Below are 57,671 nucleotides of genomic sequence, written 5' to 3'. Positions count from 1 at the left end.
GGTCGCCGCCGGAGCGCAGGCGCAGGTCGGCCAGGCAGTACCTGCTGCTCCAGCTGCCGTTCGCGGAGTAGACGATGTGCAGCTGGCCGTTCGGGTCCAGGATCGGTTCGGGCGCCTCGTTGATGTACGGGTTGCCGACCACCCGCTCCCAGGCTTCCCGGGGCTGGGAGATGACGTACCGCGAACCGGTCGTGGTGGTGGGGCTGCTCATCCGTGCCACGTAGAGGTTCTGCTCCACGTTGGTGGCGCCGGACCAGCCGGACCAGACGAACCAGCGCTGCCCCTGGTAGGTGAAGGGCACGCCGTCGATGGCCCACCTGTCGTCCGGCAGCGCCACCTTCGTCGCCGCCGAGTAACCACTGGCCGGGCTGGCCGAGCTGATGTGGTACATCCGGTGGGCGGCGCCGGTGCCGGCGGCGAAGTAGATCCGGTACTGGCCGTCGTGGTGGACGATCTCCGGGGCCCACACCTCGCCGAGGCCCGCGGTGTCCCGCCAGACCTGCTGCTTGGTGGCGGTGGCGATGCCCTCCAGGGTGGACGCGGTGCGGACGGCCACGCCGCCGTCGACGGACTTGGCCGAGACGTACAGGCCGTTGACCTTGATGACGCTGGGGTCGGCACCGCCGAGGGTGGTGCGGGCGGCCGACGAGGGCTGCCCGACGGCCAGGGTGCCGACTAGGACGAGGATGCTGAGCGCGGTGAGCCAACGAGAACGAGGCATATGAAAACTTTATTAAAAATAAAGCCTCGGCAACAGTGCTCAGATCTCCGGCGTGACGCAGACGTAGACCGCCTCGTGCAGAGCCGCCGGGCCGAGCCGGACACCCGTCAGGAAGTCGGCGAGGGCGAGACTGGCCGCCGGATCGTACGGGCCGGTCCGGGGCGCGCCGATCTCCAGGTTGAAACCCACCTCGGCCATGATCTGCACCAGCGAGTTCGACTTCGTGCCGATGCGCAGGCCGGCGTGCTCCGGGTCGAAGGCGAGCTGGACGATGCCGTCACGCATCCAGAGGAAGTGCGAGCCGCTCTCCTCGGTGCTGTGCGCGACCAGGGTGGTGCCGGCCGAGAGCCGCTCGGCCCCGTCGTGCCCGAGGAAGTCGCCGCCCCACTCGACCAGCAGCACCCAGCCGGGCAGCTGGGTCAAGGCGACCACCCGCTCGCTCTCCAGACGCTCGAAGACCGGACCCAGGTCACCGGGCAGCCCGGCGACCACGTCCTCGGGGAGCCCGTGCACGACCAGGGGCCCTGGGACGGCCTCGGGGTTCTCGCCCCCGATCCGCCGGACCGCCTCGTCCAGCGCCAGGTCCCCGACCAGGGTCAGGCAGTAGGAGGCGGCGAGACGGGCGTACTGCTTGGTGAACCAGTCGTAGCGTTCGGCGGTGCTGATCATGTCTTCATCGTCGCCGGTGCGGGCGGGCCGCCCGGCGATTTGCCGAAAATCCACCGGCCTGGGGCTGTTAGCACTGTTTACTGATAGATGCGCCATCCATCTGTCCACTTAGGTTGATAGCATGCTCCGGTTCTGCCCGGCGCCCTGTGGAGTGAGATGTGAGCGACCCGGAACGCATCGGGGACTACCAGGTCGTCGGCAAGCTCGGTGCCGGTGGCATGGGTGTCGTCTATCTGGCCCGCAAGGGCACCGACCGGCCGGTCGCGGTCAAGGTGGTGCACGCCGGGGTCGCCGGGGATCCGGAGTTCCGCCGCCGGTTCCGCGAGGAGGTGGCCGCCGCCCGGCAGGTCCCGCCGTTCTGCACCGCCGAGTTGCTGGACGCCGACCCGGACGCGCCCGAGCCCTACCTGGTGGTCGAGTACGTGGACGGCCCCACCCTCGGCGAGGAGGTCCGCACCAAGGGCCCGCTGAACGCGGCGAACCTGCACAGCCTGGCGATCGGGGTGGCCACCGCACTGACCGCGATCCACGGCGCGGGCGTGATCCACCGCGACCTCAAACCGGGCAACGTGCTGCTCGCCCCAGGCAGCCCCAAGGTGATCGATTTCGGTATCGCCCGGGCCATGGAAGCCACCGAGAACCGGCTCACCCGCACCGGCGTCTACATGGGCACCGTCAACTACATGGCCCCGGAACGCTTCGACGAACCGGCCAGCCCGCTCACCCCGGCCGCCGACGTCTTCGCCTGGGGCTGTGTGCTGGCCTTCGCCGGGACCGGGCGGCCGCCGTTCGACGCGGGCACGCCGATGGCGACGATGGCCCGGATCGTGGCGGGCAAGCCGTCGCTGGACGGGTTCCCGCAGGGGCCGCTGCGGGAGCTGGTCGAACGGGCGCTGTCCACCGATCCGGCGGCCCGGCCGAACGCCCGGGAGCTGCTCGATCTCCTGCTGGGCGGCAAACCGAGCCCGCTCCCGGCCCCGGCCCCGGCCCCGCTTCCGCTCCCCGGGAAAGCAGAGGCGCCCGCGACGAAGAAGGGACGGAAGGTCGCCGTACTGGCGAGTGCGGTACTCGTCCTGGTGACGTTGCTCGGCGGCGCCGGGCTGCTCGCCCGGCGGAACTCCGCCCAGGCCGTCAGCCCGGTCGTCCCGGAGCCCGGGGCCCCGCAGAGCAGCGGTGTGGCCGCCGCGCCGCCGGTCCAGGCGCCGGCGAAACCCAGCGTCCCGGGCCCGGCCTCGGAGAAACCGGCCGTGAAGACGCCGAAGAGCCAGTCCCCGGCGCCGTCCCCGGCCGGGTCGAAGACGGCGAAGGCCGCGGCGGCGCCGGACAACCTGCCGCCGGCCCGGGGCGCCGGCAAGGAGGTCTACGGCCCGTACTTCATCGTCAACCTGGCCACCGGCTTCTGCGTCGACATCGACGGTGTCGGCGCCGGTGCCCCGGAGCAGCCGGTCCTCCAGGACCTGTGCAAGAAGGTCGACGAGGACAACCAGGAGTTCACGTTCGTCCGGCGCGGCGCCGACAAGGCCGGCAACCAGCTGTACTGGATCCGCAACAGCGACGACGGCCTGTGCCTGGACGTGCCCGGCACCGGCGCCGTCGACCTGACCACCCCGGTCACCGAGAACAGCTGCCTGGAGGGCGACAACCAGGAGTACCGCATCCAGTACCGGCTCGGCTCCGGCGGCCGCAAGTACTTCTGGATCATCAACTCGGCGACCGAGTACTGCCTGGACGTCTACGGCGAGGCCGACGGCGGCCCGGCCACCCACCTGACCCTGGTGAACTGTGTGACAGGCGACGACCACGAGTGGGCCCTGGTCCGCAAGGCCGACTGGTGACGGTTCAGAGGATCCGGGGCAGCGGCGGCAGGGCGGGCCGGTCCAGCCAGGCGGCGAACAGCTCGTCCAGGGAGCCGGTCGCGTACCGGGCGGCGTGCTCGCGGAACAGGGTGGTCGTCACGGTCTGGTGCCGGTGCTCGGCCACCCACGAGCGCAGCAGCGCGAAGAACGCCTGCTCACCGATCTTGGCGCGCAGCGCGTGCAGGGTCAGCGCGCCACGCTTGTAGACCAGCGGGTCGAACATCCGGTCCACTCCGGGGTCGGCGACCACCACGTTCGCCGGGTGCGCCGCGAGCCAGGCGTGCCATCCGGAGGCGTGCGCGTTGGTCGAGGGGCCGCCGGAGGCGCCGGACCACAACCATTCGGCGTACGTCGCGAAACCCTCGTTGAGCCAGATGTGCCGCCAGTCGGCGACGGTCAGGCTGTTGCCGAACCACTGATGGGCGAGTTCGTGCACGACCAGCCGCTCGTGGGTGCGCCGGCCGTCCAGGTGGTTGCGCCCGAAGACGGCCATGCCCTGGGCCTCGACCGGGTCGTCCAGGTCGTCGTCGGCCACCACCAGCACGTACTCCTTGAACGGGTACGGGCCGAACAGCCGCTCCAGGACGTCCATGATCTCGCCGTGCCGGCCGAGGTCGTGCTTGACCACGCCCCGCACCCGCGGGGTGATCGCGGCCCGCTGCGGCACCCCGCCGGCGGCCAGGTCGATCATCTCGTAGCGGCCGATCTGGACACTCATCAGGTACGGCGCGGTCGGTTCCTCCCGCTCGTACACCCAGGTGGTGCTGCCCGCCCCGCGCCGCTTGGACACCAGGTCGCCGGTCACCAGAACCGTGTACGGCGACGGCGCGGTGAACGTGACCAGGAACGACGCCTTGTCACCGGGCCGGTCGTTGCACGGGAACCAGGACGGCGAACCGTTCGGCTGGCTGGCCACCAGCACCCCGTCGCTGAGCTCGTCCCAGCCGATGTCCCCCCAGCGGCCGGTCACCGGGCCGGGCTTGCCGGAGTACCGGATCTCGGTCCGGATCGTCGCTCCGTAACCGATCGGGCGCTCGGGTTTGATCCGGAGCTTGCCGGCCCGGTGCTCGAACTTGGCCGGCCTGCCGTCCACCCGCACGTCCTTGACCTGCAGCCGGGCCGCCAGGTCGAGGGTGAACCGGGACAGCGGCTGGACGGCGCGCGCGGTCACCACCGCCCGGCCGGCCAGCCGGTTCGACACGATCCGGTAGTCGAGATCCAGGTCGTAGTGCAGCACCCGGTAGCCGCCGTTGCCGTGTTCCGGCAGGTACGGATCGGTCGAACGGTCGGCGCCCGGGGTCGCCCCGAGGGGGACGGGTGGGGTCATACCCGGCGGGAGGCCGTCACCGGCCAGGTCGCGACCGGGTTGCCGAGCCAGCGGCTGTCGTCGGGCACCGCGTCGCCGCGGGTGACCAGCGAGCCGGGGCCCACGGTGGTACGAGCACCGATGCTCGCGCCGGGCAACACGATCCCGTGCGGGCCGAGAGTGGCGCCCGCGGCCAGAGTGACCTCATCCATGCTCATGATCCGATCATGGAACAGGTGGGTCTGTACAACGCACCCCCGGTTGACGGTCGCGCCGTCACCGAGAGTGACCAGATCGAACTCGGGGAGCCACAGCGTCTCCAGCCAGACACCCCGGCCGATCTTCGCGCCCAGGGTCCGCAGCCAGAGGGTGAGCAGCGGGGTGCCGGCGGCCAGCCGGAACAGCCACGGCGAGGCCAGGACCTCGACGAACGTGTCGGCCAGCTCGTTGCGCCAGACGAACGACGTCCACAGCGCCCGCTCGCCGGACCGGAACCGGCCGACCAGCAGCCACTTCGCGGCGGTCGCCAGCAGCGCGCCGGTGATCGCGCCGGCGAACAGCACCGGCCCGGCGGCGGCCACCGCGATCCAGCCGCCGAAGGTCTGCCAGATCAGGGTGAGCGCGGCCAGCACACCGACGGCCAGCACGCCGGCCAGCATCACCGGGATCACCCGGCACAGCTCGACCAGGGCGCGGGCCACCTTGAGACGGGTGGGCGGGTCGAAGGTACGGCCGGTGTCGGCGGTCTGCTCGATCCGGCGCAGCGGCATCGGCGGGGCGCCCAGCCAGGACGAGCCCTTCTTGGCCTTGCGCGGCGCCGACGACAGCACGCCGACCAGGCCGCGTTTCGGCACCGAGCGGCCGGGCGCGGCCATTCCGGAGTTGCCGAGGAACGCCTGCTTGCCGATCCGGGCCGGGGCGACCCGCAGCCAGCCGTGGTCGAGTTCGTAGGTGGCGACCATGGTGTCGTCGGCCAGGAACGCGCCGTCGTCGACGGTGGTCATCGCCGGGACCGCGAGCACCGTGGAGATCTCGGTGCCCCGGCCCACCTTGGCGCCGAGCAGCCGCAGCCAGACCGGCGTGAACAGGCTGGAGTAGATCGGGAACAGCGCGACCCGGGCCATCCCCATCAGGTGCTCGGTGGTCCACACCTGCCAGGCGACCCGGCCCTGGACCGGGTGGAAACCGGTGCGCAGGCCGACACTCAGCAGACGAACGAAGATCAACACCAGCATCGCGTACGCGGTCAGATAGGCGACCGCCGCGCCGGGCACCGCAAACAGCAGCGTGTCGCTGGTGAGGCCCCAGCCGAGCAGGGCGAGCGCCGGCACCGCGGCGACGACCGGGAGCAGGCTGAGCAGCTGCGCGGTCAGGCTGTAGACGAGGGTCCAGGACCGGGCGCTGAACCGGGACTTCGCCGGGCGCTGCACGGGCCAGGCGGTACCGCCCTTGCCGCTGACCGGAACCGCCGGGGAACCGGCCCAGCGCTCGTTCGCCGGCACCGCGCCGGTGACCGTCGAGCCCGCGCCGATCTTCGCGCCCTTGCCGACCCGGGCGCCGGGCATCAGGGTGCTGCGGGCGCCGACCCGGCCACCCGCGCCGACCCGGACGGTGCCGACCCGGACGACGTCGCCGTCCACCCAGTAACCGGACAGGTCGACCTCGGGCTCGATCGCCGCGCCACGGCCGAGTTTGAGCAGGCCGGTGACCGGCGGCGCGGAGTGCAGGTCGACGTCGCGGCCGAGACGGGCACCGAGCAGTTTCGCGTACGTGGTCATCCAGCCGGCGCCACCGATGCCTGTCGCACCGGTGAGTTCGGCGAACCGCTCCGCGGCCCAGAGCCGCAGGTGGACGCCGCCACCACGCGGGTACTTGCCGGGGCCGACCCCGCGCAGCAGCATCCGGGCCACTCCGGCCGACAGCAGGATCCGCCCGGGCGGGCTGAACAGCACCAGCCACGAGGCGGCCAGCCACCACCAGGAGACCGTCGGCAGCAGCGCCGTCGCCTTGCCCAGCGCGGCCAGCACGGTCAGCCAGCGCAGGCCGACCAGCGCCAGCATCGGCAGGGTGAGCAGCGCCTGGACGAGACCGGCCCGCTTCGGCGTCGGCGCGACCTCCCGGCGGGCCGTGGTGGTGGTGTCCAGGCCCTGCAGCACGATCGCCATCTGGGACAGGCGCGGGTTCTGGTAGATGTCGGCCACCGACACCTGCGGGTGGGTCTGCCGGATCCAGGCCACCAGCTGGGCGGCGTTCAGGCTGCCGCCGCCGCTGCTGAAGAAGTCGGCGCTCGCCTCGGCCGGGCGGAGTCCGAGGATCTCCTCCCAGCCGCCGGCCAGCCACTCCTCGGTGTCGGTCAGCTCGTCGGGGTCGGCGGTGGTGATCGCGAGGGGCCAGGGCAGCGCGGCCCGGTCGACCTTGCCGGAGGTGCGGGTCGGCAGGCCGTCGATCACCGCGAGCAGCGGGACCAGGGCGGCCGGCAGCTGTTCCCGGATCCGGTCGGTGGCGGCGGTCGTGTCGAAGTCGTCGGGGTCGTGCGGCACCAGGTAGCCGACCAGCAGCTGGTTGCCACCGGCGGTGCGCTTCACCGCGGCGGCGGCACCGGCCACTCCGGGCAGGGCTTGCAGGGCGGCGTCCACCTCGCCCAGCTCGATCCGGCGGCCGCCGAGTTTGACCTGCTCGTCGCCGCGCCCGAGGAACAGCAGGCCCTCGGGTTCGGCGCGGACGATGTCACCGCTGCGGTAGGCGCGCGCCCAGTCCATCGACGGCAGCGGGGCGAACTTCTCGGCGTCCTTGGCCGCGTCCAGGTAGCGGGCCAGGCCGACACCGCCGATGACCAGTTCACCGGTCTCGCCCATCCGCACCGGTTCGCCTGCCGCGTCGACGACGACGAGTTCCCAGCCGGCCAGCGGCAGGCCGATCCGCACCGGGCCCGCACCGGTCAGCCGGGCGGCGCAGGCGACCACCGTCGCCTCGGTCGGGCCGTAGGTGTTCCACAGCTCGCGGCCCTCGACGGCGAGCCGTTCGGCCAGCTCGGGCGGGCACGCCTCGCCACCGAAGATCAGCAGCCGGACGTCCTCGAGGGCTTCGGCGGGCCACAGCGCGGCCAGGGTCGGCACCGTGGAGACGACGGTGATGCGCTGCTCGGCCAGCCACGGGCCCAGGTCGACACCGCTGCGGACCAGCGAGCGGGCGGCCGGGACCAGGCAGGTTCCGTGCCGCCAGGCCAGCCACATCTCCTCGCAGGAGGCGTCGAACGCCACCGACAGGCCGGCCAGCACCCGGTCGGCCGGGCCGAGGGGCTCCACGTCGTCGTCGGCCAGGAACAGCTGGGCCTCGGCGTCGACGAACGCGGCGGCGGAACCGTGCGAGACCGCCACCCCCTTCGGGGTGCCGGTGGAACCGGAGGTGAAGATGATCCAGGCGTCGTCGGTCAGTCCCGGTTCGCCGGTCTTTCCTTCCGGCGTACGTTTCATCGTGACGGTCAGGCCGTCGCCGAGGACCGCACACACGCCCGCTTCGGCGAAGACCAGCTCGGCCCGCTCGTCGGGGTCGTCGGCGTCGACCGGCACGTAGGCCGCACCGGCCGCCAGCACCCCGAGGATGCCCAGGTAGAGGTCGACGGTGCCGGAGGCGATCCGGATGCCGACCCGGTCACCGACGCCGATGCCGTGCGTGGTGAGGGTGGCGCGCAGTGTCTCGATCTCTGCGGCCAGCTGCCGGTAGGTGAGCATCCGGGAGCCGGTGTCGATCGCCGGGGAGTCGCCGTGCGCCTGCACTGTGGCGTCGAGCAGGTCGATCAGGGTGCGGCGCATCGGGGCGGACGGGGAGTGGAAGACCGCCGGCGCCTCGGGCGCCAACAACGATTCCGGCAATTCGATCAGCTGTAGATCGGCTGTCACGGTCACTGAGCGCGCTCCACCTTCACCTCTGGTTCACCTGCCGTTAGCGGCAACACTCGAAGTTACGAGGACAAGATGAACAAACACGCTCGAACGACAGATTCGTGTTGACCGACACACCGAGACCATCCACTCGCACAGGTCGATGTCACCCGTTCGGTCAGTCCGCCTGCACCCTGTTGCGGCCGGTACGTTTCGCCTGGTACAGACGCTGGTCGGCGCGGCCCATCGCCTCCGCCAGCGCGCCCGGCCCGGTGACCTCGGCCAGTCCGACACTGATCGTCACGTTCAGCCCGGGCTCGATGTTCTCCCACGGGTACGCCGCCACGCTCGCCCGCAGCAGCTCGCACTGCGCCAGCGCGTCCTCGATCCCGGAGCCGTGCAGGGCGATCAGGAACTCCTCGCCGCCGAACCGGGCCACCAGATCGGTCTCGGCGATCCGGTCCAGCAGGATCGCCGCGATCCGGCGCAGCACCTCGTCGCCGACGAAGTGCCCGTACCGGTCGTTGACCAGCTTGAACCGGTCGACGTCGGCCACCGCGACACAGACCGGCACCCCGGAGGCGATCAGCCGCGGCAGGCGCTCGTCGACCGAGCGCCGGTTCGGCAGGCCGGTCAGCGCGTCCTCGGTGGCCTGGCGCTGCCACAGCAGGTTGTCGGCGGCCAGCTCGGCGCTGCGGGCCCGGTGCAGCTCCGCCTCCAGCCGCGCGTTCTCCGCCTCCAGGCGCACGTTGTCCAGCTCGAAGTGGTGCGCCGCCATCCGGGCGCGGGCCGCGGCCACCTCGTTGTGCAGTTCCCGTTCCAGGTCGTGGAAATCCCGGTAGTGGGCCAGCGCGGCCATGAAGTCGCCGATCCGCTCGTGCGCCTCGGACAGCTCCCGGGAGATCTCCATCGCCATCGGTCTCTCGCCCGCCTGATGCGCCCGTTCCAGCGCCAGCAGCAGGCCCTCGATGGCCTCGGTGTGGTGGCCGCGCATCAGCCGGATCCGGGCCTGGTGCTGCAGCGCCGCCGACTCCAGCGAGCGGTACCCGGACCGGACCGCGATCAGCCGGGACTGCTCGACCAGGCCGGCCGCGCCGTCCAGGTCACCGGCCAGGGCCAGCAGCATCCCGTGGTTGTCGAGACTGATCGACTCCCGGTACGGGTGGTGCGCCTCCCGGGCCAGGCGCAGCGCCTCGGTCACGTAACCGATCGCGTCGACAAGCGTCCGGTCGGCGGCCTCGGTCTCGCCCCGGCCACGGAGCCGGGGGATCTCGTACACCGCGTTGTCGCTGACGTTGTTGAGAATGCAGAACCGGGCCTCGGCGTTCATCCCGTCGGCCATGTGCAGCGCCTGCATCAGATAGGTGGTGCTCAGCTCGTGCTCACCCATCCGGCCGTGCACCACGCCGGTCCGGTTGTGCACCCAGTAGAGCAGCTCCCGGTCGCCGAGGTCCTGCGCGATCTCCCGGGCGGTGGCCAGCACGTCCAGGGCCTCGTCGTGCATGCCGAGATCGATCAGCGGCATCGCCTGCAGGGTGAGCACCTCGCAGAGCCCGACCGGATCACCGAGGCTCTCCAGGGTCACCACCGCCGACCGGCAGGCCGCGATCGCCTCCTCCTGCTGCCCCACCCGCATCAGCTGGTTGGCCAGTGAACGCAGTGCGGCGGCCTCCCCCGCGGCGTCCCCGGTCGCGATGGCCAGATCCGCGGCACGGCGGGCCAGGTCGCAACCGGCCCGGTAGTCGCCGGCCAGCCGCCGTTCCTCGGCTCGCTCCAGCAGGGACTGAACCGTCAGGGTGTCACTGTCGGCCGCGTTTGCGCTGGTCAAGCCGTTCCCCCCTCACTCCGGGGCCCCGCGGCCGCCGATCGAGCTCGACGGACCATCGACCCGGCCGGTCCGGCCATGAGCACTTGTCGCGAACAGAATAGGGCGGCCCGTCATTAAGACCCGGCCGCGCCCTGCCGACTGGGCAGGCATGGGCCGTCGCGCGATCGAGGTGCTCCGCGGGCTGGTGGCCGCACTCGGCCTCGGCGTAGCCGTGGTGCATCTGACCGGACTCGGCGACACCGCCCCGCCCGTGGTCACCGCGGGCCTGACCCTCGGCGTGTACTTCGGGGCCACCCTGCTCCTGCTGCTGCGGGCGATCCTGATCCCGGCCCGGGCCACCGCCTGGGCGTGGATCGGCGCGGGGCTGTGCGCCTACTCGTCCGGGACCGCGTACTCCTGGGTCTACACCTGGGACGGCGCCGTACTGCCGTTCCCGTCCCTGTCCGACGTCGCCTGGCTGACCTTCTACCCGCTGGCGTACACCGGCATCCTGGCCTTCCTGCGGGAGCAGAACCCGCCCCGGCGGATCCTGCTGGACGGCGCGATCGCCGGGTTCGGTGGCGCGGCCGTCTTCTCCATCCTCGTCGTCGACGTGCTGATCGACCCGGCCGAGACCGGTGGCCTGGCACGCTGGATCGCGCTGGCCTACCCGCTCGGTGACGCCCTGCTGCTCGGCACGATGCTGGCCCGGATGGCGGTCGGCGTCTGGACCGGGCCGCCGAGCCTGCTGATCTCCGGCGGGTTCGGCGCCTTCATCGCCGCCGACACGGGTTACGTCATCATGATCGCCAACGGCACCTACCGGCCGGGATCCTCGATCAATCTGCTGTACGTGCTGGGCCTGGCGCTGCTGGGTCAGGCCGCCTGGGCCCAGCCCCGGATCCAGCCCGGCACCAGCGACCGCAACCCGCTCGGCATCTCGGTGGTGTTCGCGTTCGGCGCGCTGGGCGCCCTGCTCTACGGCACCCGGGCCCGGCTGTCGATTACCACGATCGTGCTGGCCGGGCTCACCCTGGCGGCGGTCGTGCTGCGGACCGTCGTCTCAATCCGGGAGCTGGAGGCGGCCGGCCACGTCCGGCACCTGGAGGCCCGCCGCGACCCGCTCACCGGGCTGGCCAACCGGCGGGCCGTGATGGAACACCTGGACGCGCTGCTGGCCCGGCCGTCGCCACCACCGGTGGCGCTGCTGCTGCTGGACCTGGACCGGTTCAAGTACGTCAACGACACCTTCGGCCACCCGGTCGGCGACCGCCTGCTGGAACTGGCGTCCCAGCGCCTGGCCGAGTGCACCCGGGCCGACGACGTGCTGGCCCGGCTGGGCGGCGACGAGTTCGTGGTGGTGCTCTCCGGCGCCCACCTGGACGAGGACACCCCGTCGCTGGTGGCCTCCCGGATCCGTGAGCGCCTGAGCGAACTGTTCCCGATCGAGGGCGCCGACATCAGCATCGACGTGAGCATCGGCATCGCCCGGCACACCGGCGGCGACGCCAACGTCCTGCTGCAGCAGGCCGACATCGCCATGTACGAGGCCAAACGGGCCGGGGGCGGGCACGCCTTCTTCAACTCCCGGCTGACTCCGCCGGTGCCGCCGATCCTGGCCGAGCGCTGACACCCGGGCGGCCAGCCGCTTTCGTCTGCCCAGCCACTCTCGTCTGCCCGCCGCTTTCGTCTGCCCAGCCGCTATCGCCGGCTCAGCCGCCCAGGATCACCAGTTCCGCCCGGCCGCTCGCGGTGCCGGTCTTCTGGACCATCATCACGTCCGGCTTCTTGTCGTCGTTCCAGTTGGTGACCAGGATGTCCAGGTGGGCGCTCGCGCCGGGGGCGGTGTCGAAGGTCGACCGGACCGTCTGCAGACCGGACGCGCCGTCCAGCACCGTCAGCTGGGTCGCGCCCGCCGTGGTGGTGGAGCGCTGGACCACCACCAGATCGGGTTTCTTGTCACCGGTCCACTCGGTGACGACGACCTGGCGGTCCGGGCTCTCCGGCTCGGACGTGACGATCGTGGGGGTCAGGTGACGCTGCAGGTTCGCGGCGCCGTCCAGCACCTGGACCTCCATCTTCTTCCCGGCCGTGCCCGCGGTCTGGATGATCACCAGGTCGGGGCGGCCGTCGCCGTTCCAGTCGGCCACACCGAACTGGTGCTTGTCGCCGGTCACCGCCGGGACCGTGCCGGTGGGCAGCAGGTAACGGCGGAACGACGACGCTCCGTCCAGGACACTGACCTGGGTCAGGCCGTCGCCGTCGGCACTGGACCGGCGGATCACCATCAGGTCGGGCTTCTTGTCGCCGTTCCAGTCGGTGAACGCGTACGCGTACGTCGCGTCGGTCGGGCCGAAGGCGGTGGCGCTGTCCAGCAGCAGGTTGGCGAACCCGCTGGCGCCGTCCATGATCCGGACCTCGGTCTTGCCGGTGACCGTGCCGGAACCCTTGACCACCGTCAGGTCCGGCTTGCCGTCGCCGTTCCAGTCGGTCAGCGCCAGCTCGTGCCGGTCGCCCAGCGGGCCCAGCTCGGCGCCCCGGACGATCAGGGCCTTCTGGAACGGGCCGGTCGGCGCGACAGGCGCGGCGGACGACGCCGAGGACGACGGCGTCGACGGGGACGCGGGGGCGGCCGACGGCTCCTGCACCGGGGAGCCCCACAGCCGGGACACGATGAGGTGGGCGTCGTGGACCTCGGGGGTGTAGGCGAGCGGGAACGCCGACACCTGCACCCGCTGGCTGATCGCGCCGATGTCACCGGCCATCCAGCGGTCACCCGGGTACTTGCGCAGCATCGCGCTGAGGAAGGCGTTGGTGGCGTAGACCGGGTCGATCAGCTGGTCGACCCGGCCCCACCCCTGCGAGGGGCGCTGCTGGAACAGACCGAGACTGTCGTGGTCCAGCGCCACGGTGTGGTTGTTCAGGGTGCTCTCGGCGATCGCGGTGGTGAGGGCGATCACCGCCGCCCGCGAACCCAGCCCCCGGGCCCGGACGGCCTCGACGACGGCACGGGCACAGGCGATGCGTGTCCCGTTGACCGCGGCCCCGAGCCGCTTGCCGTTCATCGACGGACGGACCTGGTCGGCGATCGCGCTGTCCGAGGCGGTCACCCCGCCGGCGGCACAGGGCGCGACCTTCGGCGGCGCCGCCTGTGCGGGGGCGGCCGGGTACAGCACCGCGGTGGCGAGGGCGACCGCGGACAGCACCCGCCGGCCCGAATGCTTTCCACTCAGGACTCTCACCATCGTGCTGTTCTACCTCCGCGCCGACTGTGTGCCGCATCAATGTTTCACACATCACGGTTCACCCGGAAGGCGTACCACTGGAGATCTTGACCTACCCTGGGGTCATGCGTTTCCAGCTCCTCGGGCCGGTCGAGGTGTCGGACGGCGGCGCCGTGCCACTGGGCGGCCCCAAACAGCGCACCGTGCTGGCCGCCCTGCTGCTGCACGCGAACCGGGTGGTCCAGGAGAACTCCCTCACCGACCTGACCTGGGGCGACAACCCGCCGGCCGGGGCACGCGGACAGCTGCAGCTCTACGTGTCGCGGCTGCGCAAGGCGCTCGGCGGCCGGGAGATCGCGCACCACGGCGGTGGCTACCGGATCGTGGTCGGCCCGGGTGAGCTGGATCTCACCGAATTCGACGAGGAGACCCGGCTGGCCCGCGCCGACCTGACCGCGGGCCGGGACACCGACGCGGCGAAACGGCTGCGGGCGGCGCTGGCCCTGTGGCGGGGCGCCGCGCTCGGCGGGACGAGCGGATCCCTGACCGACCGGGAGGGCCCGGCGCTGGCCGAGCGCCGGCTGACCGCGATGGAGGACCTGTTCGCGGTGGAGCTACGGCTCGGCCGGCACCAGCAGATCCTCGGCGACCTGCAACGGGCCGTCGGCGAGGAACCGTTCCGGGAGAGCTTCCAGGCGCACCTGATGACCGCGCTGCACGCCAGCGGGCACACCGAGGCGGCGCTGCGGGTGCACACCGAGGTCCGGGAACGACTGAGCACCGAACTGGGCCTGGACCCGGGCCGGCTGGTCCAGGGCGCGCACCAGCGGATCCTGCAGGGCGAGGTACACGACACCCGGCCCGCGCAGCTGCCCGCCGACATCCACGGCTTCGCCGGGCGGCAGGCCGAGATGCGGCTGCTGGACGCCGCCGCCGACCGGCCGCTGATCGTGATCTCGGGCATGGCCGGGGTCGGCAAGACCTCCCTGGCGGTGCACTGGGCGACCACCGTGGCGGACCGGTTCCCGGACGGGATCCTGCACGTCAACCTGCGCGGCTACGACCCGGGCGGCGCGGGCACCACACCCGCCGAGGCGATCCGCGGGTTCCTGGAGGCGTTCGACGTCCCGCCGCAGAGCATCCCGGTCACCCCGGCCGCCCAGATCGGCCTCTACCGGCGGCTGGTGGCGGGCAAACGGCTGCTGGTGCTGCTCGACAACGCCCGCGACCCCGACGACGTCCGGCCGCTGCTGCCCAACTCCCCCGGCTGCCTGGCCGTGGTGACCAGCCGGCACGTGCTGTCCGCGCTGGTGGTGACGGACGGCGCGTACCCGCTGCCGGTGGACCCGCTGAGCGCCACCGAATCCCGGCAGCTGCTGGCGGCCCGGCTCGGCGCGGACCAGGTGGCGGCCGAACCGTCGCCGGTGGACGAGATCATCGACCGGTGCGCCGGGCTGCCGCTGGCGATGACCCTGGTCGCGACACGAGCCGCGGTGAACCGGCGGTTCACCCTGGCCGCCGTGGCCGGTGAGCTGCGGGCCGGGGCGGATCCGCTGGACGCGCTGTCCAGTGTCGACCGCAGTATCGACGTACGCATGGTGTTCTCCTGGTCCTTCGACGGTCTGTCGGAGGACGCGGCGGCACTGTTCCGGCTGCTCGGGCTGCACTGCGGGCCGGATGTCACGGCGTCCGCGGCGGCGGCGATGATGGGGGTGCCGGTGCGCCGGGCCGGTGAGCTGTTCGCCGAACTCGCCGACGCGAACCTGGTCGTCGAGCACGTGACCGGCCGGTTCACCATGCACGATCTCCTACGCGCGTACGCCGGTGGGCGCCTGCCCGACGACGCCGGGCCGCCTCTGCGCCGGGTTCTGGACTACTACCTGCACAGCGCGTACGCCGCCGACGGCATGCTCTACCCGCACCGCGACGAGGCCGAACTGCCCGCGCTGGTGGACGGGGTCACGCCCGAGACGTTCGCCGGCGACCGGGACGCGGCCGCGTGGCTGACCGCGGAACGGCCCGTGCTGCTCGCCGCGGTCGATCAGGCGCTCGGCTCCGGGTTCCCCGCGCACGCGTTCCGGCTGGCGCTGGCCCTGGTCACGTTCCTGGACCGGCACGGCTGGTGGGACGAGGAGGTCGCCGCGCTGGAACAGGCCCTGGCGGCGGCCGGTGAGCTGGACGACCCGGTGCGGCAGAGCCATGCGATGCGGGTGCTCGGTACGGCGTACGCCCGGCTGGGTCGTTATGACCGGGCCGCGGAGTTGGCCGGCGAGGCCCTGGCCCTGTCCGAGCGCAACGACGACCTGATCGGCCGGGCCCGCGCGCACCGGGACCTGGCGATGCTGTGCTGGCGGGCCGGGCGGGGCGCGGAGACCCTGCACCACCTGCGTGAGGTCCTCGACCTGTCGGTGACGGCCGGGCTGCGGGCCGGGCCGGCGTTCGCGCTGTACCTGTTCGCCTGCGTGCACTATCTGACCGGCGAGCACGAGCGGGCGCTGGAGGTGTGCCGGGCGGCGGTGGCGTCCTACCGGGTGATCGGGGACCGGATCGGGGAAGCGGTCGCGTGGGTCGGCTGCGGTCTGATCAACGCCGCCCTGGGCCGCGACCGGGCGGCGGTGACCTGCCACGAGACGGCGCTCACGCTGCGCCGGGAAACCGGCGAGCGCCTGCTGGTGGCGGAGAGCCTGGTGTCGATCGGCGCCACGCACGCCGCCGCGGACCGCCCCGCCGACGCCCGGTCCGCCTGGCAGGACGCCCACCGCATCCTCAGCGAACTCGACCACCCAGACCAGGCCCACGTGGCCGCCCTGCTGGACCGCACCGGCTCTCCATAGGGCCGTCCCCTTACGGATAACCGAACGTGGGACGGTACGGGTGCCTCGATTGCGGTCCCCTCCGGCGCTGGGAAAGATGATTCCCATGAGTCCGGTCAGCAGAGGCAGAAAGAAGTCGAAGTCGCGAAACCGCGGCGGTCAGCGGGTGCTGCGGGCGGTCGCGCCGGTGCCCGAGATCTGCGACTGCCCGAGCTGTTCGGGCGAGAGCCCCGACGTGTCCGTCATCGTCGACGATCTCCTGCTCGACGGGGCCGACCTGCTCGGCGAGACGGAGCCGATCGAGGCCGAGCTGTTCGCCGCGGCCCTGCTGGGCGTCGGCGACCTGTCGGCCGAGGGCATCACCGACGTGCTGGTCGACGACTTCGTTCCGCTGCTCGAGAACGCCGGCACCCCGGAGGCGGTCGCCGTGCTGCTGTCCCTCGGCGCGGTGTCCGGGCGGCCGGAGGCCGGAGCCGCCGCCGGGCGCCTGACCGGCCGCGGAGTGCCGGCGCCGGCCTGGGCAGACGAGTTGCGCGAGCCGGTCCGCCCCGGTGACCTGCTGCGATTCACCGACGACGAGGAGGCCCGGTCGATCCTGGTCGGCGTCTTCGAGCGGGCCGGGCAGTCACACGGTTTCGCCGTCACCGTCGATCACGAGGACTGTCACGCCGCAACCGCCATCCTCCTGTTCCCCGGCGAGGTCAAGGAGCAGGTCACCGACACGATCCGGGCCGCGGCCCGGGCCGGCGACGTGGCCCTGAGCAGCGAAATCCTGGCGCCGGCCGAGTTCCGGTGGCTGGCCGAGCAGGCGCTGGGCGCCCGCGCCGACCACGACGCCGAGATCGACGACCCGGAGCAGCCGGCGGACGACACCGGCGACAGCGGGCCCGGGTACCACACCTCGGCCGCGTTGTTGCGCTCCCGCCTGCGGTCCCTTCCGGAGCCGGACCGCGAGCCCGCGCCACACGGCGACGAGCCGTTCTCCCCGGAGGACATCGAGATCTTCGCCCGGATCGTCGAGGATGGCCGCCGGACCGAGGCGCGTGCCGCCCGGCGGCGGGCCACCGCCGGGCCGAAACTGCCCGCCAAGCGGAAGATGTCGGACGGGCCGGCACCGATCCTGCAGCTCAAGGTGTCGCTGCTCGGGGCGAGACCACCGATCTGGCGACGTCTCGAGGTCCCGGCCGACACCAGCCTCGCCGTGCTGCACGAGAACCTGCAGGCCGCGTTCGGCTGGGACGACAGTCACCTGCACGCCTTCGAGACCGGTCACGGCGCCTTCGCGCGGTCGGCCGACCCGGATCTGGGTCACCGCCCGGAGAAACCGGTCACCCTCAAACAGGTCGCTCCACAAGCCGGCGCCCGGCTCCTCTACCGGTACGACTTCGGCGACGACTGGAGGCACCAGATCCTGGTGGAGAAGGTCCTCGACCGCCAGGATCTCCCCTATCCACGATGCACCGGCGGCCGGCGCGCCGCTCCGTTCGAGGACTGTGGTGGCATCTGGGGCTACCAGGAGCTCGTCGACGTCCTGGCCGACCCCGACCACCCCGACCACGCGGACCAGCTCGACTGGCTGGGCCTCGACTCGGCCGCCGACTTCGACCCGGCCCACTTCGAAGCCGCCGAGATCACCCGCCGGTTGACCGCTCAGCGATGACCGCCTCTCGGGTCACGCCGCAGCCTCGTCGGACCCGCCGGTCAGGGCTCCTCCTGGGTGGTGGGATGAGGTTCGGTGCGGGAGCGGGCCTGGGTCAGGGCTCTGCGTACCAGGATCTTCAGGGCGTTGCGGCGGGACAGGCGGTGGTCGTGGCCGGTCAGTGGCAAGTCGGCATCGGTGTGGGCCGCGGTTTCGGCGGCTTCGGTTATCGCCGCGTCGCACAGGGGGTTGCCCCGGAGGACACGTTCGGCCGCGCCGGCTCGGATCGGGCGGGGGCCCGCGTTCATCAGGCCTATCGCGGCCGTGGCCACCCGGCCCGCGGAGAGCGTCACCACGGCCAGGGCACCCGCCTGGGGGAAGATCGTGAAGCGGCGGTCCTCGGCGTAACCGACGCCGGCGCCGGTCGGCAGCGTCGGCAGGATCGCTTCGGCCAGCAGTTCCTCCGGGCGGCGGACGGTGGTGAACGGGCCGGTGAAGAACTGGTCGGCCGGCACGGTGCGGGAGCCGTCCGGGCCGGTCAGGCGCAGGCTGGCGCCGACCGTCACCACCAGGGCCGGCCACTCGGCGGCCGGATTGGCGTAGGCGAGACTGCCGATCATCGTGCCCCGGGCCCGGATCGGTGGATGCCCCAGATGGTGCACCATCAGCCGCATCAGGTCGCCGAGCGGGCCGTCCACCCGGCCCGATTCGAAAGCCCGGTGCCGCACGAGTGGGCCCACCCGCAGTGTCCCGTCGCTCTGGCGAAGAGTGGCCAGGCCCGCCACCTGGTTGATGTCGACCAGACGGCGCACCAGCAGGTCCGAGCGGCCCAGCTCGGCGGCCAGGCTCTGACCGCCGGCCAGCACCGCGGTGGAACCGTCGGCCAGCGCCGACAACACGTCGCCGACGGTACGCGCGGCGAGGTATTCGACCGTCCCGGGCATCACCGTTCGCCTCCACCTGACCCACCGGATCCAGGGATACCTCGGATCGACTCGATGATGAGCCGACGGACGACCCATTGTCAGCCGGTCGAGCCCCCGAGCGGGAGAGGGCGTCATCCGCACGGGTTAACCACGGCACCCCCGCAACGGCCGGGACCTCAGCGACCGCGATGAACGTGTTCACATAGTTCGTGCTGTGCATGCCGATCATGGTGCACGCCGCGGCGGGGGCGGGTCTGGAAGAAAACGACACCGAGAAGAACGACACCGGGAAGAACGGCACCACGGAGTACGGCACGGCGCGGGCGATCGCGCCGGGCGACCGGTCCGGGGTGCTGCATCCGGAGAACCTGGTCCGGTACGCGGCGACCATGCATCCCTTGACCGGCAGGCAACTGCTGGCGAACGAGGCGATAGACGAGATCACCCGGGCCTTCGCCGGAACCGCGCGGCCCGACGGGGATCCCGCGGCGGCAACAGAGGCGTGAGCGGCGAGGGCGAGGGCGAGGGCGAGGGCTGGAGCGAAGGCGAGGGCGAGGGCTGGAGCGAAGGCGAGGGCGAGGGCGAGGGCTGCGGAGTGTGCAGCGGGCGTTGCGGGAGACGGTGGGGCACGGGCCGGCCTGGAACCGGCGGTGGATTCGGCTGCAGGAGGCGGCCCGGCAGTTCGCGGTCGACGGGGAAGGGCGGGCCGCGGACATCGCGGCTCGGCTCGGGTACGCCGATCAGTCCCACCTGGTCAACGGGTTCCGGGCCGCCACCGGGCCGCCACCGGGCTGACGCCGGGTGAGTATGTCCGGGCACTACGACAGCAGAACCAGGCGTGGTGATTTCCGGTGCGATTCGCACCGGAAATCACCACGCCGGCGGGGTCCGGACGGCCGGAACACCACGTCCGGGCGTCAGGCGGAAGCCGGGGTCAGGACTGGCGGAACAGCCGGCTCGCCCAGTCCGACGACACCGAGCAGCGTGACACCGCGAGCAGGTGGTCGCTGGAAGCCGCGGTCAGGACTGGCCGGACTCCACGTTCAGGTGGTGGGTGGAGGCCGGGGTCAGGACTGGCCGGACACCACGTTCAGGTGGTGGGTGGAGGCCGGGGTCAGGACTGGTGGAACACCACGTGCAGGTGGTGGGTGGAGGCGGGTAGGCGGTACTGGGGCAGGACGCCCTGTCCGCAGGATGCGGTGCCCACGCCGGCCACCGCCGCGTCCACCGAGATCCAGGTTTCGGTGGCGGGTGGCAGTTCGTGGTCGTGGGCGGTGGCCGCGATCACCTCGCGGGACCAGGGGCGGATCGTGACCGGCACGTCCACGCCGGTGATCCGCAGCCCGGTGCCGGCCAGGTCCACGGTGGCGTCGTCGATGCGGCGGGCGCCGTGTTCCTGCGGGCGGACGGTCCGGACCGCGAACTCGTCCCGGTCCGCGCTCCATGATCCGTATCGGGCGCCCTGGCCGGTGTCGGGGTACTGCGGGCCGGGCCCGTGCCCGGTCCAGTCGACCCGGGACGTCGGGCGGTCCAGGCGGATGTCGACACCGGCGCGGGCCCAGTCGCAGGGCCACGCCCCGTACGGCTCGATGGTCAGGTCCAGGGCCAGGGCGGTGCCGTCGCTGGTCCAGCGCCAGGTGACGTCCACGCCGGCGTCGATGATCGGCGGGCCGCTGCGGGTCCGGACGATCAGGGTGTCGCCGTCGGTGGTGAGGTCGACGAGCCGGGTGCGCATGTCGTGCAGGCGGGCGGCGGCCCACCTGTCGGCCACCGGCGGCAGGTTCGTCTCGTCCCAGCCGATGCCGCGATCGTTCTCGGTCGGCGCCCGCCACAGGCTGATCGCCACGTCGTGCAGGTCCAGGTCACCGAGCCGGACCGGCATTCCGGTGGCCTGATCAAAAACAGCCGGGCCCAGAGTGACGCCGGACGAGATAACGCCGGACGGGGTGACGCCGGACGGGGTGACGCCGGACGGGGTGACGCCGGACGGGGTGACGGTGCCGGTCAGGGCCGGCCGGGTGCGGGACGGCAGGTGCTGGCCCCAGGCCACCTCGTGGCCGTGGTCACGGTGGCGGAGGGTGAGCGTCACGGTCGAGGCCGGATCGAACGGCAGCGGTACGGTCACCGCGGTGCCCGCCTCCACCTTCGGCAGCGCGAGCGCCGACGCGGTGCCGTCCACGGTCAGTTCGGCGTCCAGGTGGGACAGGTCCAGGCCGTGGTAACGGTTGACGATCGTCAGTTCACCGGGCGCCAGGACGACGGTGATCGGGGCGTACACCCGGGCCAGGTCCTTGAGGGCCGGGCCGGGGGTCTTGTCCGCGTGCACCAGGCCGTCGACGACGAAGCTGCCGTCGTGCACCTTCTCGCCGAAGTCACCGCCGTACAGCGAGATGGTGCGGCCGTCGGAGGTGACCCCGCCGTGCAGGGCGTGTTCCACCCACTCCCAGATGAAGCCGCCGGCCAGCCGCGGGTACTTGTGGAACAGGTCCTGGTACTCGGTCAGGCCGCCGGGGCCGTTGCCCATCGCGTGCGCGTACTCGCACAGCACGAACGGCAGGTTGCGCGGTGACGGGGCGCTGCCGGAGCCGAGGCGTTCCACCTCGTCGGTCATCGCGTACATCCGGGAGTACATGTCGGTGTAGATCGAGCGCCGGTCGCCCTCGTAGTGGACCAGGCGTTCCGGGTCGCGGGACTTGGCCCACACCGCGATGGCGTCCAGGTTCGCGCCGGTGCCGGACTCGTTGCCGAGCGACCAGAACAGCACGCTGGCGTGGTTCTTGTCGCGTTCCACGGTGCGGGTCATCCGGTCGGCGTAGGCGTCGGCCCACATCGGGTCGTCGCTGGGGTTGCCGCGCCAGCCGTTGAGTTCGAAGCCGTGCGTCTCCAGGTCGTTCTCGACCATCACGTAGAAGCCGAGTTCGTCGGTGAGGTCGAGGAACGCGGCGTTCGGCGGGTAGTGCGAGGTCCGGACCGCGTTGATGTTGTGTTCCCGCATCAGCAGCAGCTCGGCGCGGGCGGTCGCCAGGTCGACGGCCCGGCCCCGGTGCGGGTCGTGTTCGTGCCGGTTGACGCCGCGCAGCAGCAGCGGGGCGCCGTTGAGCAGCAGCACGCCGTCCTCGACGTGCACGGTCCGGAATCCGATGCGCAGGTCGGCGGATTCCGTGGCGGTCTGTACTTTCAGATCGTACAAAACAGGCGTTTCGGCGGTCCAGGGTGAGACGGACCGGAAGTGATGGGTCTCCCCCGGCACCAGATCGCCGAAGGCCGGCGAGGTCACCGTGGCGGGAGAGGCCGACGAGACCTCGACCCGCAGCGTGCCGGAGCCGTCCCGGTGGTCGTAGGACGTGTGCACGAACACGTCACCGAGCCCCCCGGAGGGGCGGGCCAGCAGGGTCACGCTGCGGAAGATGCCGGGCATCCACCACATGTCCTGATCTTCGAGGTAGCTGTGCGCCGACCACTGGGCAAGACGGACGAACAACACATTCTTGCCGGTACGCAGGACGCTCGACACGTCGAACTCGGTGGTCAGCCGGCTGCCGCGCAGCGTGCCGAGCTCCACGTCGTTGAGCCACACCGTGGCGGCGCCGTCCACCCCTTCGAACCGCAGCACCGACGGGTGGGCGAGCACCGCCGCGTCGGCCTCGAACTCGAGACGGTGGTCGGCGACCGGGTTGTCGTCCGGCGGGTGGGGCGGGTCGACGGCGAACGGGTAGGCCAGGTTGGCGTAGATCGGCGTGCCGTGGCCCTGCAACGGCAGGTGCCCGGGCACCTCGACCGGCGACCAGTCGCCCTGCTCGGTCAGGTGCCGGGGGCTGGGGTACCGGCGGACCTGCCAGGTGCCGTCCAGCGACTGCCGGGGCGCGTCGGTGTCCAGGTGGGCGCGGGCGGGCAGGCCGCCCCGTCCGGGCTGCGGGGAGGCCAGGTCGGCGAGGAACGATGTCACGGGTACGGAGTCTTCCTTGATCAAAGTCGGTCAGCGAGCACGAGGGCCCCCTCGACCGGAGGCGCCGTGAGGATCCGCAGCGTCAGGTCGGGGGCGTGCACACTCAGCCGGGCGGTGAGACGGGACTGCAGTTCGGTCTGGGCGGTGAGCACGCCACCGGCACCTACCACGGTATCGCCGCGAGCGCCCCGGCGGCGCAGTGCGGCCAGGTTCCGGGCCAGGACGTCGGCGGCTTCGTCGAGCACCGCGGCGGCGACGGCCGACCCCCGGCCCAGCGCGTCGAAGATCAGCGGAGCGTGGCGTCCCCACTGGTAGGGGTCGTCGGCGGAGACCGCGACGGCCAGTTCCGCGGTATCGGCGACGCGGTAGACGTCGCAGAGCAGGGCCACCGCCGGGTCGGCCAGCGCGGTGGCCGGGCGGTCCGAGTCGGCGAGCCGCAGACCGGCCCGGACGGTCTCCCGGACCAGGGCCGAGGCGCTGCCGGTGTCGCCGAGCAGCGAGCCGTGGCCGTCCGCGGTGAGCAGGGTTCCGGCGGCGTCGGTGCCGAGTGCGATGGCACCGGTACCGACGATCAGTTTCAGACACTCGTCGAGCCCGGCGGCCGGGCCGAGCAGCTCCGCGTCGTTGACTACGCGCACGCTGCCGGGCAGCCGCCGGGTCAGCTCGTCGACGGCGACGGCGCGCTGCTCCTCGGTGTCCAGATCGTGCAGGCCGAGCGCGATCCGGTACGGGCCGGGCACGGTCGTGGTGATCAACTCGACCAGCCGGGTGAGGTTGCCGGGGTCCTCGAAGAGCCGGCCGCGCCGCCAGTCCGCGGAGGGGACGAGCACGTCGCGGCGGGTGCCGCCCTCGACGACGGCGATGTGGGTCTTGGTACCGCCGACGTCGACACCGACGGTGATCTTCTCAGGCAACGCGCCGCCCCTCATGTGTTGATCTTCAAGGAACGGTATACCCGCTCGACCGGTATCGATCCGGACCCGACAAACGCTGGCACGGACGCGGCCGGAGGTGAGACAGTGCCATTGCACCAAGATCATGAGCGAGGAGAGCCGCACCCATGACCCAGGCCCGACTGACCCTGCACCCGGCGTTCCGGATCGGCGCGGTCGACCGCCGTCTGTTCGGCGGTTTCGTCGAGCACCTGGGCCGGCACGTCTACGACGGCATCCACGAGCCCGGCCACCCCAGCGCCGGCCCGGACGGTTTCCGCCGTGACGTGGTCGAGCTGGTCAAGGAGCTCGGCGTCACCACGATCCGCTACCCCGGCGGCAACTTCGTCTCCGGCTACCGCTGGGAGGACGGCGTCGGCCCGGTCGAGGACCGGCCGCGCCGCCTCGACCTGGCCTGGCACGTGACCGAGACCAACCAGGTCGGCCTGCACGAGTTCCAGACCTGGCTGGACCTGGTCGGCAGCGAGCTGATGCTGGCGGTCAACCTGGGCACCCGCGGCGTCGCCGAGGCGACCGCCCTGGTCGAGTACGCCAACGTGCCGTCCGGCACCGCCCGCAGCGACCAGCGCCGGGCCAACGGCCGCGAGGAGCCGTTCGGGGTGACCATGTGGTGCCTCGGCAACGAGATGGACGGCGACTGGCAGCTCGGCCACCTCAGCGCCGAGGACTACGGCAAACTCGCGTCCCGCAGCGCCAAGGCGATGCGGATGGTCGACAACCGGCTCCAGCTGGTCGTCTGCGGTTCCTCCAACCGCGACATGCCCACCTTCGGTACGTGGGAGCGAACCGTCCTGGAACACACCTGGGACGACGTCGACTACATCTCCTGCCACGCCTACTACCAGGAGTACGACGGCGACCTGGCGAGTTTCCTGGCCTCCGGCGTCGACATGGAGCGGTTCATCGCGTCGGTGGCGGCCACCATCGACCACGTGGCGGCGGTCAAACGCTCCGACAGGCAGATCAAGATCTCCTTCGACGAGTGGAACGTCTGGTACTTCACCCGCTGGAACGAGGTCGAGGGCACGTTCCCGATCGACGAGTGGCCGGTCGCGCCGCGCCAGCTGGAGGACGTCTACCACGTGGCCGACGCGGTCACCGTCGGCGGCCTGCTGATCACCCTGCTCAACAACGCCGACCGGGTGACCACGGCGTCGCTGGCCCAGCTGGTGAACGTGATCGCCCCGATCATGACCGAGCCGGGCGGACCGGCGTGGCGGCAGACCACGTTCTACCCGTTCTCGATCACCGCGGCGGCGGCCCACGGCACCGCCCTGAAGGTGTCCCTGGACGCGGGCACGATCACCACCGCGAAGTACGGCGAGGTGCCCGCGGTCGCGGCCGCCGCCACCACCGACGGCTCGTCGATCCAGCTGTTCCTGCAGAACCGCTCCACCACCGACGCCACCACGGTGACCATCGACCTGTCCGCCTTCGGCGAGTTCACCACGGCCACCGCGACCGGTATCTGGGACGAGGACCCCTACGCCGCGAACACCCTGGCCGACCCGGACCGGGTGAAGCCCCGCACCAACGACACGGTGAAGCTGACCGACGGCGTCCTGACCCTCGACCTGCCCGCGATCTCCTGGACCGCGGTCACCATCGCCTGACCCGGGACGAAGCCGGGCACCGAAACGAAGCCGGCCGAGGCTGAGCCGGCCGAGGCTGAGCCGGCCGAGGCTGAGCCGGCCGAGGCTGAGCCGGCCGAGGTGATGCCCGGCACCGTCAGGAGGTCACCTGGGCCAGGAGGCCGTTCATGGCCACCTCGCCGGCCGGTGGGCGGGGCTGGGGAGCGGCCTCCGGCCACCACCGGGACACCGAGCGGATGCCGGGTGGGAGCAGGGTCAGGCGTGGGTGGTCGAAGATCGCGGCGAACTCGCCGGCGTTGCGGATCTTGGACTGGGTGTCGGACACCGCCCGCAAGGCCGCGGCCTGCTCCGGGGACATGTGCTCGTCCGTGCCGTGCGACGCCACCACCCAGCTGCCCGGCGGGAGCGCGTCGACCAGGGTGGCGACGATCTCCCGCGGGTGGTCGTCGTCGCGCAGGAAGTGGACCACGGCGACCAGCAGCAGGCCGACCGGCCGGGAGAGGTCGAGGGTGTCCCGGACGGCCGCGTCGGCCAGGATCCCGGCCGGATCGCGCAGGTCGGCACCGAGACCGACCACGCCGTCCCCCGCGATCAGGTCCCGGGTGTGCGCCACCACCAGCGGGTCGTTGTCGACGTAGACGACCCGGGCGGACGGGTCGGCGGCCCGCGCCAGCTCGTGGGTGTTCGGCGAGGTGGGGATGCCGCTGCCGATGTCCAGGAACTGGCGGATGCCGGCGCCGGCCAGGTGACGGACCGCCCGGTGCATGAACCAGCGGTTCTCCTGGACGGCCAGCCGGGCCGCGGGCATCCGCTTCTCGATCTCGGCGGCGGAGGCACGGTCGGCCGCGAAGTTGGCGGTGCCACCCAGCCAGTAGTCGTAGCGGCGGGCGGTGTGCGCCACGCTGGTGTCGATGCTCGGATCCACCTGCCCAGCCTAAGCTCCGATGTGGACGTCGGGAAGTGATCAGAATCGGCCTCGCGACCGGAACCTAGAGTGTCCGGCATGCTCGACGATCTTGACGAGGACGAGTGGGACGAACTGCCGGCCACGGTGCTGACGGCTGACCGGCTCCGGGCGATGCTGCGGTCCGGCGACCCGGCCGTCCGCCGGTCCGCGATCCGGGCCGCGGCCGCCCTCGGCGATGATTCACGGTCGGCGCCGTCGGTGCCGGTGGGATCGTTGCTCGACGATCCCGACCCGGGTGTCCGGCACTCGGTTCTGCACCTGTTGCACCGGGCCGGGGCGGCGTCCGGCCGGTTCGCCGACCGGCTGGCCGCGGTCGCCGCCGGCGGTCTCGGGTGGGTCGAGCCGGCCGGCCCTGTCACCGGGCCGGACCGCTCCCCGGCCGGCCTGGCCACCGAGACGCTGCAACGGCTCGGTGACCCGCGCTGGGTGGCGGCCGCACCGGCCCGGATCAGCCTGCGCCGGGTGCCGCCCAACCTGGTCCGGTGCACCCCCGAGGTGCTGGCCGCGATCGGGGAGCGGCTGGTCACCCACCCGGCCGACGCCGGGATGCTGGCCGGGGTGCTGACCGAGGTGGCCCGCGAACGGGGCGCCGGCCACGTCGCCGGGATCGAACCGGAGCTGGTCGCCGCGCTGCCGCACGCCCCGCGCGCGATCGCCGGGCTGCTGCTGTCGCTCGGCCACGCGGATCCGGCGGTGATCCCGCACTGGCGGGCCCGGGCGAGCGAGACGGCCGACCTGAACGCGGCGCTGGCCGTGCACCGGGCGACCGGGGACACCGCAGTGGTCGTCGACGTGCTCCGCGCCGTCCTGTCCGGGGACGAGCCGCCGCCGGACTGCGAACAGCCCGCCCCCACCGGCCTGGACGGTCTGGATGCGGCCCTGCGCCCGCTGCTGGACCTCGCGACGCCGTACCTGACCGGCGCCGCCGACCCGAACCACCCTGGTCAGGAACGTCAGATCCTGGCCGCCCGGGTGGTGACGGCGGTGCACGGCCCGGGCGAGGTGCTACCGACGGTGGCGGCGGTGCTGACCGACGGGGACACGCCCGCCCGGCACGCCGCGGACCTGCTCGCCGACCTGGCACCGGTCTTCGCGGCCGCGGTCCGCCCGCTGGAACCGTTGCTGCACGACCTTCTGGGCGACGTCTGGTGCCAGGCGCCGGCGGCCCGCGCGCTGGCCCGGCTGGGCACCCCGGTGGCGGATCTGGCGCCGGTCCTGGCCGCCGCGATCGGCCGGGGCGCCGGGCTGGAGACGTTCCTGCTGCTCCGGGAACTGCACGCGGTCGAGGCGATCCCCGCTCTGGAGGCGTTGCTGGTCACCGACGAGCGGTGGGCGGGCGGCGGCTACATCGATGACATCGTCTGGCGTGACGAGCTGTTCCAGGACCGCCTGCGGGAGACCATCGCCCACGCCCGATCCCGGTGACACCTGGCGCGACCCCGTTGCGCCAGGTGTCACCCTGTCGGCGTCTGCCGGACGCCGGTCACCGAGACCCAGCGCGCGGCAGTCCAGCCGGGCCGGATGGTGTCAGCTGTCGGCGGCGGCCAGCGCCTGCTCCACCGCTTCGCGCACCCGGGCGTCCTCGCGCTGCTTGCGGCGGGCCCGCTGCTTACGGAGCAGGACGACCAGAAGGACGATCAACGCGATGAGTACGACCACCAGCACCGCGTACGTCCACGGGATCGCCCACGTGGTGGCGGTGGCGGTGACCGGTTCCAGCGAGGTGGTCGAGCCGGAGGCGTCGGTCAGCATCGGGGTCAGGGTGGCGGTGGCGGTCAGCAGCACCGCCGGAGCGACGTCCTGGATCGGGACGGTGACCTTCCAGGACTCGCCGGGCAGCAGCTCCGGCGGGGCGGCCACGGGGGCGGCGTCCTTCTTGAACCAGCCGAACGGGCCGGTGATGCTGACGGCCTGACGAGCGGTCTGCACGGCGTTGCCGGTGTTGTGGATGGTGTAGGAGACGGTCGCCGTGCCGTCCTGGTAGCCGGCGGTCAGGTCCTCGACGGCCAGCGCCGGAGCCAGGTCACCCGCCACCCGCAGCTTGATCTTGATGCCGAGCCGGCGTTCCACGTCGACGTTGGAGGTCTGGTCGGCCGCGGTCAGCGACGTGACGATGCCGCCCACGTAGTCGCCGGGGGTCGCGTTGGCCGGGACGGTGATCCCGAACGGCAGCTCGACGGTCTTGCCGGGGGCGACCGTCACGGTGCTCTGCTCCGACCGTACCCAGGAACCGACCGCTTTTGACTGGGTCTCTCCGGCGAGGAGGTCGAGCTGTCCGGCGTCGGTGGTGTAGCCGTCGGCCGCGTAGACCTTGAGCGTCACCGGCTCGGTGCCCTTGTTCGCGACGACCATCGCGTCCTTGGTGGTGGTGCCGGGGCTGACGTCGTAGCCGAAGCTCGACCGGGTCGCGCCGAGGCTGTTGGAGGCGGTGCGCACCGTCCAGGTCACGTCACCTTCGGCGGCGTGCGCGGGGACCGGCACCGCCATGATCATCAGGGTGGCCAGCAGCGCGGCGGCGGCGGTTTTCATCGGTACAGGCTCCTCAAGGAGATGGGCGGGCGCCGGGAAGCGCCCGCCCATCAGGGGGTGCGATCAGCTGCTCAGCGCGGTGATCGTCAGGGTGGTGCGGTAGTTGCCCTTCTCGACCTCGCCCGGGATCTTCAGATCCAGGTCGGCGCCGAGGACGGCCGAACCACGGGCGTGTCCCTGCTCCGCGTGACCGAGGCCACGGGAGACCGAGAGGCCCTTGCCGTCGTCGTCGTAACCGGAGGCCACGTCGGCTCCGGCCACGGCGCCGGCGCCGGCGGTGGCGAGATACGGACCCCAGCCCAGGTACGAGCCGGCGAACTTCTTCTCACCGTCGACGAAGTCGCCCACGCTCGCCGAGATGGCCCACGGCGAGAGGGAACGACGGCTGTCGGACACCTTGATCGGGTTGATCTTGCCGGCGGCGGCGAAGTACTCGCCGGCCGTCTCGACCGCGGTGCCGAGGTCGACCAGACCGTTGTGCCCGTCGATGGTCCACCCGAACTCGCCGGGGGCCGCCGTCGGGACGTTGACCTGGATCTGCTGGTTGTCGCCGTGGTACGGCCGCACCGTCACGTCGTCGACGATCGACCCGACCGGCTGACCGGCCGCCGCGGCGCTGCGGATGTTCTGCACGACCAGCTTGTCGTTGCGGACCTGAACCTTGACGTACGAACGCGCACGCTCCTGGTTCTGGACCGAGTTGTACCAGTAGTTGTCCGGGTTCAGCGGGTCGGCGCCGTTGCCTGCGCCGCTGGTGCCGGTGTTGTCCGGGTTGGTGATGTCGTAGTACTTCGAACCCGAGGCCGAGTTCGAGGTCACGTACAGCACGCCACCGGGCCCGGCGAAGACCTCGGACGCGCCGGGCTTCTCGTCGGGGTTGGCCTTCTGGCCGTTCTTGATCAGGTAGCTGCGGGTGTAGACGTGGTCGTGACCCTGCAGCACCAGGTCGACACCGAGGTCCGAGAAGGTCTTCGGGAAGTCGACCCGGCGCACCTTGGCGTCGCTGTCCTTCGCGTGCGCGGCGGCGGAGTAGATCGCGTGGTGGTAGACCAGGACGGTCCACTTCGCCTCGGCACCGTGCTGGTTGATCACGTCGGTGACGTACTTGACGTGCGCCGCGTCACCGCCGCCACCCTGCGAGGTGGCGTAGGAGTTGCTGTTCAGGTCGATGAACAGCGTGTCCTTGTGGATGTACCAGTAGTTGCCGCCCGACGTGTTCGACGCCGGGTTGCCGTTGGAGTAGTACGAGCCCGAACGGTCGGTGTTCGGCGTGTACAGGTGCTGCTCGTACGCCTTGCCGCCGACGTCGTGGTTGCCGATGGTGGCCATCCACGGGTACTGGCGCAGCTTGTCGGACGCCAGGAAGGCGTTCCACTGCGCCTCGGTGTTGGCGGTCTCCACCTGGTCGCCACCGGACACCAGCAGTTCGGCGTCCGGGTTGGCGGCCAGCGACACGTTCAGGGTGTCGGTCCAGCCGGCCTGGTCGTTGGCGACGTTCCCGGAGGCCCCGATCTGCGGGTCGCCGTAGAACAGGAAGTCGTAGTCGCCTTCGAAGTCCTGCGTCTTGAACGTGTACGCCGGCGACCAGTTGCCCTCCGAGCCCACCCGGTACGAGTACGAGGTGTGCTCGGCGAGGCCGGTGATGGTGGCGTGCCGGTTGAATCCGCCGCTGCTCGCGATGTTGGCCGAGCCGAGTGCGGCGAACGTCTGCGCGCCCGCCGGGAACTCGCCGCCGGTGACCGAGGCCGCCGGGGCGAGCTGGACCGACTGGGTGCTGTCCGCCGACGAGTACCAGGTCACGATGCGCTGGGTCTCGTTGGCGCCGACGCCGAGGATGACGGCGCTGAGCGTGGCCGGATCGGCGGCCTGAGCTGGTGCGCCCAGTGCGCCGACGGCCAGCGTCGCCACCCCCAGGATCACCCCGTTACGGGTGAGGTGCGTTCTCATCGGATTCCGTTCCGTGAATTGCTTCCCAATGGGAAAGGTGCGGAAGCGGTGATCAAGCTGGTCCAGCTCGATGAACCGGGCCTTAACAAGATCAAGATCATTGATGGCGTACGACGGAAGACCTCCGCCTCCGGTAGCCGACGACCACGATGGACACCGCCCCGGCCAGCAGGATCACGGCCATCGTGACGACGAGCACAGAGGATCCACCCACCGTCAGGGCCGGTTCGTCCGCGGTCAGGGTGGCGTTGCCCCGCTCGCCGCCGAGGGCATAGGTGACCCGGGTGGTGGTGTCCCGCACGTAGTCCTCCGACGCCGGGAACAGGGTGCTGCGCAACTCGTGGCCGCCGTCGCCGGTGCACGTCCAGTCCAGGATCAGCCGGGTGTAGGGCACCCCCTCCCGGACACCCATGCCGAAGCCACCGGCCCGGGCCGGCACACAGTCCTCGCCGCCGGCCGCCACGGTGAACCGCTCGGTCACGTACCCGACCGCCGCCGTGGCGTGCCCGTCCAGCGCGGCCGCCTGCGCCACCGTGTCCGCCGCCTCGAACGCCGCGGTGCCCTCCCGGAACAGCCCGTCGTCCTTGCGGTAGTCGGCGGCGGAGACCACGAACAGGTCGTACTCCAGTTCCAGTGTGGTGCGGACCCGGCCGTCCGGCTCCTCGGCGACGTCGGCGTAGACGGTGGAGCTGAACCCGTGGGCTTCGGCCGGACCCGCGCCGATACCGGCCCCTCCGATCCCTCCGATCAGGACGGCGGCGGCGAACGGGACCAGCAGACGGTGGAACGATGACATGCGATGGCACGCTGCACCCCGCGGGTTAACAAGATCAAGATGCCGGGCGAACCGCTGGCGACACTTCCGCGCCACCCCTGGACAAGCGCCGGATCCGAGGTAGGAAAGGACCCGTGCACCGCCTCCTCCTGGTCGTCCTGATGTCCGCCTGCGCCACCCTGGCAGCCTGCTCCGGCCACGACGACTGGTCCCGATCACGTCCCGTCCCGGCGCCGGCCGGCGCCCTGGGCCTGGGCTTCACCGACCCGTCGGCGCCGCCCACCCCCGAGGCGGTGATCACGCCGAGCCCCGGTTCGTGGTCGTCGGCGCGGCCGGCCGCCGGCTACCGGGTGGTGCTGCTGACCACCGGCACGGACACCCCCACCCAGACCCTGACCCGGGCGGTACGCGAATGGGCGGTCATGGAGGACGTCTCCCTGAAGACGGTGACCGCCGACCCGGCCGGCCCCGTGGACGCGGTGGTGGCGGCGATGGAGCTGCGCCCGGATCTGATCGTGACGACCGGCGCCGAGCTGACCGAGCCGCTGGCCCTGGTCACCCCCAGCCACCTGGACCAGCAGTTCCTGGTCCTGGGCACGACGATCCCCGAACCCACCGCGAACGTGACAGCAGTAGCCTGGACCGCGACCCCGGACTCGTTCACCAGGTCCCGCTGCGCCGCCGCCATCCGAGCCGGAACCGCGGCCGTCCTGCACGACGTGACAGGCGTGGTCCTCTGGCTCGACCGCTACTGAGCTGAACTCCCTCAACTCGGGACACGGCACGCCGATGGGCACGGCGCCGAGAATTCCGAAACCGGGAGGTCCGCGTGATCGGACAAGTGACTGCCGTCCGGGCGCCCGAGTGGGAGGTGGCGTCGTGGTTCAACAGTGGGCCGTTGACGGTGCACGGGCTTCGGGGGCGGGTGGTCGTGCTCGAAGCGTTCCAGATGCTGTGTCCCGGCTGCTACACGCACAGCCTGCCGCAGGCGGTGCGGCTGCACGATCTGTTCCGGGGCGAGCCGGTGTCGGTGATCGGGCTGCACTCGGTCTTCGAGAACCATGCCGCGATGACCCCGAAGGATCTGCTGCCGTTCCTGCGACGGAGCCGCATCGACTTTCCGGTGGCGGTCGACGCGCACCGCTGGGACGGTGAGATCGACTCCCCGGTGACGTTCGACCGCTACCGGATGATGGGCACCCCCACCACCATCCTGATCGACCGCACCGGGACGATCCGCTTCCACGAGTTCGGCCGCTTCGACGACAGCGCCCTCACCACCCGCATCCGCGACCTGCTGGCCGAATAACCCGACCGCATCCGCGACCCACCACCCGATTAGCCCTCCGCGTCCGCGATCTGCCGGCGAGTGGCCCGCCCGCATCCACCACCTCCTGGCACCTGGCCCGCCGCATCCGCGGCCTACCGGCGCTTGGCCCACCTTCCGCACTGCCCTGTATGGCGTACCTCCGCCGATGTTCGGTTTGCCGCGACGTCGGCGGGGTTACCGTGGGCGTGAATGCGGATAAAAGGGGTGATATGGTGCGTCGGCGCGATCTTCTTGCCGTGATGGCGACCGTCGGGGCCTCGGCAACGCTGCCGGCCGCCGCAACGGCCACGGCGGCCACGGCGACGGCTCCCGCGGGTGGGAGCGCTGCCGAGGACGTGCCGTTCGGCCGGTCCCCCACGGCGGCATTTCCCCGCAACGGCTCTCCGATCAGATCGTGGCCGCCCGCGACGACGACCGGGCGCCCGGGTTGCTGGTTCCGGCACTGGCCGGACGGGCCGACGCCGCTGCCGGACCGGATGCGATGGCGGCCGGCCGGCCCGCCCGCGCTGATGCCCTGGCCGACCGACTGTTTCTGAAACCGCACGACGACACCCTGGCCCACCACCGCGGACCGGTCGGCGATGAGCAAGCCGGGCAGGCGGGCGGGCGGGCGGTAGAGGGTCAGCGGTCAGCAGGCGGGGGCGCAGGCCGGGAGCGGCGTGGCGGGGCGGCAGGACGGGCAGGACTGGATGTGCCGGGACACCCGCGCCAGCAGGTGGCCCTCGGCGGCCCGGGTCAGGCCGGGGCAGCGGGGCCGGGCCTCGTACGCCGTCACCACCTCGTGCGCCCGGATCAGGTGGGCGCGCATCCGGTTGATCCGGACGGCCGCGTGCGGGCGGCTGACGTGCAGGGCGTCGGCGAGTTCGGCCCGGGTCAGGTCGCCGTCGAGTTCCCGGGACCACAGCGTCAGCAGCCAGCGGTCCTCGTCGCTGATCCAGCGGGCCGCCGCCCGGAACCGCCGGCGTCGTTCGTCGCGACCGGCCCGGTCCAGCGCCTCGTCGGCGACGTCCACGCCGGGGTCGGGCGGGTCGGGGCTGATCAGGGACATCGGCGGCGGCCGGCGGGCCCGGTTCTTGACCTGCCGGATCGCGATGGTGATCAGCCAGGCCCGGAACCGGGTGGGGTCGCGCAGGTCGGCGAGCTTCTCGACGGCCCGGATCATGGTCTCCTGGACCAGGTCGTCGGTGTCCGGGTGGCCGTCCAGGGCCCGGCGGATCACGTGGTAGGTGAGCCGCAGATGCCGGTTCAGCAGAACGGCGACGGCGTCGCGGTCGCCGTTCTGCCCGGCGGTCACCAACTCGGCGTCGGTGAGTTCCAATCCGACCACCTCCCCCACGCATTAGATAGACACCCATGCATGGCGGGAGGTTTTAAGATGATCTTTGGCAAATGCTCGGTAAAGTCCGGAGAAACTGTTGTCCTAGTTCCCCTGGGCGGCGGCGTCCAGATACTCCTCGATGTTGCGGTACCCGTCGCCGTCGGCGTCGCCGTTCTGGTCGGCGACGTTCGGGTTCAGGCCGTTGGCGCTCTCCCAGGTGTTCGGCATGCCGTCCCGGTCGGTGTCCCAGCCACTGGCCCGGCTGACCTGCCCGGCGTTCCACAGGTTGTTCCATTCGGTGCTGTTCGCGGCGGTGACGATGCCGCCGCTGGTGGAGCGGGTCTCGCTGACGATCCGGGTGTCGACCGGGTCACGGGACCACCAGAACGCGCCCGACCGGTTCAGCACGTTCGTCAACGACGCGCCTGCCGACTCGTACGACAAGTTGGGGATGTTGAATCTCGAAGAGCGCTGGGACGGGACCGACGGGAACTGGCTCCAGGTGGCCGTCTGGCCGTTGGTCAGGTTGCTGTCGCCGTCGTAGTCGACCACGTTGCCGGACTGGTAGATCGCCGTGCCGGTGGCGCCGGTGTAGACCTGTGATCCGCTGTTGTTGTGCCGCAGGTAGGTGTTGCCGACGAAGTTGCCGTTGGCGAGCTGGTCGGCGCCGCTGTACCCGGAGCCTTCGAAGATGACGTTGTTGCTCCACTCGACGTAGTTGACGGCGCCGGTCTCGTTGCCGAGCCGGGGCAGCCTGCTGACGTTGTGGGCGAACAGGTTGTGGTGGTAAGCGATGTTCGACCCGGTCACGTCGCTGCCGACCAGCGCGCCGTAACTGTGGCCGTTGTAGTTGAGGCCCTCGGAGACGATCGAGTGCTGCACGGTGATCTGCCCGGCGCCGTCGCTGGCGCTGATCCCCTCGTCGTCGGCCCAGCTCACCGACGTGTGGTCGACGATCAGGTTGTCGCCGGTGAGCCACAGTCCGTCGTTGGTGGCGGTGCCGGGGTTGGCCTGGTCCTTGCCGGGCCGGAACTTCAGGTGCCGCAGGATGATGTTCTTCCCGGTGACCTTGGTGGCCTGACCCATGATCGTGACACCGGGTGCGGGGGCGGTCTGCCCGGCGATGGTCAGGTTGCTGGTGCCGATGCTCAGCCAGCCCTGCCGGCCGGCGGGTGACAACTTGATGGTTCCGGCCACATCGAACACGATGGTACGTCCGGTCGACGGCGCCGTGGTGATCCCGTACCGCAACGATCCCGCCTGCGGGTTCGCGGCGTTGTCGGTCAGGTTGGTGACGTGGTAGACGTCGCCACCACGCCCTCCGGTGGCGTTCATCGCCGGTCCGGCCGCCCCGGGGAAGGCGACCGCACCGGCCGGGCCGGAGAGCTGGTTGAACGTCCACTGCGTCTGCGAGACGTCGGAACACGCCTGCTGCACGATCGGGTTGTTCCCTGCCGTGGACGCGTCCTTGTTCGTCATGCACAGGCCGGTGCCGGCGTTCTTGACCAGGTATTTCCCGGCTGCCGCGGAAGATGCGGTGAACGTCCAGGTCTGGTTCGCGCCGGCGTTGCAGGTCTTCTGGGCGATCTGGTCCGCGGCCTCGAGGCAGGAACCGATGGTGAAGCCGCTGCCCTGAGCGGCAACCTTGAACTGCTGCGCGGCGGCCCCGGAGGTGCACGCGACCTGGACGAGCAGGTTCGCGCTGGTGACGTTGAGGCATTTGCCGCTCGACGCGGAGACGAGGGTGTACGTGCCACCGGAGACCGGCGTGGCGGCGGCCGCGGGGCTGATCGGCCACGACACGGCCAGGACCAGCCCGGCGGCGAGGACGGTGCGGAGTCGCATGGGGATTCTCCTGGGGATGAGGGAACACCGATACAGACGCCCGGACCGCAGCCGGATAACCCGTTATCCCGGACTCGGCGCGACGTCTGTAGAACCATGCGCAGACTCATCCCCCTGGTCCTCGCGGCAGCGATGATCACCATCCCCACATCCCCGGCACGGGCCGCGGTGGCACCCGCCGCCGGCGGCACCTACACCCTCGTCTCCGGCTCCAGCGGCAAGTGCCTCACCGTGAGCAGCGGCAACCTGCTGGTCCAGACGGCGTGCGCCACCGGCAACACCGCGCAGCAGTTCAAGGTCACCGCCCAGGGCAGCGGTTTCACCATCGGCGCGTGTGTCGAGGCGGCGGCCCAGCTCGTACAGAACGCCTGCAGTGGAAGTGCCGTTCAGACCTGGACGTTCACCGCGTCCACCGCGGCGGCCGGGAAATACCTGGTCAAGAACGCCGGCACCGGGTTGTGCATGACGAACAAGGACGCGTCGACGGCGGGGAACAACCCGATCGTGCAGCAGGCGTGTTCCGACATCTCGCAGATCCAGTGGGCGTTCAACCTGGTCAACGGTGTGCCGGCAACGGCGACCGTGGCGAAGGACGGCACCGGGATGTACACCACGGTGCAGGCGGCGATCAACGCGGTGCCGTCCGGGAACACCACCCGGCGGGTGATCACCATCAAGGCGGGCACGTACCGGGAGCAGATCAAGGTGCCGGCCGACAAGCCGAACATCACGCTCCAGGGCCTGGGCACGTCGGCGAGCCAGACGGTGATCGTCTTCAACCGCAACGCCGGCGACTGGGGCGCGACCGGCAGCGCCACCGCGTGGATCCTCGGCAAGGACTTCAAGGCCACCGGGCTGACGTTCGCCAACGACTTCGACGAGAACTCGTCGGACACCGGTGACCAGGCCCTCGCCATGTTCTCCGACGGCGACCGGGCCGTCTACGACAACGTGCGGTTCCTCGGCGACCAGGACACGCTGCGGGTCGAGGACGGCAACCGGGCCTACTTCGTCAACACCTACGTCGAGGGTACGGTCGACTTCATCTACAGTGGCGGCACCGCGGTCTTCAACGCCTGCCAGATCTACGAGAAGCGCACGTCGGGTGGCCCGATCACCGCGGCGTCCACCCCGAGCGGGCAGACCTACGGCTACCTGTTCTACAGGTCGACGATCACCGGCGCCGCGAACAACGTGACCACTCTCGGACGCCCGTGGGGTCAGGGCGCCCAGGTCCTCTACCGCGAGTCGAACCTGAGCGCCACCGTCAAGACCGCCCAGCCGTGGACCGACATGGGCGACGCGACGTGGAAGAACGCCCGTTTCCTGGAGTACAGGAACACCGGCGCGGGCGCGACGGTCAACAGCAACCGCCCGCAACTCTCCGACGCCCAGGCGCCGAACTACACCCCGCAGAAATATCTCGCCGGTACGGACGGCTGGAACCCGGTCGGCTAGGTTCTGCCGCGATCGAACCTAGGGCGTCAGCACGATCCGGCCGAAGACCGCACCGGCGTCCATCAGGCGGTGTGCTTCGGCGGCCTCGGCCAGCGGCAGCACGTCGTGCACCACGGCGTGCTGCTCGCCCCGGGCCGCGGCGGCGAACGTCTCGGCGCGGGCCGCGTCCCGGACCGGGACCGGGACGCTGTCCAGGCTGAACGTGGCCACCGACCGGGACTGCCGGAAGCCGGCCAGCAGACGGGCGCCGAAGTCGGCCGGCGGCATGCCGGCCACCACGCCGACCAGAACCAGACGCCCGTTCGGCGCGAGGCGGTCGACGAAGTCCGGCAGGGCGTCTCCACCGGCGACATCGACAATGACGTCGTACGTCGTGGAGCCGCCCTGCCCGGACCGGTCCAGAACCTCGGTCGCCCCGAGTTCGCGCAGGCGCTCGCCACGTTCCGGCGAGGAGGTGGTCACCGCGACGGTCGCGGCACCACCGCGGGCGGCGATCTCGACGGCCGCGATGCCGATGCTGCCCGCCGCGCCGCGGACCAGCACCGACTCCCCCGGCGCGAAGCGCCCGTGGGCCAGGGCGAGCCGGGCGACCGGCCCGGCGCTGCCGAGGGCCACCGCGTCGATGGAGGTGATCCCGTCCGGGAGGGCGACGACGTCACCGATCCTGGCGACGGCCTGCTCGGTGTATCCGCCGCTGGTGCCGGTGAACGCCCACACCCGCCGCCCCCGCCACGACGGATCGACGTCCGGTCCGGCCGAGATCACCCGCCCGGCAACCTCGCTGCCGGGGATCAGCCCGGCGGTGAACCCGAAACCACCCAGCGTCCCGCGCCGGATGACCGCGTCGACCCCGCCGACCCCGATCGCCTCGGTTGCGATGACCACCTGCCCCGGCCCGGCCGACGGCTCCGGGACATCGGCCACCACCATCCCGGCGGGGTCACCGAACTGTTGAATCGTCACTGCTCGCATCGGGGCAAGCTAACCGGCGCCCACCCCACACCGGGTGGAAGTGAGAGCGGCTCAGAAGAACTGCCTCAGTAACCGACGGTGAAACGGCGGCCGGCGTGGGCCCGTTTGGTGATCTCGTCGACCAGGGCCACCGCGTAGTCCTCGTACGAGATGCGGGCGTTGCCGTCGCCGTCGGTGACCGGCTGGTCGTCGCCGGTCCGGTAGTCGCCGGTGCGGTCGCCGGGGGCGAAGTCGACGGGCGGCGGCGACAGGTACGTCCAGTCCGAACCGCCGTGCGCCCGGTAGAAGGCGAGCGCTTCGGCCTGTCCACGGGCCGGCACCAGGTACTCGGCCGGGAAGCCGGGCAGGTCGACGAACGCGGTCCCGTCCGGCAGGGTGAGGGTGGCCCCACCGCCCATGTGCAGCACGTACACCCGGCCGGCGGCGGCGGTCAGCACGGTGCGGGCGGCCTCGGTCCACGACTCGCCGACCGCGATCACCGCGGCGTCGGCCCCGGCCAGCAGGGCGCTCACCGACTGCGGGTCGGTGGCGTCACCCCGGACGGTGGCCAGCCCGGCGACCCGCGGGTGACGGGTGGTGTCGCGGACGACCGGAACGACGGTCAGACCCCGCGAGACGGCTTCGGCGACGATCCGCTGTCCACCGGTTCCGGCGGCTCCGAAGACGACGACGCTCATGATGTTCTCCTGGGGGAAGAAGTGGTGTCTACGCGTCCCAGCCTAGGAGCCTCATTCATGAAGACCCAGTTCACGTAAGGTCAGACCATGGACGGAATTGGACAGGTCGGTTTTCACCCGGCACGCTCCGGACAGTGGGAGATCGAGGTCGCCGACCTGGCCGATCTGATGCGCAGCCCGGTGCCGGTGCAGACCCACGCGCACCGGGCCGGGTTCCACAGCGTCTTCGTGGTCACCGCCGGCGCCGGTGGGCATCACGTCGACTTCACCGATCTGGCGTACGAGGCCGGCACGGTCCTGTGGATCCGCGCCGGCGCGGTGCAGCGGTTCCGTGCCGATCCGGCGGCGGCCGGGACCGCGGTGCTGTTCACCGACGTGGCCGCCGCGGACGGCACGGCCGTCCGGGACGTGCTGCGCCCGTCGGTCCGCAGCACCACGTGGCGACTGGCGCCGGACCAGCTGACCACGGTGTCCGCCCTGGTCACCGCCGTGCGGACAGCGAACCCGGAGCTGGGTGCGCCCCGGCACGCGCTGAGTGCCCTGCTGCTGCACCTGAGCGCGCTCCCGGCGGAGGACTCGGGGCGGATCGGGGAGATCGTGCGCGCGTTCGAGGAGGTCCTGGAACGGCACTTCGCCGAGCGGCTGACCACCCGGCGGGCGGCGGAGCTGCTGGGCTGGTCCGCCCGTACCGTCAGCCGGTCCTGTCTGGAAGCCTTCGGCCGGACCCCTAAGGACCTGATCGACGCCCGGGTGCTGCTGGAGGCCCGGCGGTTGCTGGCCGACGGCGACGACAGTGTGGCCGCGATCAGCCGCCGATTGGGATTCAGCGACCCGTCGGCATTCGGCCTGTTCTTCCGCCGCTTGGACGGGAGTACTCCGGGGGCATTCCGTCAGGCCACTTCCGGCGGCCCGATCGGCTGATATCAGGCCCCCGGGAAACGGATAGCATCCCGGAACCGGGAATAGGGAGTGTGTTCGTCGTGCCGGCTCGGCGTGTCATCGATTCGGAGGTATTGCTGCGCAGTGCGGCGATGCATTACCTGAAGCATTCGACGATCGACATGGATCTGCTGGCGAGTGAGATGTCGATCAGCCGGGCGACGCTGTACCGGGCGGCCGGCAGCCGGGACGCCCTGTTCGGTGAGGTGTTCTGGGCGATCGGCCGGATCTTCCTGGCCGAGGCGGGTGGCGAGGCGATCGGCACCGGCGCGGACCGGGTGCTGTTCCTGTCCCGGGCGTTCGCCGAGATGGTGACCGGCGCCCATCAGCTGCGGCAGTTCGTGGCGGCCGAGCCGCAGACGGCGGCCCGGGTGCTGCTGACCACCGCGACCGATGTGCACCACCGGGCGGTCGACGCCCAGCTCGGCATCTTTCTCGAATCCGGGATCACCGGGGACGTCGAAGAACTGCGACTGCGGTCGTTCCTTTATGTACGGCTGATGGAATCGGTGGTCTACAGCAGCGTACTCGGCGTGCCGGAAGTGAATTTCGATCTGGCCGAACCGGCATTGCGCGCGCTGCTCCCGTGAGGCGCCCCGGAGAACCGGAGCGCCCCCACCGGAACGGAACCGTCAGCCGCCCATCTTCTTGATGTCGGCGGCGCTCATCTCCATGGTCTGCGCGGCGGCCGGGGCCTTGACGTCGACCGGCGCACCGAAGCCGGAGTACGCGGTGACCGACTTGCCGGCCCCCTGGGCGACCTTGCTCATGTCGGTGGTCACCTTGGTGAGGTAGCCGTCCTTGACCTCGGCGGTGAACGGGATGGCCTTGAACTTGTCACCGGCCGACCCGACGGCGCTGGACACCGTCGGCGACTTGCTCATGTCGAGGGTGCCCTGGTACGAACCACCGGATCCGGTGACGTCGGAGGCGGCGGTGGACAGCAGCTTGGCGGTGCTGCTCGGGTCGTTCTGCTCGACGCTCAGGGTGCCGGTCTGCTTGCTGGCGTCGACGTGCAGCCACTTCTTGCCGTTGCCGGAGTAGGACGCGGCGATCGAGCCACCGGCCTTGAGGTAGAGGTCGTTGCCGACCCGGAGGATCTTGATGGTGCCGGCGTCGCCGAAGTCGGAGTCCATCTCGACCAGTTCGCCGGGCGCGTCGAAGGCGCCGTCGATGGTGACGCTGCCGCTCTTCATCGCGACCTTGGCCGATGTGGACGTGGTCTTCTCGGCGGCGGCGACCAGCTCGCCGAGCGCGCCGGCCGGGACCGGGGCGGCGTCGGTGGGTGCGGCGGCCGACGTGCCGGTCTCGGTGGTGCCGGTGGACGTGGAGTCCTTGGCGGCGTCGTCGCCGCAACCGCCGAGCGCGGCCACCACGGCCAGTGACAAACCGACGATACTCAAACTTGTCTTTTTCATGATTTTTTCTCCCCGCGTCAGTACGTCAGCGGCCCACCCTAGACGACCGGAGCGATCAACCCCGGTCGGGTGACAACCCAAACGTGCCAAACCAGATAGACATCAGTTGATATCCCGAAACATGGATGCAATGCTTTGGCCAACGGGAGCGCTCCCAAACCGATCCCCGAACGCCGAAGAACGGAGGACCACCGTGCCCCCACACGAGTCCCGTAGGACCGGCCTGGTGCTGGCCGTCCTGACCGCACTGCTGGTCAGCATGCTTCCCCAGCTCAGCAGCCCGGCCCAGGCGCACGGCACCATCATCAACCCGGCCTCGCGCGCCTATCAGTGCTGGCAGACCTGGGGAAGTCAGCACACCAACCCGGCCATGCAGACCCAGGATCCGATGTGCTGGCAGGCGTTCCAGGCCAACCCGGACACCATGTGGAACTGGATGAGCGCGCTGCGGGACGGGCTCGGCGCCCAGTTCCAGGCCAAGACCCCGGACGGCCAGCTCTGCAGCAACGCGCTGACCCGCAACGACAGCCTGAACCGGCCCGGCGCCTGGAAGACCACCAACGTCACCAGCAACTTCACGGTTCAGCTGTACGACCAGGCGAGCCACGGCGCCGACTACTTCAAGGTGTACGTCAGCAAACAGGGGTACAACCCGGCCACCCAGACACTCGGCTGGGGGAACCTGGACTTCATCACCCAGACGGGTAAGTACGCGCCGGCGAACAACATCTCGTTCAACATCAACACGTCGGGTTACACCGGCCACCACATCCTGTTCGTCATCTGGCAGGCCTCGCACCTCGACCAGGCCTACATGTGGTGCAGCGACGTGAACTTCGCCTGATGAGAGCTCGCCACGTAGGGGCCCTCGTGACCCTGCTGTCCGTGTCGGCCGGTGCGTACGCGCTGGCCGGCACGGACGAGCCCGCGGACCTGCGGGAGCAGATCACCGCCCGGATGCGCACCACCCTCGAACAGTCCAGCCCCGAACAGCACCAGCACGCCGGGCACGCGGCCGCCGACGGCGCGGTGGTCTGCGGCGTTCGTGTCTACGGCTACGAACCGGCCGACGCGACGACGATGAGCGCGGTGCGGACCGTCTACGGCTTCCACCTGTGCGGCGTGGCCGGCCAGAAACAACCGTGGGACGTGGCGGTCAAACTGGCCGGCCCGGTCATCCTCGACATGTCCACCGATCCGCCCGGAATCCAGGCGGTGGAGGCCACCGAGAAGGTCAAGTACATCGACCGACTGTGGCAGATGTTCCCGCCCCGCTACGCCGAACTCGCCGTCAAGGAGGCCCTCACCCCGCAGGAGATGACCGAGCTGAGACGCCGTTACGACGCCGCCGCCGACATCTGAACACTGAACTCGACGGTCCCGGTCTCGGGCACCGGCCGCCCGCAGTCGTCGACGGTGGCGGCCTGCTCCGGCCCGGCCGGCATCTCCACCACCACGGTCTGCCCGGCCGGCACCCGGACCCACCGGAATCCGCGCAGCTCCCGGGCCCGTGGCCACACCGTCGTGGTCACCCGCCGGAGGTAGAGCTGCACCACCGCGGACGCGTCCCGATCGGTCGGATTGGACACCGGAACCCGGCACAGACCACGATCAAAAGACGCGACGCCCAGCGTCAGTACGCCCGGTCCCCCACCCCCGAACGGCAGCAGCGGTCCGGGCCCGGCGTCCACATAGCCGTTCCAGTCATGATCCCGATGGTTGTAGTACACCGGCAGACTGGCAGCGTCCCGAGGCAGCGACACCGGCAGCCGCCCGATCATCTCCCGTCGCCCGAGCAGCGCGTCCGCAACGACGGTCCCCAGCGACGGCCCCGGGTAGAACAGATTCACACAGGCCCCCGCGGTCTCCAGAACCTCCCCGAGCACATGCGGCCGCCCTTGCACCACCACCGCCACGATCGGAGTACCGGTGGCAGCGACCCGGCGCAACAGTTCGTATTGCCCGTCCCCGAACCGCAGGCGGGCCAGGTCGACGCCCTCCCCCGCCGTCATCTGCACCGGCGGCCCGTCCGTGCTGGTCAGGGCGGCCCCGTTGACGTCGAACGAGGTCTCCACGTCGCGGGCGCTCGATCCCCCCAGACAGAGCACCACCACATCGGCGTCCTCAGCCAGAGCAACCGCACGATCCACACCAGTGGTGTCGCCGGTGGCGATGTCGGCGCCGGGCGCGACGGTCACGGTCCGCCCGGAAGCCCGCAGCGCGTCCGTTATGGTCACACCGACCCCGGGCCGTTGCGGCGCGGTGTAGTCCCCGAGCGCATGCCGAATGGTGTCGGCATGCGGGCCGAGCACCGCAATCCGCGAACCCCGAAGAGGAAGCAGCCCTTCCCGGTCATGCAGAAGAGTGACCGCCCGAGCAGCAATCTCAGCCGACAGCCGCCCGGTCAGCCCTGGTTCTGGCGCCGCTTGACGCCGTCGCTGGCTGCGCCCCTCCTCCTTGCCCGAATTTCCCGAGGTTTCGGAAATGTCGGTAAGGATGGGGTCGTCGAACAGGCCCAGCCGGAACTTCAAGGTCAGCACCCGGGTGACCGCCGCGTCCAGGTCGTCCATGGTCGCCAGGCCTCGGGAGACGGCGGTGTCCAGGTGCGGGAAGACCTCGTCCCACAGGCTCATGTCGATGCCGCTGTGCAGGGCCAGGGCGGCGGCGGACACCGGGTCGCCGGTCAGGCGCAACAGGCGGTCCAAGGCGGTTCCGTCGGCCATGATCAGACCCTGGAAACCCAGGGCGTCGCGGATCACGCCGGTCAGCAGGCGGCGGTTGGCGGCGGCGGGCCGGCCGTCGACCTCGCTGTAGGCGGCCATGATTCCGGCTGCTCCGGCCTCCGCGGCGGCCCGGACCGGCGGGAGGTGGATCTCGGCCAGTTCGCGCCAGCCCAGTTCGGTGGCGGCCCAGTTCCGGCCGCCGATGGTGGCGCCTTGGCCGGCCGCGTGTTTGAGCACCACCGCGAGGCGGTCCGCCGGGATCGTGCCGTCGACCGCGTGACCCTGCATCCCGCGTACCACAGCCGTGGTGAAAAGCGCCGCGACCTGAGGGTCCTCGCCGAACGTCTCCTCCGCCCGGCCCCATCGGGGATCGCGCAGCACGTCGAGTGTGCTGACCAGCGCGACGTGTGCGCCCCGGGCCCGGACCTCGGCGGCGACGGCGGCGCAGGCCCGCTCGTAGAGGTCCGGATCCCAGGTGGACGCGGCGGCCAGCGCGACCGGCAGGATCGTCCCGTCGATGGCCTGATGCCCGTGCGGCACCTCTTCGACGAACAGCGCCGGAATCCCGAGCCGTGACTCGGCGACGATGGTCCGCTGGATCTCGGCGCTCAGCGCCGCGCCCTCGGCGGCGCCGACCCCGGTGGCCAGGGTCTGCCCGGACCAGGCGTCGGCGCGCTGCAGCCCGTAGACCGCGCCGATCCCGCCGAACCGCCGGGCCTCGTCGACCAGATACGGCGTGGCGGCGAAACCGTCGCCGACCCGCTGCCACGCCTTCCACCCGTAGAGCCGTTGGTTGACCTGCCCGGCCTTCTCGATCAGGGTCATCCGCCCGAGCAGATCCCGAACCCGATCAGAAACGGACAGCGACGCGTCCCGATAGCTCATCCTTCGAACATGTCCGTGTCACTGACCGCGCTGTAGACGCCCGGCGTGTTCGATTCGGCCGGCGGGAGGACCGTCGCGAAGCCATCGCCGGAGAGAGCCAGCGCGGGCCGTTCGCCGCGGATCGCCGCGTCCATCCAGGCGGTGAAGACGGCACCGCCCGGAGCCAGATCGGCCCGGTTCACCTTTTCGTCGAACACGATTGCGGTCGTACGAGGGGTCGCCCCGCCCGATTTAACCGAAGCCGCCACCTCGGCAAAGGCCTCACCGATCGGCTTGACCGCGCCGTCGGCGTCGAAGAGCCCGAGCGAATGCTCCAGATCCGGGAAGTCCGCGAGCCCTCGCCGGACGTCGTGCGAGCACCACCAGGTGACCCCCCACAACGCGTCGGACTCGGCAGCCGCCAGCACGGCCTGCCGGCAGAACTCGGGCGCGTCCGCGGCGTCGAGACAGTTCAGCGGCGCACCGACCTCCTGCAGCCACACTGGCCGGTTCCGGTCAAGTGCGAACGCCCGGGACAGCTCGATCAGATACTCGGCGTGCCTGATGCTCTGCGGCGACATCGCCCCGTAGTGCTGCGCCGTCCCGTTGAAGATCCACGAGTGGATGGCGGTGACGTCGCCCTGCCGGCTGGCGTGGGTGGGCCGGAACGGGTGCCCGTCCTGGTACCACACGGCGTCGTACTCGGCGTGCACCCGCAGGCCGCGCCCGTCGGCCGGTACCGCACCGAGCAGCGTGTCGATCCAGGCGGTGACCTCGTCCGGGGTGGCCGGCATCGGGGTCGGGTGCGGCCGGGAGGAGAACTGGTTGACCTCGTTGCCGAGGGTAATGCCGAGGTAATTCGGCAGGTCGGCGACCGACGAGTGCAGCATGGCGACCAGGGCGGCCTGCGCGTCGATCGCGTCCGGGTCGGTGAACATGTTGCGCCGGTGCCAGCTGGACAGCCACGACGGCACGAAGTCGAAGCTGGACAGGTGGCCCTGCAACGCGTCCACACTCGCGTCGAGCCCGGCTTCGTCGGCGAGTTCGGCGACCCGGCGGACGTCGGCGAGGGCCTGTTCGCGGATCAGGGTCCGGTTGGGTTGCAGCACCGGCCAGAGCGGCAGGATCCGGACGTGGTCGAGGCCGAGGCCGGCGATGCTGTCCAGGTCGCGGCGGATGGCGTCCCAGCGGGGGGACAGCCATTCGAAGAACCAGTCGCCGGACGGTACGTAGTTGACGCCGAAGCGGGGGGTTGTCACGTGGTTCAGCCTTTGATTCCGCCTGCTTGCAGGCCTTTGAAGAAGTAACGCTGGAGCATGGCGAAGACGGCGAGGATCGGCGCGAGGGCGATGATGGTGCCGGCCGCGACGAGCCGCGGGTCGGAGATGAACGTGCCGCGCAGCCGGTTGAGCCCGAGGGTGAGGGTGTAGTTCTCCTCGCCGGAGAGCACGATCAGCGGCCACAGGAAGTCGTTCCAGGCGCCGACGAACGAGAAGATCGCCACGACCGTCATCACGCCGCGGACCTGGGGTGCGCAGATGTGCCAGAACCGCTGCCACACCCCGGCGCCGTCGATCCGGGCCGCCTCCTCGAGTTCCATCGGGATGCCCTGGAAGGCGTTGCGCATCAGCAGCACGTTGAGGGCGGCGACGCAGGTCGGCAGGGCCACACCGAGCAGGGTGTCGGCGAGTCCGGACGAGCGGACCAGCAGGAACTGGGCGATGATGATCGCCTCGATCGGGACCAGCAGGGCCACCACGAACAGGGCGGTGACCAGGCCCCGGAACCGGAAGGTGAGCCGGGCCAGGGCGTACCCGGCGAGGGTGGCGCCGACGATGTTGCCGCCGACCACGATCAGGGCCACGATCACCGAGTTGAGTACGTACCGGAAGACCGGCACCCGGTCGAGCACGTCGCCGTAGTTCCGGATGGTCGGGTCGGACGGGATGATCTGTGGCGGCTGGGCGTAGAGGTCGTCGCCGATGCCCTTGAACGACAGCGACAGTTGCCAGATCAGTGGCCCGGCGAGCAGCAGGAAGAAGCCGAGCAGGATGACGTACCGGAAGAACCTGGTCATTTGTCGCCTCCCCGGTTCTGGAACCACAGCTGGGCGGCGAGCAGTCCGCCGAGGACCACGAACATGACCATGCTGATCGCTCCGGCGTACCCGGTCTGCGCCTGCAAGCCGGTGCCCTCCTGCTGGATGAGCATGGTGATGGTGGTGTTCTGGCCGCCGGTGCCCCCGGTTCCGCCGGTGAGCACGTAGACCTCGCCGAAGACGCGGAACGCGGACACCGAGGAGAACAGGCCGATCAGCGCCGACGTGGAGCGCACGCCCGGCACCGTGACGTGCAGGAACTGGCGGATCGGGCCGGCGCCGTCGATGGCCGCCGCCTCGTACAGCGAGCGGTCGATGTTGGCCATCGCGGCCAGGTAGATGACCATGTAGTAGCCGAGGCCGGTCCACACCGTCACGACCATGGCGCTGATCAGGGTCAGCCAGCGGTCGCTGAGGAAGCCGATCGGGGTGTCGATCGCGCCGAGCCAGCCGAGCAGCTGGTTGATCAGGCCGCGCTGGTCGAGCAGGTTGGTCCAGATCAGGCCGACGATCACCGAGGACATCACGACCGGCAGGTAGAACGCGGTCCGGAAGAACCCGAGGATCCGGGTGGTGCCGTTGACCAGGGCGGCGAGCACCAGCGGGGCGGCGATCATCACGGGCACGACGCAGATCACGTACAACGTCGAGTTGATCATCGCGATCCGGAAGCGTTCGTCGCTCCACAGGCGTACGAAATTGTCGGCTCCGATGAACTGCCCGGGTTTGAGCAGGGTGGCGTCGGTGACCGACAGTGCGAGGGTGTTGGTGAACGGGAACAGGATGAAAACCACGACTACGGCCAGGGCGGGCGCCAGGAACAGCCACGGCGCCCACCACCGGTCGTGGGTCCGCCCGATGGAGGCGGAGGTCATTACTTGGGCAGGTTCTCGTCGGCGTACTTGACCGACTCGTCGAGGGCCGCCTGCACGTCCTTCTTGCCGAGGACCGCCAGGGCGATCTGCTCGCGCAGGAAGTCGACGCTCTTGCTGGAGAACGCGGCGGGCCAGTAGACGATCGCCTCGGACACGGCCTTGGCCGACTCGACCCGCAGCTTGGTCTCCGGGGTGCCGTCGTCGGTGGTGAAGTAGGCGTCGTCAAGCGCCCCGGTCGCGGACGGGAAGATCGCGGCCTGGTTGCTGAAGCCGAGCTGGTTGGCCTTGTTGGTGGCGAACTTGGCGAACGCGACAGCGGTGGCGGTGTTCTTCGACTTGGCGTTCACGGCCAAAGATTCGATGTACATGTTCGGCTTGTCGTTGGTGACGTGCGGGGCGATCGCCACGGTCTCGGCGATCTTCGGCGCGGTGGCCTTCAGATCCTTCAGCGTGTACGAGCTACCCGGCAGCCAGCCGACCTGACCGGCCTTGAACGCGTCGACCTCACCGGTCTGCAGCTTGTTCAGGGTGGCCTCGGTCAGGCCGCCCGCCTCGAACAGCTTCTTGTAGTGGTTCACCAGTTCGGCGCCCTTGGCGTCGTTGAAGGTGAACTTGGTGCCCTCGGCGTTCATCAGCGGAACCCCGTACGCGCCGAACGTCTCGATCGCCGGCAGCCGGCCCACCATCGTCTCGCCGCTCTTGCACTTGGCGGCCATCGCCTCACCGGCGGCGAACAGGGCGTCGTAGGTGGCGGGCAGGTTGTCCTTCGGCACGCCGCACTTGTCCAGCAGGGCGGTGTTGTAGAACGACGGGCCGGTGTTCAGGTACCACGGGTAGGCGTAGATGCCGCCACCGAGCGACGCGAACTTGTTGGCCTCCCACGCCTTCGGCAGGTAGTCCTTGGCCGCGTCTGGGTCGGTCTTCGACAGGTCGAGCAGCATTCCGGCGTTGGCCAGGGTGAACGCCGCCTCCGGACCGATGTCGACGACGTCCGGCAGCGAACCGGCGGCCGCGTCGGCGGACAGTTTGTCCTGGTAGCCCTCCGGCGGCTGGTCGATCCACTTGACCGTGGTGCCCGGGTTGGCGGTCTGGAAGGCGGTCACCAGGTCGGTGAAGTACTTCTCGTAGCCGCCCTTGAGGTTCCAGGTCTGGAAGGTGATCTCACCCTTGACCTCGCCGGAGACGGTCGCGGTGGTGTCGGCGGTGTCCGAGCCACCGCCGATGCCGCAGGCGCTGAGGGCGAGTGCCGCGACTACCGGAAGGGCGAAACGTGCTGTTCTACGAAACATCGATCACTCCTTGATGGGGGAAAGGCGCAGAGTGGTGATCTGGAACGGGCCGAGGATCAGCCGGTCCCCGGTGGCTTCGAGGGGGCGTTCCAGCAGGTCGGTCTCGACGATCGAGGCTGGGAAGGTACTGGTGAGACGGGCGACGGCCCGGCCGCCGCGGGTCTCGTGGACGCGGGCGATCACGTCGCCGCTGCGGTCGTCGGCGAGCTTGATCCAGTCGATGACGGCGTGACCGGATTCGATCTCCAGCCCGAGCAGCGGCTCGACGTCGGCGAGCGCTTCGAGCCAGGGCGCGTTCAGGTCGTCGGCGGCGGCCCGGGTCACGGTCTCGTCGCCGGCCACCACCGCGAACCGGAACGTGTGCCGCCCCCGGTCGGTGTCCGGATCCGGGAACCTCGGGGCACGCAGCAGCGTCGGCCGGATGTCGGTGCCACCGGGAATCCGGCGGACGTCGCACCCGTAGGTCGAGTCGTTGACGACACCGACACCGAGCCCGGGTTCAGCGACGTGCACCCACCGGTGCGAACAGACTTCGTACTGCGCCTCGTCGGCCAGGGTGTTCTCGTGTGTGGGCCGCTCGATCGACCCGAACTGCGTCTCGTATTTCGCCCGCAGAGTACGCACCGCCACCGGAAGCGAAAGCTTGAGCAGATGCTCAGTCTCCTGCCAGTCAACATCAACGGTGATGTCGAGCTGCGCCGCCGCCGTGCCAGCCGCCCCGCTCGCCGCCGCCCCGCCAGCCGCCGCCCCGTTCGCGGCCGCGGCGGCCACCCCCTCCCTCAGCCGATATTTCACGATAAACGTGGATTTGCCGGTTTTAGTGGTGACAGTGATGGCGTCCGACGTGGCTGTCACCGTCGGCTGCGGCAACGAAGTCTCGTTGCGGAGGACGTGCCGATCCAGGTCCCAGGCGTCCCAGCGCACCGGCTCATCCCGATAAAGCCTCAGCACGCCCAGGTCTCCGACGTTCAACTGGCGCCCGTCGCGGAGATCAACAAGGCTGCTGACGCGCCCGCCGCCATCAACCTCGACCCGAAGAATCCCGTTATCAAGGATATTTCCGGCAGGCTTGGCCCAATCCCCCTCGCGAGCCACCGACCAACCGCTGATCTTGCCCGGCTCGCCGCGACCCACCGGCAGCAGACCCTTCAGATCAACTTCCAGGTTTCGGTACCTCTCCCGAGCCTCCCGATGCACCCAGGAGATCGACGAGCCCGGCAGGATGTCATGGAACTGGTGCAGGAGCACCGTCTTCCACGCCTCGTCCAACTGCTTGTAGGGATACGGCACCCCGTCCCGAACAGCGGCGACAGTGGCCAGATACTCGACCGTGCGCAGCAGCGCCTCGGACCTCCGATTCCCCTGCTTCATCGCCACTTGCGAGGTGAGCGTCCCCCGGTGCAGTTCGAGGTACAGCTCCCCCGCCCACACCGGAGCGGCGTCACCCAACTCGGCCTCAGCGGCGGTGAAGAACTCCTCGGGACGGCCGAGTTCCACCCGGGCAGCGCCTTCGAGATCCGCGAACCGATGGGCGCGAGCCACCATTTCCCGGTTGGGTCCGCCACCGCCGTCCCCGTACCCGAAAAGCAGTAGTGAATGGCTGGAAATGGCCTTGTCCCGGAAATTGGAAACGGCGTGCTTGAGCTCAGCGGAGGTGACCTCCGCGGCATAGGTGTCGGCCGGCGGGAAGTGCGTGAGGATCCGTGTCCCGTCGATGCCCTCCCATTGGAAGGTGTGGTGCGGGAAGGTGGTGGTGTCGTTCCAGGAGATCTTCTGGGTGAGGAACCAGCGGTACCCGGCTTGACGGGCGATCTGCGGCCACGCCCCGGAGTACCCGAAGCTGTCCGGCAGCCAGACGACTTCACTCTCGTGTCCGAAAGTGTCCATGAAGTACCGCTTGCCGTAGGTGATCTGCCGGACCAGGGCCTCTCCTCCGGGCATGACCGCGTCGGACTCCACCCACATGCCGCCGACCGGCACGATCCGGCCCTCGGCGACCCGCTGCTTGACCCGCTCGAACAGCTCCGGGTGGTCCTGCTCGACCCAGGCGAACTGCTGCGCCGACGACATCGCGTAAATCAGATCGGGATCGGTCTCCATCAGCGTCAGCACGTTGGTGAGCGTGCGGGCCACCTTGCGCCGGGTCTCCCGCAGCGGCCACAGCCACGCCGAGTCGATGTGCGCGTGCCCGACCGCTGTCATCCGGTGCGCGGTCGCGTGCGCCGGCCGGGCCAGGGCGTCGGCGAGCGCTGCCCGCGCCCCGGCGACGGTGGGCGCGTCGAGGGCGGCTTCCACAGCGGTGAGCACCCGCCAGTAACGGGGTTCGTCGGTGCTGAGGTGCGGCAGCAGATCGCCGGTCGCCTCCAGGTCACGCAGCAGCGCGAAGATTTCCGGATCAAAGGCGCAAAGACCGGCGGACACCAGCTTGTACGGCTCCGGCTCGCCGAGTCCCGGTTTCTCCCCCAGGTGCGTCTCGATGAACGGCGGCAGGCCCAGGAGCAGCGGGTTCGCGGCGGCCTCGACGTAGAGGGTGAAGCTGCCGTCGTCGGCGAGCACCCCGGGGGCGGCGCCGGGGCCGGTGAGCCGGACCCAGCCGTTGCGCGGGTGCAGCGCTTTCACCGCGACGCCGTCCGGCCGGTAGGCGAGGCCTTCGGCGTGCCCGCCGACCGAGTGGTCGAACCAGCCGAGGTCGAGGACCAGCTCGACGGGCAGCTCGCTCGCCGGGACCTGCCCCTGAACGCGCAGCCAGGTGGTGCCCCAGGCGGGCGCCCAGGTGTCGCCGACGGTGAACGGCTGGAAGTCGCCGTGCTCGATCGCCCGGGCGGCCGGCACCGGTTCGCCGTCCCCGTCGACGCGCCAGGCATCGATGGTCACCTCGGCGAGCGGGGTGTGCAGGCGGGGGCGGATCCGGTCCCGGACCACCCGCTGCAGGCGAGCCACGACGTGTGACGGGTTCAGGTGCATGGCCGAACACTAAAGCGCTTTAGTTCCGTAGTCAACGGGTCGTTACGCCAGCTGCGACACGGAGATGTCAGCGCTGCCGGGTGCTCTCCCGGATCACGATCGTGGGCTGCTGCGCCTCGACCGCGGGCTCGGGTTCGTCGTGCACCAGACGCAGCAACTTACGGGCCACCGCCTCGCCGAAAACGGTCGGATCGCGCTGCACCGCGGTCAGCGACGGCTGCAGCGCCATGCAGATCGCCGAGTCCTCGCAGCTGACCACCGACACGTCCGCCGGCACCGACAGCCCAGCACTGCGCAGCGCCCGAACTCCCGCTACTGCCAGGACTTCGTTGTCGAACACCACCGCGTCCGGGCGCTCGGAAGCATCGATCAGCTGCCGCGTCGCTGCCACGCCCTGCTCGTCGCTGTAGTCGGTGCCGACCACACCCGGCGTCGCCAGGCTGCCCGCCGCCGCCTGTTTGAACGCCGCGATCCGCCGGTGCACATGGAGAAGATCACCGGGCCCGCTGACGTACGCCAATCGCCGGTGTCCGGTTTGGTGGAGGTGATCGACGATCAGCCGCATCGCCTCGGCGTCGTCGACCATCACGCAGGGCAGCAGCTTCTTCGGGTCGGGCCCGCCGGCCAGCACCGCCGGCAGGCCCAGCTCGGCCAGGAACGCCGGTCGTGGATCGCCCCGGCGCAGGTCGCTGATGATCACACCCTCGACCCGGCGCTCCTCGCTCCACCGGCGCAGCACCGCCAGCTCCTCGTCGACCGAGCGGGTCATCTGGAAGAGCAGGCCGTACCCGCGGTCGCTGAGCACCGACTGGGCGCCGGTCAGCAACCGCAGGTAGAAGCTCTCCATCCCGAACTCCTGCACGTCCCGGGTGAGAACAAAACCCACCGTCATGGACGTGATGCCGGCCAGGTTGCGGGCCGCGTGGTGCGGGGCCCACTGCAGCTCCTTGGCCAGGGCGAGGACCCGCCGGCGGGTCTCCTCGGAGACCCCCGGACGGTTGTTAAGGGCGAACGAGGCCGCCGATTCCGAGATCCCCAGCCGGGTGGCGAGGTCCTTCAGGGTCGGACGGGTACGGCGCGGCGGCATGCATCCTCGTTCGCTTCGGCTCAGGGAAGGTTACTTACCGTACCGCGTACGACAGTGGTGGCCCTGTTTCCGGCGTAGTCCTCGATCGTGACGGTGACCCGGGACGTGGCCGAGGCCATCGTGACGGTCAGCGCCGCCGAGGTGGTGCGCCCGCGGATGATGTACGGCTTGGCCCCCGACGAGTAGGTGGTGGCGAACGTCTTGGCCACCCCGTCCTCCTCGACGTAGAGCTTGTACCAGTCCGCGGTGGCCGGGGTGTGGAACGTGAACCGGTTCCCGCTGATCGTGACGAGCGACGCGGGGTACGGCTCGATCACGGTGTCGGCGTGCTCACCGCGGTAGGAGACCGGCGTCCCGGCGGCCGGGGCCACCGTGACCTTGAAGTGGCCACCCTTGACCGGCTGCCCGGTCAGCACGGTCGAGGTCGACCCGTCCGGCACCGGTTTCCCCTGGACCGTGAAGTTCCGGGCCGGGTTCTGCCACTTCACCGTCACCTTGCTGCCGGACGCGGTGGCCGTCACGTCGCCGGGGCCGGTGGTGAAGTCGTAGGGCAGTTCGGCCGGAGCGCTGACACTGCCGTCGTGACCGATCGCGATCAGCCGCAGCGTGCCCTTGGCAGCGGTGAAGCGCTTGACGTAGAGCACGTCGTCGTAGATGCCGCCGAGGTATTCGGTGCCGTCGTAGACCGCGTACTCGGCGACGTCCTGGTAGGGCGCCAGGTTCCAGCCGAGTTCCAGCTCGTCGGTGCCGGTCAGAGCCGCGTCCAGGTGGAAGCCGGACGGTTTCCCCGGGGTGTGGTCGGCGCCGTCGGAGACCGTGATCCGGCCGACGTTCAGCTGGTAGCCGCTGATGCCGGAACCGGCCACGACCAGGCCGATGGTGGCGATCTTCCGATTCTTGTACGCCCCCAGATCCAGCGATGCGGTGGTCCAGCCGCTGGTCTGAACGCCCGAACCGGTGATCGGCAACTGGACGACCGTGGTCGGCGCGTCGGCGAACGTCACCGCGGCCTTGAGCTGGGAGGAGTCGGTGGCGGACACCTTGCGGTAGACGACGTCCAGCTTCGACTTCGCGGTCACGTCCAGGTCGGTGCGGTACAGCTTGAGGTAGTCGTCACCGGTCAGATTGCCGCTCAGCACCAGGGAGCTGCCGCCCTGATAGGCACCGATCTGCTGGTACGTGAAACGGTCCGGCTTGGTGCTCCGGGTGCCGTAGTCGTAGTCGACACCCAGCGAGCCGGTGTGGTTCCACTGCCACGTGACCGGGTGATCCTGGACGTTGATGTTCGACCATTCGCGGGTGCTGGACAGGGCTCCTCGTTCCACGTACTCCAGGCCGTGCCCGGTGTTGAACGTGGTGTCGAAGACCGGGCCGCTGATCGACGAGCGCTCGGCGACGTAGGACTTGATGCCCTTCCAGGTGCCCGCGTCCTGGGCGCCGCCGGTCGAGCTGCCGGTCCACCAGCGGCGTTCCCGGTCGTACGCCTTCCACTGGTTGGCGTCGTCCTCCTTGCCGGCCATGTCGGCGTGCACGAAGTCGGCCCCGAGGGTCGCGATCGAGTTGGCGCCCGCGTTGTCGTCCAGGTTGTACGGCTGGTTGAACTGATACATTCCGGCCTCGAGCCCGGCGAACACGGCCTTGTGCGGGTCCAGTCCGAGCGACTTGGCGTGGGTTGCCGACGCGGCCAGTTTCGATCGGCTCCACCAGTAGTTGAGGAACATCGAGTCGCTGACGTCGCCGATCTGCGGATCCCGGACGAACGGGCTGTTGCTGGCGGTGAACTCGTTCTGGTAGACCCGGGCACCGGTGGTGTTGTGCACCGAGTCGTAGAACTGCACGTACAGGCCGGCGTCCTTGATGATCTTCAGGAACCGCTTGTACCGGGGGATGTCGGCGGGCGCGACCGACGGCTCCTCCTGATTGATGAAGTAGCCGTCGAACCCGTACCACTTGGCCAGCTCGATCAGCTTGCGGGCCACCGGGTAGTCGCCGTTCGCATCCTGCTTCAACAGCTCGGTGTAGGTCTGGGTGCCCCGATCGTTCTCGGACAGGAAGATCGTGCCGAGCGACTTCACGCCGTTCTTGTGGGCGGCGTTGGTGTAGGCGGCGTTCGGCAGGTTCAGCATGCCGAACTCGAACCACTTCTCCCGCCAGTCCAGGTTCGGGTCGTACATCGACTCCGGCACACCCTGGGTCGGCATGCCGTGCCAGGACGCGTAATAGTCGGTGTACTGCCAGAAGTTGAAAAGGTACGCCGAGAACTCGTTGTTGTACTGGTAACTCTCGAAGAACGCGTTCCCGTAATCACCGGCCAGCGTCAGATTCTCCACCGACGGGTCCAGGGCCGGGTTGGCCTGGGTCGCCGCGATCGGGGCGACCCGTGGCTGCAACGGCACCCGGGAGCGGGTCAGGTCACCGAACAGGTCCGACTGCGGGGTCCATCGCAGCAGGTCAGCGGCGGTGTAACCGTGCTGGAACGGCTGGTTGGCACCCTTCGCGGCGGCGCCCGTCCAGGGCAGGGTGTCGGTCGCCCCGGCGGGCGAAGGGGATGCGGCGAGAAGAACGAGAGCGGCGGCCGCAGCGACCGCCGCTCTCTTGCGCTGACGTGGCACCAGGCACCTCCGGCGGGTAGCTAATGCGCTTTAGCGTAGGCAAAACCGCCTATGTGTACAAGGTTCTTATCTCTTGTCAGGCGTACTGCCGGTTCTTGCCCCTTGTCAGGCGCACTGCCGGTTCTTGCCCCTTGTCAGGCGCACTGCCGGTTCTTGTTGATGCAGGCGGCGATCCGCTGCATGGTCCGGGTCGAGTTGACGTTGACGAAGTCGTCGTGGTCCGAGAACGGGTTGTGGTTCTCTTCCGGGAACGAATCCAGGGCGTACTGTCCCCGGCGCTGGGCCTCGCGCGGGATGTCGTAGGAGATGGTGATCCGCAGTTGGGGGATCGCCACGAAACCCTGCGGGCAGGCGCCGGTCTTCGGATCCGCGAAGGCCACGTGCTTGCGGTGGTTGTCGCTGTCGGTGTTCACGCCGTCCCAGCAGCCCGGGAAATCGTGCACCCGCTGGACCCGGCTGCCCTGCGGGTAGATCGGGTAACGGTCGGTGATCCGGTCGGCGAAACCACTGCACGACCAGGCTGCGCGGGCATTCGCCGGGCCACGGCTCGTCGGCTTGGCGTCACCGGTCAGGGCGCGCAGGAACCTCGGCATCGGGACGACAGTCGTGGTCGGGTTGCCACGATATTCGATCAAGATCTTTGCCGGTCGTACGATGCCGCCGGTGTTGCCCGGAAGCTCGAAGTCCCTGCCCTCCGGGTCCGGCAGCGCGCTCGGGGCAGTGCTCGGGGCAGTGCTCGGGGCAGTGCTCGGGGCCTCGCTCGGGGCCTCGCTCGGGACCTTGCTCGGGGCCTTGCTCGGGGCCTTGCTCGGCGTGTGGCTGTGCATCGCGGCGTGCATGCCGTCGTAGCTGATGTCGCAGTCGATCAGCGAGATCAGCATCCGGTCTCCCGTGCTTCCCAGTTGCTTGATCAACCGGGATCGGCTCTCCCGCAAGCCGTCCAGGACCCGCTTGTTGAGGGCGGTGTCGATCCGGCCCGCGCTGGCGGCCATCCGCTTGTCCGCGGCGGCGTGCAGGCGATCCAATTCGGTCAGGATCTTCTTCTGGGCGTGGGTTTCGGTCAGGATCTTCTTCTGGGCGTGGGTCGGGGTCGCCGGCAGCCGATCCCGGACCGAGGGGCAGACCACCACCGGCCGGGTCCGGGACAGGGCCTGCTGGACCTCGGCCTTCGGGCGGACGCTCCGGTCGATCCGGACGACCGGCCAGAAATATGACGACCGGTCGCCGTTACGGCAGGTGGTGCGGGAGGCGGCCAACTCCTCGTCCGACGAGAAAGCGGTGATCGCCAGGTTGCCGACGAAGTCGTGCAGGTGTTCGGCGCCGTTCTTGATACCGGGCTGCGCCACCGGGTTGTCCGGGCTGAACTTCCGGTTCCGGTTGGTGCCGCAGTCCACCGTGAACCGGCCGGTCGACGCCCCCTCCCGAGGCTCTGGGGTGACCACATTCGGACGCACCTGCTCGATCGGCACATACTGGTCCAGACCGGTGGCAGCATCGGCGCTGCCCTTGCCGCCACTGGACACGAAGGTGACAGTGAGCGCCCCGGTGGCGGTCAACACCGCCGCGGCCAGGGCCAGCGCTCTAGGTTTACGCATCGAACTCTCCTCGGGGATCTTCGGGGGACATTTCGGATTTCAGAACCGGCCGGTCA

Annotated in this window: 42 protein-coding genes (1 of these 42 running past the window's edge); 15 read left to right on the top strand and 27 right to left on the bottom strand. The window is 70.6% G+C overall.

What is annotated here, in order from left to right:
* Positions 1 to 721: the 5' portion of a glycoside hydrolase family 43 protein gene (locus Aco03nite_RS25915; protein WP_203798747.1), read on the bottom strand. The gene continues 332 nt to the left of window position 1, outside the view; only the first 721 of its 1,053 coding nucleotides appear in the window; it begins with the start codon at positions 719 to 721; its stop codon lies beyond the left edge, outside the window.
* Between the two features lie 39 nt (positions 722 to 760).
* Entirely contained in the window at positions 761 to 1,390 is a 630-nt protein-coding gene (locus Aco03nite_RS25910) for a DUF6461 domain-containing protein (protein ID WP_203798746.1), read from the bottom strand.
* A 158-nt stretch (positions 1,391 to 1,548) separates the two neighbouring features.
* Between Aco03nite_RS25910 and Aco03nite_RS25905 the strand changes: the two genes are divergently transcribed.
* Positions 1,549 to 3,225, top strand: coding sequence for a serine/threonine protein kinase (locus tag Aco03nite_RS25905; RefSeq protein WP_203798745.1), 1,677 nt, complete (start codon positions 1,549 to 1,551; stop codon positions 3,223 to 3,225).
* Positions 3,226 to 3,229: 4 nt separating this feature from the next.
* On the opposite strand, the gene Aco03nite_RS25900 is transcribed toward Aco03nite_RS25905, so the two are convergent.
* The 3 genes from Aco03nite_RS25900 to Aco03nite_RS25890 form a co-directional block, all read right to left on the bottom strand.
* Positions 3,230 to 4,573 (bottom strand): M1 family metallopeptidase, encoded by a 1,344-nt coding sequence (locus tag Aco03nite_RS25900; protein WP_203798744.1) that lies wholly within the window; start codon positions 4,571 to 4,573, stop codon positions 3,230 to 3,232.
* Positions 4,570 to 8,457, bottom strand: a complete 3,888-nt coding sequence (locus Aco03nite_RS25895; protein WP_203798742.1) for a Pls/PosA family non-ribosomal peptide synthetase — start codon at positions 8,455 to 8,457, stop codon at positions 4,570 to 4,572. Before Aco03nite_RS25895 ends, Aco03nite_RS25900 begins: the two co-directional genes overlap by 4 nt.
* Before the next feature lie 154 nt (positions 8,458 to 8,611).
* The gene (locus Aco03nite_RS25890) at positions 8,612 to 10,261 is read right to left on the bottom strand and encodes a GGDEF domain-containing protein (protein WP_203798740.1); all 1,650 of its coding nucleotides are present in this window, start codon (positions 10,259 to 10,261) and stop codon (positions 8,612 to 8,614) included.
* 148 nt (positions 10,262 to 10,409) lie between these two features.
* On the opposite strand from Aco03nite_RS25890, the gene Aco03nite_RS25885 reads away from it, so the two are divergent.
* Positions 10,410 to 11,870, top strand: coding sequence for a GGDEF domain-containing protein (locus Aco03nite_RS25885; protein WP_203798738.1), 1,461 nt, complete (start codon positions 10,410 to 10,412; stop codon positions 11,868 to 11,870).
* A gap of 82 nt (positions 11,871 to 11,952) precedes the next feature.
* On the opposite strand, the gene Aco03nite_RS25880 is transcribed toward Aco03nite_RS25885, so the two are convergent.
* Complete coding sequence (locus tag Aco03nite_RS25880; RefSeq protein WP_239145428.1) at positions 11,953 to 13,485, bottom strand: FG-GAP repeat domain-containing protein; 1,533 nt, start codon at positions 13,483 to 13,485, stop codon at positions 11,953 to 11,955.
* 104 nt (positions 13,486 to 13,589) lie between these two features.
* On the opposite strand from Aco03nite_RS25880, the gene Aco03nite_RS25875 reads away from it, so the two are divergent.
* On the top strand, positions 13,590 to 16,298 hold the full coding sequence (locus Aco03nite_RS25875; RefSeq protein ID WP_203798737.1) for an AfsR/SARP family transcriptional regulator: 2,709 nt from the start codon (positions 13,590 to 13,592) through the stop codon (positions 16,296 to 16,298).
* Between the two features lie 85 nt (positions 16,299 to 16,383).
* The gene (locus Aco03nite_RS25870) at positions 16,384 to 17,937 is read left to right on the top strand and encodes a plasmid pRiA4b ORF-3 family protein (RefSeq protein ID WP_203798735.1); all 1,554 of its coding nucleotides are present in this window, start codon (positions 16,384 to 16,386) and stop codon (positions 17,935 to 17,937) included.
* Between the two features lie 41 nt (positions 17,938 to 17,978).
* Here the strand turns inward: Aco03nite_RS25870 and Aco03nite_RS25865 are convergent, their stop codons facing one another.
* Positions 17,979 to 18,860, bottom strand: a complete 882-nt coding sequence (locus Aco03nite_RS25865; protein ID WP_203798734.1) for an FAD binding domain-containing protein — start codon at positions 18,858 to 18,860, stop codon at positions 17,979 to 17,981.
* Between the two features lie 200 nt (positions 18,861 to 19,060).
* On the opposite strand from Aco03nite_RS25865, the gene Aco03nite_RS25860 reads away from it, so the two are divergent.
* Positions 19,061 to 19,348, top strand: coding sequence for a hypothetical protein (locus tag Aco03nite_RS25860; RefSeq protein ID WP_203798733.1), 288 nt, complete (start codon positions 19,061 to 19,063; stop codon positions 19,346 to 19,348).
* A gap of 91 nt (positions 19,349 to 19,439) precedes the next feature.
* The gene (locus tag Aco03nite_RS25855; protein ID WP_203798732.1) at positions 19,440 to 19,637 is read left to right on the top strand and encodes a helix-turn-helix domain-containing protein; all 198 of its coding nucleotides are present in this window, start codon (positions 19,440 to 19,442) and stop codon (positions 19,635 to 19,637) included.
* 319 nt (positions 19,638 to 19,956) lie between these two features.
* Here the strand turns inward: Aco03nite_RS25855 and Aco03nite_RS25850 are convergent, their stop codons facing one another.
* Positions 19,957 to 22,788: a glycoside hydrolase family 2 TIM barrel-domain containing protein gene (locus Aco03nite_RS25850; RefSeq protein WP_203798731.1), complete on the bottom strand. Its 2,832-nt coding sequence runs from the start codon at positions 22,786 to 22,788 to the stop codon at positions 19,957 to 19,959.
* 20 nt (positions 22,789 to 22,808) lie between these two features.
* Positions 22,809 to 23,702, bottom strand: coding sequence for an N-acetylglucosamine kinase (locus Aco03nite_RS25845; protein ID WP_203798730.1), 894 nt, complete (start codon positions 23,700 to 23,702; stop codon positions 22,809 to 22,811).
* A 146-nt stretch (positions 23,703 to 23,848) separates the two neighbouring features.
* Here Aco03nite_RS25845 and arfA point away from each other — a divergent pair, with 146 nt between their 5' ends.
* A complete protein-coding gene (gene arfA / locus Aco03nite_RS25840) occupies positions 23,849 to 25,354 on the top strand; it encodes an arabinosylfuranosidase ArfA (RefSeq protein WP_203798728.1) in 1,506 nt (501 codons plus the stop codon).
* A gap of 115 nt (positions 25,355 to 25,469) precedes the next feature.
* On the opposite strand, the gene Aco03nite_RS25835 is transcribed toward arfA, so the two are convergent.
* Positions 25,470 to 26,258 (bottom strand): SAM-dependent methyltransferase, encoded by a 789-nt coding sequence (locus Aco03nite_RS25835; protein ID WP_203798726.1) that lies wholly within the window; start codon positions 26,256 to 26,258, stop codon positions 25,470 to 25,472.
* 78 nt (positions 26,259 to 26,336) lie between these two features.
* Here Aco03nite_RS25835 and Aco03nite_RS25830 point away from each other — a divergent pair, with 78 nt between their 5' ends.
* Positions 26,337 to 27,725: a hypothetical protein gene (locus tag Aco03nite_RS25830; RefSeq protein WP_203798725.1), complete on the top strand. Its 1,389-nt coding sequence runs from the start codon at positions 26,337 to 26,339 to the stop codon at positions 27,723 to 27,725.
* Between the two features lie 102 nt (positions 27,726 to 27,827).
* Here the strand turns inward: Aco03nite_RS25830 and Aco03nite_RS25825 are convergent, their stop codons facing one another.
* From Aco03nite_RS25825 to Aco03nite_RS25815, 3 genes are all read right to left on the bottom strand, one after another.
* Positions 27,828 to 28,829, bottom strand: coding sequence for a WxL protein peptidoglycan domain-containing protein (locus tag Aco03nite_RS25825; protein ID WP_203798723.1), 1,002 nt, complete (start codon positions 28,827 to 28,829; stop codon positions 27,828 to 27,830).
* 63 nt (positions 28,830 to 28,892) lie between these two features.
* Positions 28,893 to 30,776, bottom strand: coding sequence for a purple acid phosphatase family protein (locus Aco03nite_RS25820; RefSeq protein WP_203798721.1), 1,884 nt, complete (start codon positions 30,774 to 30,776; stop codon positions 28,893 to 28,895).
* Positions 30,777 to 30,873: 97 nt separating this feature from the next.
* Entirely contained in the window at positions 30,874 to 31,572 is a 699-nt protein-coding gene (locus tag Aco03nite_RS25815) for a hypothetical protein (protein ID WP_203798719.1), read from the bottom strand.
* A 113-nt stretch (positions 31,573 to 31,685) separates the two neighbouring features.
* On the opposite strand from Aco03nite_RS25815, the gene Aco03nite_RS25810 reads away from it, so the two are divergent.
* Positions 31,686 to 32,306 carry a type 1 periplasmic-binding domain-containing protein gene (locus Aco03nite_RS25810; protein WP_239145427.1) on the top strand — a complete coding sequence of 207 codons (621 nt, stop codon included), beginning with the start codon at positions 31,686 to 31,688 and terminating at the stop codon, positions 32,304 to 32,306.
* Positions 32,307 to 32,380: 74 nt separating this feature from the next.
* On the top strand, positions 32,381 to 32,860 hold the full coding sequence (locus tag Aco03nite_RS25805; RefSeq protein WP_203798717.1) for a peroxiredoxin family protein: 480 nt from the start codon (positions 32,381 to 32,383) through the stop codon (positions 32,858 to 32,860).
* Positions 32,861 to 33,509: 649 nt separating this feature from the next.
* Here Aco03nite_RS25805 and Aco03nite_RS25800 read toward each other — a convergent pair.
* Both Aco03nite_RS25800 and Aco03nite_RS25795 read right to left on the bottom strand, forming a co-directional pair.
* Positions 33,510 to 34,199 (bottom strand): RNA polymerase sigma factor, encoded by a 690-nt coding sequence (locus tag Aco03nite_RS25800; RefSeq protein ID WP_203798715.1) that lies wholly within the window; start codon positions 34,197 to 34,199, stop codon positions 33,510 to 33,512.
* A 102-nt stretch (positions 34,200 to 34,301) separates the two neighbouring features.
* On the bottom strand, positions 34,302 to 36,044 hold the full coding sequence (locus Aco03nite_RS25795) for an RICIN domain-containing protein (RefSeq protein ID WP_203798713.1): 1,743 nt from the start codon (positions 36,042 to 36,044) through the stop codon (positions 34,302 to 34,304).
* Between the two features lie 96 nt (positions 36,045 to 36,140).
* On the opposite strand from Aco03nite_RS25795, the gene Aco03nite_RS25790 reads away from it, so the two are divergent.
* A complete protein-coding gene (locus Aco03nite_RS25790; protein ID WP_203798711.1) occupies positions 36,141 to 37,502 on the top strand; it encodes a pectinesterase family protein in 1,362 nt (453 codons plus the stop codon).
* A gap of 18 nt (positions 37,503 to 37,520) precedes the next feature.
* Here Aco03nite_RS25790 and Aco03nite_RS25785 read toward each other — a convergent pair whose 3' ends face one another.
* Together Aco03nite_RS25785 and Aco03nite_RS25780 are read right to left on the bottom strand one after the other, a co-directional pair.
* On the bottom strand, positions 37,521 to 38,474 hold the full coding sequence (locus Aco03nite_RS25785; RefSeq protein ID WP_203798709.1) for a zinc-binding dehydrogenase: 954 nt from the start codon (positions 38,472 to 38,474) through the stop codon (positions 37,521 to 37,523).
* Positions 38,475 to 38,539: 65 nt separating this feature from the next.
* Positions 38,540 to 39,151 (bottom strand): NAD(P)-dependent oxidoreductase, encoded by a 612-nt coding sequence (locus Aco03nite_RS25780; protein ID WP_373872637.1) that lies wholly within the window; start codon positions 39,149 to 39,151, stop codon positions 38,540 to 38,542.
* Between the two features lie 87 nt (positions 39,152 to 39,238).
* On the opposite strand from Aco03nite_RS25780, the gene Aco03nite_RS25775 reads away from it, so the two are divergent.
* Entirely contained in the window at positions 39,239 to 40,072 is an 834-nt protein-coding gene (locus Aco03nite_RS25775) for a helix-turn-helix domain-containing protein (RefSeq protein ID WP_203798707.1), read from the top strand.
* 110 nt (positions 40,073 to 40,182) lie between these two features.
* Positions 40,183 to 40,680, top strand: coding sequence for a QsdR family transcriptional regulator (locus Aco03nite_RS25770; RefSeq protein ID WP_203798705.1), 498 nt, complete (start codon positions 40,183 to 40,185; stop codon positions 40,678 to 40,680).
* A gap of 42 nt (positions 40,681 to 40,722) precedes the next feature.
* On the opposite strand, the gene Aco03nite_RS25765 is transcribed toward Aco03nite_RS25770, so the two are convergent.
* The gene (locus Aco03nite_RS25765; protein ID WP_203798704.1) at positions 40,723 to 41,508 is read right to left on the bottom strand and encodes a hypothetical protein; all 786 of its coding nucleotides are present in this window, start codon (positions 41,506 to 41,508) and stop codon (positions 40,723 to 40,725) included.
* 193 nt (positions 41,509 to 41,701) lie between these two features.
* Here Aco03nite_RS25765 and Aco03nite_RS25760 point away from each other — a divergent pair, with 193 nt between their 5' ends.
* Together Aco03nite_RS25760 and Aco03nite_RS25755 are read left to right on the top strand one after the other, a co-directional pair.
* Positions 41,702 to 42,352, top strand: a complete 651-nt coding sequence (locus Aco03nite_RS25760) for a lytic polysaccharide monooxygenase auxiliary activity family 9 protein (RefSeq protein WP_239145426.1) — start codon at positions 41,702 to 41,704, stop codon at positions 42,350 to 42,352.
* Positions 42,352 to 42,870: a hypothetical protein gene (locus tag Aco03nite_RS25755; protein ID WP_203798702.1), complete on the top strand. Its 519-nt coding sequence runs from the start codon at positions 42,352 to 42,354 to the stop codon at positions 42,868 to 42,870. Before Aco03nite_RS25760 ends, Aco03nite_RS25755 begins: the two co-directional genes overlap by 1 nt.
* On the opposite strand, the gene Aco03nite_RS25750 is transcribed toward Aco03nite_RS25755, so the two are convergent.
* From Aco03nite_RS25750 to Aco03nite_RS54160, 9 genes are all read right to left on the bottom strand, one after another.
* Positions 42,846 to 45,116, bottom strand: coding sequence for a glycoside hydrolase family 3 N-terminal domain-containing protein (locus Aco03nite_RS25750; RefSeq protein WP_203798701.1), 2,271 nt, complete (start codon positions 45,114 to 45,116; stop codon positions 42,846 to 42,848). The two genes, Aco03nite_RS25755 and Aco03nite_RS25750, sit on opposite strands and share 25 nt — an antisense overlap.
* Positions 45,113 to 46,354 carry a glycoside hydrolase 5 family protein gene (locus Aco03nite_RS25745; protein WP_203798700.1) on the bottom strand — a complete coding sequence of 414 codons (1,242 nt, stop codon included), beginning with the start codon at positions 46,352 to 46,354 and terminating at the stop codon, positions 45,113 to 45,115. Before Aco03nite_RS25745 ends, Aco03nite_RS25750 begins: the two co-directional genes overlap by 4 nt.
* A 5-nt stretch (positions 46,355 to 46,359) precedes the next feature.
* Positions 46,360 to 47,172 (bottom strand): carbohydrate ABC transporter permease, encoded by an 813-nt coding sequence (locus Aco03nite_RS25740; RefSeq protein WP_203798698.1) that lies wholly within the window; start codon positions 47,170 to 47,172, stop codon positions 46,360 to 46,362.
* On the bottom strand, positions 47,169 to 48,068 hold the full coding sequence (locus Aco03nite_RS25735; protein WP_203798697.1) for a carbohydrate ABC transporter permease: 900 nt from the start codon (positions 48,066 to 48,068) through the stop codon (positions 47,169 to 47,171). Before Aco03nite_RS25735 ends, Aco03nite_RS25740 begins: the two co-directional genes overlap by 4 nt.
* Positions 48,068 to 49,357, bottom strand: coding sequence for an ABC transporter substrate-binding protein (locus tag Aco03nite_RS25730; protein ID WP_203798696.1), 1,290 nt, complete (start codon positions 49,355 to 49,357; stop codon positions 48,068 to 48,070). Before Aco03nite_RS25730 ends, Aco03nite_RS25735 begins: the two co-directional genes overlap by 1 nt.
* Positions 49,358 to 49,360: 3 nt before the next feature.
* Complete coding sequence (locus Aco03nite_RS25725; protein WP_203798695.1) at positions 49,361 to 52,321, bottom strand: alpha-mannosidase; 2,961 nt, start codon at positions 52,319 to 52,321, stop codon at positions 49,361 to 49,363.
* Positions 52,322 to 52,388: 67 nt separating this feature from the next.
* Positions 52,389 to 53,408, bottom strand: coding sequence for a LacI family DNA-binding transcriptional regulator (locus Aco03nite_RS25720; protein ID WP_203798694.1), 1,020 nt, complete (start codon positions 53,406 to 53,408; stop codon positions 52,389 to 52,391).
* Positions 53,409 to 53,428: 20 nt separating this feature from the next.
* Positions 53,429 to 56,020, bottom strand: a complete 2,592-nt coding sequence (locus Aco03nite_RS25715; RefSeq protein WP_203798692.1) for an endo-beta-N-acetylglucosaminidase — start codon at positions 56,018 to 56,020, stop codon at positions 53,429 to 53,431.
* A 134-nt stretch (positions 56,021 to 56,154) separates the two neighbouring features.
* Positions 56,155 to 57,615: a DUF1996 domain-containing protein gene (locus Aco03nite_RS54160; protein WP_203798689.1), complete on the bottom strand. Its 1,461-nt coding sequence runs from the start codon at positions 57,613 to 57,615 to the stop codon at positions 56,155 to 56,157.
* Positions 57,616 to 57,671: the final 56 nt, after the last annotated feature.

The sequence above is a fragment of the Actinoplanes couchii genome, from assembly GCF_016862075.1.
Taxonomy (GTDB): Bacteria; Actinomycetota; Actinomycetes; order Mycobacteriales; family Micromonosporaceae; genus Actinoplanes; species Actinoplanes couchii.
The sequence above is the reverse complement of the archived record's forward strand: the minus strand, read 5'-3'. Positions and strand labels throughout refer to the sequence as shown.

Coding starts and splice junctions, on each gene's coding strand:
- Aco03nite_RS25860 (WP_203798733.1), top strand. CDS start 19,061: ATGCCGATCATGGTGCACGCCGCGGCGGGGGCGGGTCTGGAAGAAAAC.
- Aco03nite_RS25870 (WP_203798735.1), top strand. CDS start 16,384: ATGAGTCCGGTCAGCAGAGGCAGAAAGAAGTCGAAGTCGCGAAACCGC.
- Aco03nite_RS25865 (WP_203798734.1), bottom strand. CDS start 18,860: ATGCCCGGGACGGTCGAATACCTCGCCGCGCGTACCGTCGGCGACGTG.
- Aco03nite_RS25730 (WP_203798696.1), bottom strand. CDS start 49,357: ATGTTTCGTAGAACAGCACGTTTCGCCCTTCCGGTAGTCGCGGCACTC.
- Aco03nite_RS25740 (WP_203798698.1), bottom strand. CDS start 47,172: ATGACCAGGTTCTTCCGGTACGTCATCCTGCTCGGCTTCTTCCTGCTG.
- Aco03nite_RS25775 (WP_203798707.1), top strand. CDS start 39,239: ATGGACGGAATTGGACAGGTCGGTTTTCACCCGGCACGCTCCGGACAG.
- Aco03nite_RS25790 (WP_203798711.1), top strand. CDS start 36,141: ATGCGCAGACTCATCCCCCTGGTCCTCGCGGCAGCGATGATCACCATC.
- Aco03nite_RS25875 (WP_203798737.1), top strand. CDS start 13,590: ATGCGTTTCCAGCTCCTCGGGCCGGTCGAGGTGTCGGACGGCGGCGCC.
- Aco03nite_RS25735 (WP_203798697.1), bottom strand. CDS start 48,068: ATGACCTCCGCCTCCATCGGGCGGACCCACGACCGGTGGTGGGCGCCG.
- Aco03nite_RS25815 (WP_203798719.1), bottom strand. CDS start 31,572: ATGTCATCGTTCCACCGTCTGCTGGTCCCGTTCGCCGCCGCCGTCCTG.
- Aco03nite_RS25880 (WP_239145428.1), bottom strand. CDS start 13,485: ATGGTGAGAGTCCTGAGTGGAAAGCATTCGGGCCGGCGGGTGCTGTCC.
- arfA (WP_203798728.1), top strand. CDS start 23,849: ATGACCCAGGCCCGACTGACCCTGCACCCGGCGTTCCGGATCGGCGCG.
- Aco03nite_RS25820 (WP_203798721.1), bottom strand. CDS start 30,776: ATGAGAACGCACCTCACCCGTAACGGGGTGATCCTGGGGGTGGCGACG.
- Aco03nite_RS25830 (WP_203798725.1), top strand. CDS start 26,337: ATGCTCGACGATCTTGACGAGGACGAGTGGGACGAACTGCCGGCCACG.
- Aco03nite_RS25750 (WP_203798701.1), bottom strand. CDS start 45,116: ATGAGCTATCGGGACGCGTCGCTGTCCGTTTCTGATCGGGTTCGGGAT.
- Aco03nite_RS25770 (WP_203798705.1), top strand. CDS start 40,183: ATGCATTACCTGAAGCATTCGACGATCGACATGGATCTGCTGGCGAGT.
- Aco03nite_RS25755 (WP_203798702.1), top strand. CDS start 42,352: ATGAGAGCTCGCCACGTAGGGGCCCTCGTGACCCTGCTGTCCGTGTCG.
- Aco03nite_RS25725 (WP_203798695.1), bottom strand. CDS start 52,321: ATGCACCTGAACCCGTCACACGTCGTGGCTCGCCTGCAGCGGGTGGTC.
- Aco03nite_RS25825 (WP_203798723.1), bottom strand. CDS start 28,829: ATGAAAACCGCCGCCGCCGCGCTGCTGGCCACCCTGATGATCATGGCG.
- Aco03nite_RS25720 (WP_203798694.1), bottom strand. CDS start 53,408: ATGCCGCCGCGCCGTACCCGTCCGACCCTGAAGGACCTCGCCACCCGG.
- Aco03nite_RS25885 (WP_203798738.1), top strand. CDS start 10,410: ATGGGCCGTCGCGCGATCGAGGTGCTCCGCGGGCTGGTGGCCGCACTC.
- Aco03nite_RS54160 (WP_203798689.1), bottom strand. CDS start 57,615: ATGCGTAAACCTAGAGCGCTGGCCCTGGCCGCGGCGGTGTTGACCGCC.
- Aco03nite_RS25910 (WP_203798746.1), bottom strand. CDS start 1,390: ATGATCAGCACCGCCGAACGCTACGACTGGTTCACCAAGCAGTACGCC.
- Aco03nite_RS25780 (WP_373872637.1), bottom strand. CDS start 39,151: ATGAGCGTCGTCGTCTTCGGAGCCGCCGGAACCGGTGGACAGCGGATC.
- Aco03nite_RS25900 (WP_203798744.1), bottom strand. CDS start 4,573: ATGACCCCACCCGTCCCCCTCGGGGCGACCCCGGGCGCCGACCGTTCG.
- Aco03nite_RS25765 (WP_203798704.1), bottom strand. CDS start 41,508: ATGAAAAAGACAAGTTTGAGTATCGTCGGTTTGTCACTGGCCGTGGTG.
- Aco03nite_RS25795 (WP_203798713.1), bottom strand. CDS start 36,044: ATGCGACTCCGCACCGTCCTCGCCGCCGGGCTGGTCCTGGCCGTGTCG.
- Aco03nite_RS25785 (WP_203798709.1), bottom strand. CDS start 38,474: ATGCGAGCAGTGACGATTCAACAGTTCGGTGACCCCGCCGGGATGGTG.